The sequence below is a fragment of the Cupriavidus sp. 01L415 genome, assembly GCF_056400065.1.
In genome coordinates this window covers 1-55,458 of record NZ_JBFTSP010000010.1, presented here as the reverse complement: position 1 = coordinate 55,458, position 55,458 = coordinate 1, and the positions used below count along the sequence as shown (strand labels likewise).

54 protein-coding genes and 1 tRNA gene are annotated in these 55,458 nt (G+C 64.5%); 26 read left to right on the top strand and 29 right to left on the bottom strand.

All coding sequences use genetic code 11. The annotated features are described in order from the left end of the window. Window positions 1-208 precede the first annotated feature (208 nt). Genes AC1DOX_RS16705 through AC1DOX_RS16690 form a run of 4 tightly spaced genes read right to left on the bottom strand, consistent with a single transcriptional unit; the run spans window position 209 to window position 2,361 of the window. Window positions 209-622 carry an ExbD/TolR family protein gene (locus tag AC1DOX_RS16705; RefSeq protein WP_092134483.1) on the bottom strand — a complete coding sequence of 138 codons (414 nt, stop codon included), beginning with the start codon at window positions 620-622 and terminating at the stop codon, window positions 209-211. A 28-nt stretch (window positions 623-650) separates the two neighbouring features. Next, entirely contained in the window at window positions 651-1,379 is a 729-nt protein-coding gene (locus tag AC1DOX_RS16700; protein WP_092134481.1) for a MotA/TolQ/ExbB proton channel family protein, read from the bottom strand. A gap of 51 nt (window positions 1,380-1,430) precedes the next feature. After that, window positions 1,431-2,090, bottom strand: a complete 660-nt coding sequence (locus AC1DOX_RS16695) for an energy transducer TonB (RefSeq protein WP_441619936.1) — start codon at window positions 2,088-2,090, stop codon at window positions 1,431-1,433. A 34-nt stretch (window positions 2,091-2,124) separates the two neighbouring features. Beyond that, on the bottom strand, window positions 2,125-2,361 hold the full coding sequence (locus AC1DOX_RS16690) for a hypothetical protein (protein ID WP_441619934.1): 237 nt from the start codon (window positions 2,359-2,361) through the stop codon (window positions 2,125-2,127). Window positions 2,362-2,609: 248 nt separating this feature from the next. On the opposite strand from AC1DOX_RS16690, the gene AC1DOX_RS16685 reads away from it, so the two are divergent. Beyond that, on the top strand, window positions 2,610-4,910 hold the full coding sequence (locus AC1DOX_RS16685; RefSeq protein WP_092134477.1) for an AAA family ATPase: 2,301 nt from the start codon (window positions 2,610-2,612) through the stop codon (window positions 4,908-4,910). Window positions 4,911-4,928: 18 nt separating this feature from the next. Here AC1DOX_RS16685 and murI read toward each other — a convergent pair whose 3' ends face one another. The 4 genes from murI to AC1DOX_RS16665 form a co-directional block, all read right to left on the bottom strand. Beyond that, window positions 4,929-5,738, bottom strand: coding sequence for a glutamate racemase (gene murI, locus AC1DOX_RS16680; protein ID WP_441620046.1), 810 nt, complete (start codon window positions 5,736-5,738; stop codon window positions 4,929-4,931). 103 nt (window positions 5,739-5,841) lie between these two features. Then, the gene (locus tag AC1DOX_RS16675) at window positions 5,842-7,365 is read right to left on the bottom strand and encodes a fumarate hydratase (protein WP_441619932.1); all 1,524 of its coding nucleotides are present in this window, start codon (window positions 7,363-7,365) and stop codon (window positions 5,842-5,844) included. A gap of 130 nt (window positions 7,366-7,495) precedes the next feature. After that, window positions 7,496-8,047, bottom strand: a complete 552-nt coding sequence (locus AC1DOX_RS16670) for a TIGR00645 family protein (RefSeq protein WP_441619930.1) — start codon at window positions 8,045-8,047, stop codon at window positions 7,496-7,498. A 127-nt stretch (window positions 8,048-8,174) separates the two neighbouring features. Continuing rightward, window positions 8,175-9,110 carry a DMT family transporter gene (locus AC1DOX_RS16665; protein ID WP_441619928.1) on the bottom strand — a complete coding sequence of 312 codons (936 nt, stop codon included), beginning with the start codon at window positions 9,108-9,110 and terminating at the stop codon, window positions 8,175-8,177. Window positions 9,111-9,406: 296 nt separating this feature from the next. Here AC1DOX_RS16665 and acs point away from each other — a divergent pair, with 296 nt between their 5' ends. From acs to AC1DOX_RS16640, 5 genes are all read left to right on the top strand, one after another. Next, entirely contained in the window at window positions 9,407-11,389 is a 1,983-nt protein-coding gene (acs, locus tag AC1DOX_RS16660; protein WP_441619926.1) for an acetate--CoA ligase, read from the top strand. Window positions 11,390-11,498: 109 nt separating this feature from the next. Continuing rightward, complete coding sequence (locus AC1DOX_RS16655) at window positions 11,499-13,550, top strand: sodium:solute symporter family protein (protein WP_441619924.1); 2,052 nt, start codon at window positions 11,499-11,501, stop codon at window positions 13,548-13,550. 79 nt (window positions 13,551-13,629) lie between these two features. Continuing rightward, window positions 13,630-13,720 (top strand) — tRNA-Ser (locus tag AC1DOX_RS16650). Between the two features lie 135 nt (window positions 13,721-13,855). Then, window positions 13,856-15,046, top strand: a complete 1,191-nt coding sequence (locus tag AC1DOX_RS16645) for a hypothetical protein (RefSeq protein ID WP_441619922.1) — start codon at window positions 13,856-13,858, stop codon at window positions 15,044-15,046. A gap of 6 nt (window positions 15,047-15,052) precedes the next feature. Next, complete coding sequence (locus AC1DOX_RS16640; protein ID WP_441619920.1) at window positions 15,053-16,150, top strand: acyltransferase family protein; 1,098 nt, start codon at window positions 15,053-15,055, stop codon at window positions 16,148-16,150. 35 nt (window positions 16,151-16,185) lie between these two features. Here AC1DOX_RS16640 and AC1DOX_RS16635 read toward each other — a convergent pair whose 3' ends face one another. After that, the gene (locus AC1DOX_RS16635) at window positions 16,186-16,320 is read right to left on the bottom strand and encodes a hypothetical protein (RefSeq protein WP_441619918.1); all 135 of its coding nucleotides are present in this window, start codon (window positions 16,318-16,320) and stop codon (window positions 16,186-16,188) included. Window positions 16,321-16,365: 45 nt separating this feature from the next. Next, entirely contained in the window at window positions 16,366-17,304 is a 939-nt protein-coding gene (locus AC1DOX_RS16630; protein ID WP_441619916.1) for a LysR family transcriptional regulator, read from the bottom strand. Window positions 17,305-17,498: 194 nt separating this feature from the next. Here AC1DOX_RS16630 and AC1DOX_RS16625 point away from each other — a divergent pair, with 194 nt between their 5' ends. From AC1DOX_RS16625 to AC1DOX_RS16610, 4 genes are all read left to right on the top strand, one after another. Then, complete coding sequence (locus tag AC1DOX_RS16625) at window positions 17,499-18,293, top strand: SDR family NAD(P)-dependent oxidoreductase (RefSeq protein ID WP_441619914.1); 795 nt, start codon at window positions 17,499-17,501, stop codon at window positions 18,291-18,293. A 79-nt stretch (window positions 18,294-18,372) separates the two neighbouring features. Further along, entirely contained in the window at window positions 18,373-19,350 is a 978-nt protein-coding gene (locus tag AC1DOX_RS16620; protein WP_441619912.1) for a Bug family tripartite tricarboxylate transporter substrate binding protein, read from the top strand. 63 nt (window positions 19,351-19,413) lie between these two features. After that, complete coding sequence (locus AC1DOX_RS16615) at window positions 19,414-20,784, top strand: NAD-dependent succinate-semialdehyde dehydrogenase (protein WP_441619910.1); 1,371 nt, start codon at window positions 19,414-19,416, stop codon at window positions 20,782-20,784. 28 nt (window positions 20,785-20,812) lie between these two features. Beyond that, a complete protein-coding gene (locus tag AC1DOX_RS16610; RefSeq protein WP_092134460.1) occupies window positions 20,813-21,226 on the top strand; it encodes a cupin domain-containing protein in 414 nt (137 codons plus the stop codon). A 124-nt stretch (window positions 21,227-21,350) separates the two neighbouring features. Here AC1DOX_RS16610 and AC1DOX_RS16605 read toward each other — a convergent pair whose 3' ends face one another. From AC1DOX_RS16605 to AC1DOX_RS16590, 4 genes are read right to left on the bottom strand one after another with little or no spacing between them, the layout of a single operon-like run. Then, on the bottom strand, window positions 21,351-22,064 hold the full coding sequence (locus AC1DOX_RS16605) for a GGDEF domain-containing protein (RefSeq protein ID WP_441620044.1): 714 nt from the start codon (window positions 22,062-22,064) through the stop codon (window positions 21,351-21,353). Window positions 22,065-22,120: 56 nt separating this feature from the next. Beyond that, window positions 22,121-22,510, bottom strand: coding sequence for a DUF1987 domain-containing protein (locus AC1DOX_RS16600; protein WP_441619908.1), 390 nt, complete (start codon window positions 22,508-22,510; stop codon window positions 22,121-22,123). A 21-nt stretch (window positions 22,511-22,531) separates the two neighbouring features. Continuing rightward, complete coding sequence (locus tag AC1DOX_RS16595; protein WP_441619906.1) at window positions 22,532-23,125, bottom strand: SiaB family protein kinase; 594 nt, start codon at window positions 23,123-23,125, stop codon at window positions 22,532-22,534. 28 nt (window positions 23,126-23,153) lie between these two features. Next, complete coding sequence (locus tag AC1DOX_RS16590; RefSeq protein ID WP_441619904.1) at window positions 23,154-24,413, bottom strand: SpoIIE family protein phosphatase; 1,260 nt, start codon at window positions 24,411-24,413, stop codon at window positions 23,154-23,156. A 280-nt stretch (window positions 24,414-24,693) separates the two neighbouring features. Between AC1DOX_RS16590 and AC1DOX_RS16585 the strand changes: the two genes are divergently transcribed. Both AC1DOX_RS16585 and AC1DOX_RS16580 read left to right on the top strand, forming a co-directional pair. Then, complete coding sequence (locus AC1DOX_RS16585; RefSeq protein ID WP_441619902.1) at window positions 24,694-25,542, top strand: D-amino acid aminotransferase; 849 nt, start codon at window positions 24,694-24,696, stop codon at window positions 25,540-25,542. A gap of 70 nt (window positions 25,543-25,612) precedes the next feature. Next, window positions 25,613-25,888 (top strand): hypothetical protein, encoded by a 276-nt coding sequence (locus AC1DOX_RS16580; RefSeq protein WP_441619900.1) that lies wholly within the window; start codon window positions 25,613-25,615, stop codon window positions 25,886-25,888. Window positions 25,889-25,923: 35 nt separating this feature from the next. Here AC1DOX_RS16580 and AC1DOX_RS16575 read toward each other — a convergent pair whose 3' ends face one another. From AC1DOX_RS16575 to yfiR, 4 genes are all read right to left on the bottom strand, one after another. Beyond that, window positions 25,924-28,500 (bottom strand): EAL domain-containing protein, encoded by a 2,577-nt coding sequence (locus AC1DOX_RS16575; RefSeq protein ID WP_441619898.1) that lies wholly within the window; start codon window positions 28,498-28,500, stop codon window positions 25,924-25,926. Between the two features lie 243 nt (window positions 28,501-28,743). Further along, on the bottom strand, window positions 28,744-29,229 hold the full coding sequence (gene yfiB, locus AC1DOX_RS16570; protein WP_441620042.1) for an outer membrane lipoprotein YfiB: 486 nt from the start codon (window positions 29,227-29,229) through the stop codon (window positions 28,744-28,746). A 72-nt stretch (window positions 29,230-29,301) separates the two neighbouring features. Beyond that, entirely contained in the window at window positions 29,302-30,597 is a 1,296-nt protein-coding gene (gene dgcN / locus AC1DOX_RS16565) for a diguanylate cyclase DgcN/YfiN (RefSeq protein WP_441619896.1), read from the bottom strand. Further along, complete coding sequence (yfiR, locus tag AC1DOX_RS16560; RefSeq protein WP_441619894.1) at window positions 30,594-31,250, bottom strand: regulatory sequestration protein YfiR; 657 nt, start codon at window positions 31,248-31,250, stop codon at window positions 30,594-30,596. Before yfiR ends, dgcN begins: the two co-directional genes overlap by 4 nt. 196 nt (window positions 31,251-31,446) lie before the next feature. Here yfiR and AC1DOX_RS16555 point away from each other — a divergent pair, with 196 nt between their 5' ends. The 4 genes from AC1DOX_RS16555 (at window position 31,447) to AC1DOX_RS16540 (ending at window position 32,991) form a co-directional block, all read left to right on the top strand. Beyond that, the gene (locus AC1DOX_RS16555) at window positions 31,447-31,650 is read left to right on the top strand and encodes a hypothetical protein (protein WP_092134448.1); all 204 of its coding nucleotides are present in this window, start codon (window positions 31,447-31,449) and stop codon (window positions 31,648-31,650) included. 124 nt (window positions 31,651-31,774) lie between these two features. Further along, on the top strand, window positions 31,775-32,224 hold the full coding sequence (locus tag AC1DOX_RS16550; protein ID WP_092134446.1) for a YXWGXW repeat-containing protein: 450 nt from the start codon (window positions 31,775-31,777) through the stop codon (window positions 32,222-32,224). Between the two features lie 228 nt (window positions 32,225-32,452). Beyond that, complete coding sequence (locus AC1DOX_RS16545) at window positions 32,453-32,677, top strand: hypothetical protein (RefSeq protein WP_092134445.1); 225 nt, start codon at window positions 32,453-32,455, stop codon at window positions 32,675-32,677. A gap of 95 nt (window positions 32,678-32,772) precedes the next feature. Further along, window positions 32,773-32,991 (top strand): hypothetical protein, encoded by a 219-nt coding sequence (locus AC1DOX_RS16540; RefSeq protein ID WP_441620040.1) that lies wholly within the window; start codon window positions 32,773-32,775, stop codon window positions 32,989-32,991. 112 nt (window positions 32,992-33,103) lie between these two features. Here the strand turns inward: AC1DOX_RS16540 and AC1DOX_RS16535 are convergent, their stop codons facing one another. The 3 genes from AC1DOX_RS16535 to glpK all read right to left on the bottom strand — a co-directional run bounded on the left by AC1DOX_RS16535 (window position 33,104) and on the right by glpK (window position 36,735). After that, window positions 33,104-33,487, bottom strand: a complete 384-nt coding sequence (locus tag AC1DOX_RS16535) for a hypothetical protein (RefSeq protein WP_092135396.1) — start codon at window positions 33,485-33,487, stop codon at window positions 33,104-33,106. 80 nt (window positions 33,488-33,567) lie between these two features. Further along, window positions 33,568-35,172, bottom strand: coding sequence for a glycerol-3-phosphate dehydrogenase/oxidase (locus AC1DOX_RS16530; protein WP_441619891.1), 1,605 nt, complete (start codon window positions 35,170-35,172; stop codon window positions 33,568-33,570). A gap of 21 nt (window positions 35,173-35,193) precedes the next feature. Then, a complete protein-coding gene (gene glpK, locus AC1DOX_RS16525; protein ID WP_092134441.1) occupies window positions 35,194-36,735 on the bottom strand; it encodes a glycerol kinase GlpK in 1,542 nt (513 codons plus the stop codon). 54 nt (window positions 36,736-36,789) lie between these two features. On the opposite strand from glpK, the gene AC1DOX_RS16520 reads away from it, so the two are divergent. Together AC1DOX_RS16520 and purU are read left to right on the top strand one after the other, a co-directional pair. Continuing rightward, window positions 36,790-37,656 (top strand): NUDIX hydrolase, encoded by an 867-nt coding sequence (locus AC1DOX_RS16520; RefSeq protein WP_441619889.1) that lies wholly within the window; start codon window positions 36,790-36,792, stop codon window positions 37,654-37,656. A 59-nt stretch (window positions 37,657-37,715) separates the two neighbouring features. Next, window positions 37,716-38,582 (top strand): formyltetrahydrofolate deformylase, encoded by an 867-nt coding sequence (purU, locus tag AC1DOX_RS16515; RefSeq protein ID WP_092134438.1) that lies wholly within the window; start codon window positions 37,716-37,718, stop codon window positions 38,580-38,582. Between the two features lie 64 nt (window positions 38,583-38,646). Here purU and AC1DOX_RS16510 read toward each other — a convergent pair whose 3' ends face one another. Further along, window positions 38,647-39,417 carry a DeoR/GlpR family DNA-binding transcription regulator gene (locus AC1DOX_RS16510; RefSeq protein WP_092134437.1) on the bottom strand — a complete coding sequence of 257 codons (771 nt, stop codon included), beginning with the start codon at window positions 39,415-39,417 and terminating at the stop codon, window positions 38,647-38,649. Window positions 39,418-39,574: 157 nt separating this feature from the next. Between AC1DOX_RS16510 and AC1DOX_RS16505 the strand changes: the two genes are divergently transcribed. From AC1DOX_RS16505 to AC1DOX_RS16480, 6 genes are all read left to right on the top strand, one after another. Continuing rightward, a complete protein-coding gene (locus AC1DOX_RS16505; protein WP_441619886.1) occupies window positions 39,575-40,693 on the top strand; it encodes an ABC transporter ATP-binding protein in 1,119 nt (372 codons plus the stop codon). A 1-nt stretch (window position 40,694) separates the two neighbouring features. After that, window positions 40,695-41,798: an ABC transporter ATP-binding protein gene (locus tag AC1DOX_RS16500; RefSeq protein ID WP_092134433.1), complete on the top strand. Its 1,104-nt coding sequence runs from the start codon at window positions 40,695-40,697 to the stop codon at window positions 41,796-41,798. Then, a complete protein-coding gene (locus AC1DOX_RS16495; RefSeq protein ID WP_092134432.1) occupies window positions 41,795-42,679 on the top strand; it encodes a carbohydrate ABC transporter permease in 885 nt (294 codons plus the stop codon). Before AC1DOX_RS16500 ends, AC1DOX_RS16495 begins: the two co-directional genes overlap by 4 nt. Continuing rightward, window positions 42,672-43,502 (top strand): carbohydrate ABC transporter permease, encoded by an 831-nt coding sequence (locus AC1DOX_RS16490; RefSeq protein WP_441619883.1) that lies wholly within the window; start codon window positions 42,672-42,674, stop codon window positions 43,500-43,502. Before AC1DOX_RS16495 ends, AC1DOX_RS16490 begins: the two co-directional genes overlap by 8 nt. A gap of 22 nt (window positions 43,503-43,524) precedes the next feature. Continuing rightward, window positions 43,525-43,833, top strand: a complete 309-nt coding sequence (locus AC1DOX_RS16485; protein ID WP_092134428.1) for a DUF2160 domain-containing protein — start codon at window positions 43,525-43,527, stop codon at window positions 43,831-43,833. Window positions 43,834-43,948: 115 nt separating this feature from the next. Further along, window positions 43,949-45,679, top strand: coding sequence for an ABC transporter substrate-binding protein (locus tag AC1DOX_RS16480; protein ID WP_441620038.1), 1,731 nt, complete (start codon window positions 43,949-43,951; stop codon window positions 45,677-45,679). Between the two features lie 278 nt (window positions 45,680-45,957). Here AC1DOX_RS16480 and AC1DOX_RS16475 read toward each other — a convergent pair whose 3' ends face one another. From AC1DOX_RS16475 to AC1DOX_RS16455, 5 genes are read right to left on the bottom strand one after another with little or no spacing between them, the layout of a single operon-like run. Beyond that, complete coding sequence (locus AC1DOX_RS16475; RefSeq protein ID WP_441620036.1) at window positions 45,958-46,335, bottom strand: RidA family protein; 378 nt, start codon at window positions 46,333-46,335, stop codon at window positions 45,958-45,960. Then, window positions 46,335-47,822 carry an FAD-dependent oxidoreductase gene (locus tag AC1DOX_RS16470; protein WP_441619880.1) on the bottom strand — a complete coding sequence of 496 codons (1,488 nt, stop codon included), beginning with the start codon at window positions 47,820-47,822 and terminating at the stop codon, window positions 46,335-46,337. The genes AC1DOX_RS16475 and AC1DOX_RS16470 overlap by 1 nt, the downstream gene beginning before the upstream one ends. Further along, entirely contained in the window at window positions 47,819-48,130 is a 312-nt protein-coding gene (locus AC1DOX_RS16465; protein ID WP_441619878.1) for a (2Fe-2S)-binding protein, read from the bottom strand. The genes AC1DOX_RS16470 and AC1DOX_RS16465 overlap by 4 nt, the downstream gene beginning before the upstream one ends. Continuing rightward, entirely contained in the window at window positions 48,099-49,229 is a 1,131-nt protein-coding gene (locus tag AC1DOX_RS16460) for an NAD(P)/FAD-dependent oxidoreductase (protein ID WP_441619876.1), read from the bottom strand. Before AC1DOX_RS16460 ends, AC1DOX_RS16465 begins: the two co-directional genes overlap by 32 nt. Before the next feature lie 3 nt (window positions 49,230-49,232). Beyond that, window positions 49,233-50,270, bottom strand: a complete 1,038-nt coding sequence (locus AC1DOX_RS16455) for a tripartite tricarboxylate transporter substrate binding protein (protein ID WP_441619874.1) — start codon at window positions 50,268-50,270, stop codon at window positions 49,233-49,235. 125 nt (window positions 50,271-50,395) lie between these two features. Here AC1DOX_RS16455 and AC1DOX_RS16450 point away from each other — a divergent pair, with 125 nt between their 5' ends. Continuing rightward, on the top strand, window positions 50,396-51,322 hold the full coding sequence (locus tag AC1DOX_RS16450; RefSeq protein ID WP_441619872.1) for a LysR substrate-binding domain-containing protein: 927 nt from the start codon (window positions 50,396-50,398) through the stop codon (window positions 51,320-51,322). 227 nt (window positions 51,323-51,549) lie between these two features. Here the strand turns inward: AC1DOX_RS16450 and AC1DOX_RS16445 are convergent, their stop codons facing one another. Next, on the bottom strand, window positions 51,550-53,526 hold the full coding sequence (locus AC1DOX_RS16445) for a sensor domain-containing diguanylate cyclase (protein WP_441619870.1): 1,977 nt from the start codon (window positions 53,524-53,526) through the stop codon (window positions 51,550-51,552). Between the two features lie 249 nt (window positions 53,527-53,775). Next, window positions 53,776-54,624 carry a LysR family transcriptional regulator gene (locus AC1DOX_RS16440; protein ID WP_441619868.1) on the bottom strand — a complete coding sequence of 283 codons (849 nt, stop codon included), beginning with the start codon at window positions 54,622-54,624 and terminating at the stop codon, window positions 53,776-53,778. A gap of 87 nt (window positions 54,625-54,711) precedes the next feature. On the opposite strand from AC1DOX_RS16440, the gene AC1DOX_RS16435 reads away from it, so the two are divergent. After that, window positions 54,712-55,338 carry a cysteine hydrolase family protein gene (locus tag AC1DOX_RS16435; protein WP_441619866.1) on the top strand — a complete coding sequence of 209 codons (627 nt, stop codon included), beginning with the start codon at window positions 54,712-54,714 and terminating at the stop codon, window positions 55,336-55,338. The last annotated feature ends 120 nt before the right edge of the window (window positions 55,339-55,458 follow it).

The following is a 55,458-nucleotide window of genomic DNA, read 5'->3' as shown; positions in this document are numbered from 1 at the left end:
CGGTGCAGATCGTTGGAATCCATCCGAGCGAACGGGCAAAACGAACACCCATACAGACACGCATACGGCCGTTCACGCGGATCGACACGCAGTGCCCGAGCATCGACCCGCGTAACCTCGCGCGACCGACTGCGTACGAATGCGCAAAGTAAAAGGGCATCCAGTTGGATGCCCTTGCTCTTCCCGGCGTCCGCCCAGACGCGTCGAATCAGTGCTTCGGTTCAGTGATGAAGCCGATCTTGCCAAGCCCGCCGTGCTGCGCGGCGGCCATGACTTCGGCCACGCGCTCGTAGCGCACGTCGCGATCCGCACGCAGATGCAGCTCCGGTTGCGGCTGCAGCTGTGCGGCGTCGGCGATGCGGGCCTCCAGCGCGGGTTGATCAACTTCCTGCTGGTTCCAGAATACCTTGCCCTGCGCGTCAATGGACACGTTGATGTTTTGCGGCTTGCTGTCGTTGGGCTGGTTCGTCGCGCGCGGCAGATCGATCTTTACCGCGTGATTGATGACTGGAATCGTGATGATGAAAATGATCAGCAGCACCAACATGACATCGACCAGCGGCGTCATGTTGATTTCGCTCATCACTTCGTCATCGTCTCCGTCGAGAGTGCCGAATGCCATGATGACTTCCTTCTAATGCGGGTCGCGCTCAGTTCTTGACAGCCAGGCGCACCGAGCCGTCGTCGGCTGCGCGGGAGGTGGTCGGACGCACGCGGGCGCCGGTCACGAAGTATGCGTGCAGATCGTGCGCAAAGCGGTTGAGCTTGCTGATGACCGACTTGTTGCCACGGCTCAGTGCGTTGTAGCCCAGCACCGCGGGAATCGCCACGGCCAGGCCGAAGGCGGTCATGATCAGCGCTTCACCCACCGGGCCAGCCACCTTGTCGATCGTCGGCACGCCCGAGGCGCCAATGCCGATCAGTGCATGATAGATGCCCCAGACGGTGCCGAACAGGCCGACGAACGGCGCGGTGGAACCCACCGATGCCAGTACGGCCAGGCCGGACTGCATACGGGCGACGGCTTCGTCGATCGCGCTCTTGAGCGAGCGGGTCAGCCAGTCGGAAATGTCCAGGACGTCATGCAGTTGCGGCTGGCTCGCACGATGGTGCTGCGCGGCTTCCTTGCCAGTTACGGCCAGCGTGCGGAACGGGTTGGCGTCATTGGCGCCCAGCGTTTCCAGTGCGTGGTCGAAATCGTCGGAATGCCAGAAGCGCTTTTCCGCGCCATGCGCCATCTTCTTGAGGCGAATCAGATCCCACGCCTTGGTGAGGATCACGATCCACGACAGCAGCGACATGATGAGCAGAATGATGGCGGTCGCTCGCATGACGAAATCGCCTTGCGACCAGAGGTGGGAGAGTCCGAGGTCCTGCATGGTGGTTCCTGATGATGTCTGTGTTTGGGAAGATCGGAAAATTCCGGGAAATCAGTTCAGTTCGAAATTGATCGGCTGCTGCGCTGTCACGGCCACGGCGCGGCCGTTGTCCATGTAGGGCTTGCAGCGCATCTTCTGCACGGCGTCTACCGCAGCCTGGTCAAGTCGTGATGACCCGCTAGACGTGACTACTGCAGTCTTTACCACATGGCCGCCTTCGTCGGTGGTCAGGCGTACCACGGCCTTGCCGGTCTCGCCCATACGGCGAGACTGCGACGGATAGGCGACCTGAGGCGGCGAGCAGGCGATCTCGCCTATGCCCACGGCGCGCGGCGCGGCGTTGGCCGGCGCCGCAGGCGCAGCGGGTTCCGGTGCGGGCGCAGGCGGTGCAGGCGGCGAGGGCGGCGCCGAGATAGCCGTCGGTGTCGGCGGCAGCGATGCCACCGGCTCCGGCGTCGGTTGCGGCCTCGGCGGGGTGGGGCGCGGCGTCACCACCTTGACCTGCTTGGGCGGCGTCTCCGGCCTCGGCTTTGGCGGTTCCGGCGCGGGCGGCTGCTGAGGTGGCTCCAGCGGAATGATCCGGGCGACGATTTCAGGCGAGATGACCGCTTCGGTCAGCTTGCGCGCCAGGCCACTCTGGACCAGATACAGCAGCCCGGCATGAAACAGCAGGACAGCAACAGTGATCTTGAAGAATCGTTGATCGAACATGGGAAGAACGACAGGTGAACGCCGGTTGGCGCAATCACTTGCGGTAGAACAGGATCAGCGAGATGCCACATCCGACCAGCAGGCTCAACAGCAATTCCATGATAACGCTCCAAAAAACAGCCTCGAAGAAACCGGGTTGCCGGGGGAGCGCCACTCTTGGGTAGCGTATCAGGGCGATAGTATAAACGATAATGATTCTTATTTGTTGCGCATTGTGCAATGCGTTTGGCCGATTCGCCAATATGATGGCCCATCCTGGCAGCAATCGCATGGCCGGGTAACGAGAGTGCTACCGAGGAGTGCTACCGGAGCCCTGCGTGGGAGAGGCCGCGTCCGCCGGGTGTCTCCAATACCCCGGCGGCGGAAAACCGCGCTAGGATTATTAGAACGAATCCATCCGGCGGCAGAAAGGAAAAGGCGAAAGACACAACGTGACACCCCACTAGCGGCAGAAACAGCGCAGGCGATGGCGCTCCCGCGGTCCGGGCGCCCGCCAGCCCTGTGCGAAGGGAACTGGCCATGGACTTCACACGTTTTGCTGAAGACGACCGCTCCACGCTCCTCCGCGCTTCTCCCGGCCTGACCGGGACTTCAGCGCTGGACTGGATGTGTGCCCAGTTTGCATTGCGCGTCGTATGCGCGCTCGGGCCCCGTTTTAACCTGCGCAGCAACATCAATGACGTGTTGACCGTCAGCGCACAGGAAATGGTCTGGCCTTATGGGGTGGTGCTCCGCGTGCAGCGCTTCCTGTCGGCGCGGTGTGCCGACATGCCAGCATGGAAGGGCGCGTCGCGGCTGACACCCGAGGAATTTCTGGATCGCCACGGCCAGTGGAACAGCGCTTTCGATGAAAGCGCGTTGTTCTACTATCTCGACGAGTACGTCAAGCACCACGCCAAGGACATGTTCGCGGTGTTCGATGCATCGGCCGCCGCGATCGCCGCGCGGCTGGACGGCGAACGCGTGCTGCTGGTGCGCAACATCGACATGCTCAGCCACGTGCTGAACCTGCCCGAACACGAACGCAAGCTGCTTCTCTACGCCGCGCTGGCCAAGTACAAGCGCGACCTGCGCGCGGTGATGGTCGACTGCAAGGTTGCGCACAGCCAGGAGGCCTTTCAGATCCTGGCCGGCCTGACCGGCGCGAGCCCCGCCGACATCGCAGTGTCGCTGCGCCCCGGTTCGCGGCTGGAAACCCTCAACCTGATCGAACAGCCTCTGCCGGAGAACAGCGTCACGGACCTCGGCGACCTGATGCGACTGTCCGACCGGCTGCTCCACGTGCTGCTGGGCAACTATGCGAGCGAGGCCGAGATGATGGCGGTCTTCACTCGGCCTGCCGCCCCGCCCACGCTGGGGACGAGCGACTACCCCCATGTGGAGACCGATGCCCGTTATCTCTCCGCGCTGCTGGCCAATGCCACGCGCCAGAATGCCGCTGGCGTCAATGTGTTGATCTATGGTCCGCCAGGTACTGGCAAGACAGAATTTGCGCGCCTGCTTGCGCGCGAGGCCGGCTGCGAGCTTTACGAGGTCGATTGCTTCGATCGCGATGGCAACAGCCTGTCCGGCAAGGACCGCTATCGTTCGCTGCAGGTCTCGCAAGCGTTCCTGCGCGGCCGCCCGCGCACAGCGTTGCTGTTCGACGAAGTCGAGGACGTCTTCCCCGGCAGCGCGCGCGAGTTGATGAGCCTCTTCGGACAGGAGGACACGCGCGCCTCCGTCAATGGCAAGGCCTGGGTCAATCAGACACTGGAGCAGAATCCCGTGCCGGTGATCTGGATCTCCAACTCGATCCGTCAGATTGATCCGGCTTATCTGCGGCGCTTCCAGTTCCATCTGGAACTGAGGATTCCGCCACCGCTGGTGCGCGAGAACATCATCCGCAAGCACCTGGGCGGGCTGGCCGTGAGCGATGCCTTTATCGCCACGCTGGCGGCGCGCAAGACGCTGACACCCGCGCAGGTGCAGTCGGCCGCGCGCTTCGTGGAACTCGCGCGGCCCGATGTGGAGGAACCCGTCGAGGCGCTGATCCTGCGTCAGCTGGAGCATGCGGACCGCGCGATGGGCTTGCGGCCCGAGGCCGAGGCACGTCCCGTGGTGACCCACTACCGGCTCGATAACCTGCACCTGGAAGCGCGCTATGAGGTGGACAAGATCGTGCAGGCGCTTGGCGCGCGGCAACGGGGCACGCTGTGTTTCTACGGGCCGCCCGGCACTGGCAAGACCGCGCTCGCCGAGCACATCGCCGCCGAACTCGATCTGCCGCTGATGATCCGGCGTGCCTCTGACCTGATGAGCAAGTACGTCGGCGAAACCGAACAGCAAATTGCCGCGATGTTCGCGCGCGCGGAGGAGGACGGGGCGGTGCTGCTGCTTGATGAGGCCGACAGCTTCATGCAAAGCCGCCAGCAGGCGGTGCGCAACTATGAGGTGTCGGAAGTCAATGAGATGCTTCAGGGCATGGAGCGCTTCAACGGCATTTTCATCTGCACGACCAACCTGTTCGATCGTATCGACGAAGCCGCGCTGCGGCGTTTCTCGTTCAAGATCCGCTTCCTTCCGCTCAAGCCCGCGCAGCGCGCGACCATGTTCATCGACGAGGCTCTGGAAGGCAATGAAGGCCGTATGACCGATGCCATTCGCCACGAGCTTGATGCGATGGATTGCCTGACACCGGGCGACTTTGCCACGGTCAAGCGGCAGTCCGTCGTACTGGGGGAATCATTGACGCCCGATGAATTCCTCGCGCAGCTTCGCCAGGAGCATGCGGTCAAACCGGAGGTGCGGCATCACAAGCCGCTGGGTTTCTTCCAGTAGCGACGGATCGACAGTGCGTCAGACGGCCGGGGCGGGTTCGATGGTGACAGTCTCGGCATTCGTCTCCACCTGCAGCAGCGCCGCGGCCATGGCCCGCAAGTGTGCGGCATCCTTGGTGGATAGACAGCGGTCGCGCGGCATGGCGTCCGGGCCGGCCGCCAGATCGAATTCGACGAGCTTGCGCGCCAGCTGGCGGGCGATGGCGCTGCCGGTGTCGACGAGCGCGAGCTGGTCGCCCACCATCGCGCGAATCGTCTCCGCAAGGAAAGGGTAGTGGGTGCAGCCGAGCACAAGTGTGTCGGCGCCGGCTTCGAGCATCGGGGTCAGGAATGCGTCGAGCTTGTCGCGCACGGCCGGCCCGGACACGTCGCCTTGCTCGATCAGCGGCACCAGGCCCAGGCCGGCCTCACAGACGAAACGGCTTTCGTCTTGCAGCGACATCAGCAACCGGTTGAATTTGGCGCTCTTCAAAGTGTTGGCGGTGGCCAGCACGCCCACCACCTTGCTGCGGCTCGCGGCCGCTGCGGGTTTCAGCCCCGGCTCCACGCCGATGATCGGCAGCGTCAGTCGATCGCGCAGCGTCTGCACCGCGTGCATCGTCGCGGTATTGCAGGCAATCACGAGGGCCTTGCAGCCCTGCGCCGCCAGCCACTCGCAGACCTGCAGCGTGCGCGCCTCCACGAAGCGCTCGGGCTTCTCGCCATAGGGCGCGTAGCGGGAGTCAGCCAGGTAAAGCAGCGATTCGTGCGGCAGCAGCGCGCGGATTTCGCGCAGGACGGACAGGCCGCCAAGGCCGGAATCGAAAACGCCGATAGGTGCGGGATTCACGTGGGGCAGGAAGTGAAGAGCATTCAAACAAAAAAGCCGGGCCACATCGACCCGGCTTTCCTGTGTGGAGAACCTGCGCGAAGCAGGTCCGCCGGTGCCGCCATTATGCCGCCGCGACCGGGATCTTGCCGATCTTGGCCTGCCATTCGGCGGGGCCAGTTTTGTGCACGGACGTACCCGAGCTGTCCACGGCTACCGTCACCGGCATGTCCTTGACGTCGAACTCGTAGATCGCTTCCATGCCCAGGTCTTCGAAGGCCAGCACCTTGGCGCCGCGGATTGCCTTCGACACCAGGTAGGCCGCGCCACCCACGGCCATCAGGTAGGCCGACTTGTGCTTCTGGATCGCTTCGATCGCCACAGGGCCGCGCTCGGCCTTGCCGATCATCGAAATCAGGCCGGTCTGCGACAGCATGATCTCGGTGAACTTGTCCATGCGGGTGGCGGTGGTGGGGCCAGCCGGGCCGACCACTTCGTCGCGCACCGGATCCACCGGGCCCACGTAGTAGATCACGCGGTTGGTGAAGTCAATGGGCAGCTTCTCGCCCTTGGCCAGCATGTCGGCGATGCGCTTGTGCGCGGCATCGCGGCCGGTCAGCATCTTGCCGTTGAGCAGCAGCGTCTGGCCAGGCTTCCACGAAGCCACTTCTTCCGGCGTCAGCGTGTTCAGGTCCACGCGCTTCGACGTCTCGGTGTTCGGCGCCCACTCGACCTTCGGCCAGGCCGACAGGTCCGGCGCTTCCAGCTGGGCCGGGCCACTGCCGTCCAGCGTGAAGTGCACGTGGCGAGTGGCCGCGCAGTTCGGGATCATCGCCACGGGCTTGGATGCCGCGTGCGTCGGCGATGCCATGATCTTGACGTCCAGCACGGTGGCCAGGCCGCCCAGGCCCTGTGCACCGATGCCCAGCGCGTTGACCTTTTCGTACAGCTCGACGCGCATTTCCTCGACCCAGTCCTTCGGGCCGCGCGCGATGATGTCCTGGATGTCGATGGATTCCATCAGCGATTCCTTGGCCATCACCATCGCCTTTTCGGCGGTGCCGCCGATGCCGATGCCCAGCATGCCCGGCGGGCACCAGCCGGCGCCCATCGTCGGCACGGTCTTCAGCACCCAGTCCACGATGGAGTCGGACGGGTTCAGCATCACGAACTTGGACTTGTTCTCGGAGCCGCCGCCCTTGGCCGCGACCTGGATGTCCACGGTGTTGCCCGGCACGACCTCGTAGTGAATCACAGCCGGGGTGTTGTCCTTGGTGTTCTTGCGGGCGCCTTCGGGCGGGCTGACGATCGAGGCGCGCAGCACATTGTCCGGGTGCGTGTAACCACGGCGCACGCCTTCATTGATCATGTCCGTCAGGCCCATGGTGGCGCCATCCCAGCGCACGTCCATCCCCACCTTGACGAAGATCGTGACGATGCCGGTGTCCTGGCACAGTGGGCGCTTGCCCTCCGCGCACATGCGGCTGTTGGTCAGGATCTGCGCAATCGCATCCTTGGCGGCCGGACTCTGTTCCAGCTTATAGGCGCGGCCCAGGCTGGTGATGTAGTCCATCGGGTGGTAATAGCTGATGTACTGCAGGGAGTCGGCGACGCTCTGGATGAGGTCTTCTTGCTTGATGACTGTCATTTTGTGGGGGAGGGCAGCGGTGAAACACAGCCCGGGATGATACACCGTGACGGCGACGGTTGCGGAGTTGCATACAGCCGTCGACATCCCGAAAAGCGATCAAGGCTCCACCCGGAAGGGCCGGACTGCCTCAGTGCGCCTGTTGCGGCGCACCCGAGGCCGGCGCATGGCCTGCCGCGTGAGGATGGGACACCATGCGGTCCACCCAGGCCATCGCCAGCGCGGAAAGCAGGAAGGCCACATGGATGATGACCTGCCACATGATGGTGTGATGGGAGCGCTGGTCGGCATCGATGAATGTCTTCAGCAGATGGATCGACGAAATGCCGATCAGCGCCATCGACAGCTTGACCTTGAGCACGCCCGCGTTCACGTGGTCCAGCCACTCGGGCTCGTCCGGGTGGTTGTCGATACCCAGTCGCGAGACGAAGGTCTCGTATCCGCCCACGATCACCATGATCAGCAGGTTGGAGATCATCACCACGTCGATCAGGCCCAGCACCACCAGCATGATCTTGGTCTCGTCATAGGTGGTGACGTGCGACAGCAGGTGCCAGACCTCATGTAGGAAGTGATAGACGTAGACGCCTTGCGCAACGATCAGGCCGAGGTAGAGCGGAAGCTGCAGCCAGCGGGACGCAAAGATGATGCGGGGAATAGGGCGAAGAGGGGTGTAGGCCATGGGCAATGCAGGGAGGCGATTGTAAATGTCTCAAGACAATCAAGATGGGGTGTGATTGTACCTTGCGCCCCAGGACAATCGAAACCGTCACATCCGGTTTATCGGGGGCCTCCCGGTGCCCCTTGCGTCAGTTCCCGTCTGGCGTTGCCTGATCCGGGCGACTCCGCAGCGCGCGTCGCGCGATCGGCCCTGGCAAGCTGGCCAGCGCGATCCCGCCCAGCACGCAGGCCAGCGCCACGCCGTGCGCCCAGCCCGGCCGCTCCCCCAGGAAGGCGATGCCGTACAACGCAGCCGCCACCGGTAATACGGACGTGAACACGCCCGCCAGTTGCGCCGGCACATGGCGGATGCCCTTCATCCAGAGCCAGAACGAGAACACGCTGGCCGATAGTGCGTACCAGAGCAGCATCGCCCAGGTGGTGCCGGCCACGCTGCCGAAGTCGAACGTCAGCAGCGGCAGCAGCCCCAGCGGCAGCATCAGCGCACCGCCGATCAGGTGGGTGTATGCGCAGATCTCGATCGCAGCCAGCGTCTGCGAGAGCCGGCGCGACAGGATCACGTAGATCGATTCACACACCACCGCGCCCAGGATCATCAGGTTGCCGACCAGTGCCTGGCCACCGGCCTGGCCGCCGTGATCTTCGCCGCCACGGGCGATATTGAGCACGGCGATGCCAGCGACCGCCAGCAACACTGACGCCACGGTCCGGCGCGACAGACGCTCCCGCAGCCACAGCCAGGAGAGGATGGCCACCGTGGCCGGGATCGTGCTGGTGATCACGCCCGCGGCCATCGCGCTGGTCAGTCGCACGCCGCCCAGCATCAGCAGCGTGAACATGAACGTGCCGAAGAACGCCATCAGGAAGAGGTTGCGCCATTCGCCTCGCGACACCGTGCGCATGCGCGAGGGCCGATACCACGGCGACAGGCACACGATCGCAATCACGAAGCGAAGCAACGCGAACAGCAGGACTGGTACCTCGGCGATGATGGACTTCCCCAGGCCGACGTTGCTGCCAACAAGGGCCATCGCGGCGATCAGGAAGAGTGCGTGGACAGGCAAGGCGTGTACAACCGGGAGATGGGAGCGGCGCCGGAAAACGGTGAACCGAGAGGCGCCGCAAAAAATGATGGGAGCGCCACGAAATGCTCGCATGCGGCGTTCGGGTATGGGGCTCGGCGCATTATAGCTGTGCTAACGTAGTAGAGCCGACTGCACTTGCGCCCCCGTCTCCCGCTTTTTGCCTGCTGCGCCGCAGCATCCGTCAACGATGCCGCGTGTGCCTGCACCGTCAGGTTTAAGTAAGCCGCCGGGCGTACCTTGCAGCGAAGCTGTCAAAGTCAAACAGGAGACAACCCATGTCCGCCATCGAGTCGGTGATGCAGGAGCATCGCGTTTTCAATCCCCCCGAGTCGTTCGCCAAGTCTGCGGCGATCCCCAGCATGGCGGCCTACCAGGCCCTGTGCGACGAAGCCGAAAAGGACTACGAGGGCTTCTGGGCGCGCCACGCCCGCGAGCTGCTGCATTGGGACAAGCCGTTCACCAAGGTGCTGGACGAGAGCAACGCGCCGTTCTACAAGTGGTTTGAGGACGGCCAGCTCAATGCCTCCTACAACTGCCTCGAGCGCAATATCGAAAAGGGCATCGGTGACAAGAACGCCATCGTCTTCGAAGCGGACGACGGCACCGTCACCCGCGTCAGCTACAAGGAACTGCTGGCGAAGGTCAGCCGCTTTGCCAACGGGCTGAAGGCACTGGGCATCAAGAAGGGCGACCGCGTCGTCATCTATATGCCGATGTCAGTCGAAGGCGTGGTGGCAATGCAGGCCTGCGCCCGGGTGGGTGCCACGCACTCGGTGGTGTTTGGCGGTTTCTCGGCCAAGTCCCTGCAGGAACGCCTGGTGGACGTGGGCGCCGTGGCGCTGATCACGGCCGACGAACAGATGCGCGGCGGCAAGGCGTTGCCGTTGAAGGCGATTGCCGATGAGGCGCTGGCGCTGGGCGGCTGTGACGCCGTGAAGCACGTGGTGGTCTATCGCCGCACCGGCGGCAAGGTGGCCTGGACCGAAGGCCGCGACCGCTGGATGGACGAAGTTTCCGCCGGCCAGCCGGACACCTGCGCGGCGGAGCCCGTCGGGGCCGAGCACCCGCTGTTCGTGCTGTACACCTCCGGTTCCACCGGCAAGCCCAAGGGCGTGCAGCACAGCACCGGTGGCTACCTGCTCTGGGCGCTGATGACGATGCGCTGGACGTTCGACGTCAAGCCTGACGATCTCTTCTGGTGCACCGCCGATATCGGCTGGGTCACGGGCCACACCTACATCGCCTACGGCCCGCTGGCCGCCGGCGCCACGCAGGTCGTCTTCGAAGGCGTGCCGACCTTCCCGAACGCCGGGCGCTTCTGGGAGATGATCCAGCGCCACAAGGTCAGCATTTTCTACACGGCGCCGACGGCGATCCGGTCGCTGATCAAGGCCGCCGACGCCGACGAGAAGATTCATCCGAAGCAATACGACCTGTCGAGCCTGCGCCTGCTGGGCACGGTGGGCGAGCCGATCAACCCTGAAGCGTGGATGTGGTACTACAAGAACATCGGCAACGAGCGCTGCCCGATCGTCGATACGTTCTGGCAAACCGAAACCGGCGGTCACATGATCACGCCGCTGCCGGGCGCCACGCCGCTGGTGCCGGGGTCGTGCACCTTGCCGCTGCCCGGCATCATGGCCGCGATCGTCGACGAGACCGGCCAGGACGTGCCCAACGGCAGTGGTGGCATCCTGGTGGTCAAACGTCCGTGGCCGTCGATGATCCGCACGATCTGGGGTGACCCGGAGCGCTTCAAGAAGAGCTACTTCCCAGAAGAGCTCGGCGGCAGGCTGTACCTGGCCGGCGATGGCTCGATCCGCGACAAGGAAACCGGCTATTTCACGATCATGGGCCGGATCGACGACGTGCTGAACGTGTCCGGACACCGCATGGGCACGATGGAAATCGAGTCCGCGCTGGTCGCGAATCCGCTGGTGGCCGAGGCCGCCGTGGTGGGTCGCCCCGACGACATGACCGGCGAGGCCATCTGTGCATTCGTGGTGCTCAAGCGTTCGCGTCCGGACGGCGAGGAAGCCGTGAAGATCGCCACCGAATTGCGCAACTGGGTCGGCAAGGAAATCGGTCCGATCGCCAAGCCGAAGGACATCCGCTTTGGCGACAACCTGCCCAAGACGCGCTCGGGCAAGATCATGCGACGACTGCTGCGGTCCCTGGCCAAGAACGAGGAAATCACGCAGGACACCTCGACGCTGGAAAATCCGGCCATCCTGGACCAACTGAAGCAGGCACAATAAGACGCTGACGGGCCCAAGCCCCCAAGCCACGGCCCGCCGGCGCCCCACGCGCTGGCGGGCTTTTTTTGCACGGACGAACCGCTCGCCAACGTGACCCCTACCTTCGCTCATGCCTGACGCCCAGTCGCGCTTCCGCCGCCGGCTGATGTTGTACTACGGGCTGTTCACCCTCGGGCTGTTCGGCTTTGTCGGCATGATGGGCTTGCTCGAGCATTCCAACGCCGACGCCCTGTGGCTCGGCTACGTGTTCCTGTTCGTCACGATTGCGATCTATGCGTGCATCGGGCTGATTTGCCGGACATCGGACCTCACCGAGTACTACGTGGCGGGGCGGCGCGTGCCCGCGTTGTTCAACGGCATGGCCATCGCCGCGGACTGGATGAGCGCGGCATCCTTCATCGGCCTGGCCGGCATCCTGTTCGCTTCCGGTTACGAGGGGCTGGCCTACGTGATGGGCTGGACCGGCGGGTACTGCCTGGTGGCTTTCCTGCTCGCGCCATACCTGCGCAAGTACGGCGGCTATACGATTCCCGATTTCCTCGCTGCCCGCTACGGCAATGGCAAGCCTGGCGGCAACATGCCCGTGCGGGCGATTGCCGTGCTGGCGGCATCGCTGTGCTCGTTCGTTTATCTGGTCGCCCAGATACAGGGGGTGGGGCTGATCGTCACGCGCTTCATCGGCGTGGAGTTTGCGGTCGGTGTGTTCTTCGGGCTGGCCGGCATCCTGGTCTGCTCGTTCCTGGGCGGCATGCGCGCGGTCACCTGGACGCAGGTAGCGCAGTACATCATGCTGATCGCGGCGTTCCTGCTGACCGTGTCGCTGATCGCGTGGAAGCATCACCACGAGGTGTTGCCGCAGGTCAGCTACGGTTCGCTGCTGGTCCAGATCGACAAGGCCGAGAAGCGGCTGGATCGCGACCCCGCCGAGCTACAGGTGCGCGAGATGTTCCGCCAGCAGGCGATCCAGCTGCAGGATCGCATTGCGCGCCTGCCGCAATCATTCGATGAGGAGCGCAACGCGCTGGACGCGAAGCTGCTGGACCTGCGTGCCCGCAACGCGCCGCTGCGCGAGATCAAGGGCGTCGAGCGCGAACGGCAGGCGTTTCCGGTGGATGTGGCCGATGCCCAGCAGCAGTGGGGTCAGATGCGCGAAGACGCGCTGGCACGCAGCCAGCCGCTGACGCCGTCGACCGAGCCATATCCCGCACCGTCCGAGCAAGATCGCAAGACCAAGCGGCTGAATTTCGTGCTGCTGGTGTTCTGCCTGATGCTGGGCACGGCCAGCCTGCCGCACATCCTCACGCGGCTCTACACCACGCCATCGGTGAAAGAGACGCGCAACTCCGTGGCATGGGCTGTGTTTTGCATCGCCTTGCTGTATGTGTCGGCGCCCACGCTGGCGGCGCTGGTCAAGGTGGAATTCTTCCAGCACCTGGTCGGCACGCCGTACGCGGAGCTGCCCCAATGGGTGGTGCAGTGGCGCAAGGTGGATCCGCCGGTGTTCGGGATTCGCGATGTCAACGGCGACGGCATCGTCCAGTGGGCGGAAGTCCTGATCCAGCCGGACATGATCGTGCTGGCCGCCCCGGAAATCGCCGGCCTGCCGTATGTGATCTCGGGGCTGGTGGCGGCCGGCGCGTTGGCCGCGGCGCTGTCCACCGCCGATGGACTGCTGCTGACGATTGCCAACGCGCTGTCTCACGACGTCTACTATCACATGATCGACCGGCAGGCGAGCCACCAGCGGCGCGTGACCACGGCCAAGATCGTGCTGCTGGGGGTGGCGCTGTTCGCGTCGTACGTCACGTCGCTGCGGCCGGGGAATATTCTGTTCCTGGTAGGGGCGGCGTTCTCGCTGGCAGCATCGAGCTTCTTCCCCGTCCTGGTGCTGGCGATCTTCTGGCGCCGCACGACAGCGGCCGGCGCCGTGGCCGGCATGGCCACCGGTCTGGCCGTGGCGGTCTACTACATCTTCGTCAACTATCCGTTCTTCACGCGGATGACGGGGATTTTTGGCAACCGCTGGTTCGGCGTGGACCCGATCGCCTCGGGCGCCTTCGGCGTCCCGGCAGGCTTCGCCGCGGCCATCCTGGTGAGTCTGGTGACACCGAGAAACGCCCCGGTCATCGACCGCATGGTCAACTATCTGCGCAAGGGGTAGGCGAGGAGGGCGGTTGTGTCCGCGCGACGGGAAAGGGGCTGGACAGGCTGGCAAGCTCTGCTATAATCGCGGACTTCCCGGAGAGATGGATGAGCGGTTTAAGTCGCACGCCTGGAAAGCGTGTATAGGTTAATAGCCTATCGGGGGTTCGAATCCCCCTCTCTCCGCCAGAACACCAGCCGCAAAGCCCTATAAATCAAGGGCTCTGCGGCTTTGTTGTTTTTGGCCTCTGGGTCTGAAATAGGGTCGAGGTGGCTGTGGAATGACAGCCTTTACGCCAGCGTCTCATCCGTTCGGAGTGAGTAATGGAGCAAAGTGCAGTGGACACTGCAGTGGCAACGTCATCCGAGGCCCCGAGTGTGGGCAATCACCGCGCAACAGCGCCGGTGTGGATCGCGGCGGTGGCGGCGCTGGTCATCTTCCTGTTTCCCATGCTGCCGTACCTGCCGGCTCAGGCTAAGCCCTTCGATTTTTGGGTTCACATCGAATATGCGAAGTCGATTCACAAGTTTGCGGATATCGTATCGCCGCACTTCTTGTTTCAGATTCTGCTGATTGCCGCCAACCGACTCACGGGGATTTCCTATGAGATAGCCACGGTCGCGCTGATGTCTTTGTGCTACGCATCGATGGCGGCGGTTATTGCGCTTCGTATCGAGAGGTTGATCCCTTCGCTTAGCCTGTTGTCAAAAGTCTCTGCTGCGGTGCTGGTGCTGGTTGCATCGCACATATTTCTGCAATCAGCCTTCAGTCTGAATTTTTATCGCGGTTATATTGCGCCAACGGTCTATCACAATCCGACGCAAGTACTATCAAAAGCGCTTGCGGTTCCAGTGGTTGCCGCTTATTTCATGCTGGCCTTCGAAGGCCGTAACCACTGGGCGTGGCGAGTGCTTTTGCCAATTGGCATTGTCTTGTCTGCAGTGGCGAAGCCGTCGTTCCTGATCGCGTTTCTGCCTTGCGTTTGTGCTGTCGAACTTTACCGTGGTCTCTCCGGATCGTGGCGGTTAGCCGCCCGCAACTTGGCGCTGGTCGCCGTACCTGCCAGCATTGCGCTGGCGCTACAGTTCCTGATGACTTTCAACGGGGCTGGCGAGGGGCAGGGGCTGACATTTGCGCCTTTCGTCGTCTACGGAGGCTCATCTGATGTGTTGGCCAAACTGCCCGCGTCCTTGCTGTTTCCCTTAGTGGCAGGCGCGGTCATTTGGCGTCAGCGTGCCTGGTCCAACGAACTGCGGTTTGCGTGGTTCATGTACGTGGTGGGAATGGCAATCAGTCTCTGCGTTGCCGAGTCAGGTCCGCGCATGATGCATGGCAATTTCGCTTGGACCGGACAGACGGTGACATTCTTGCTTTACGTGGAAAGCACGATAGCGCTGACGGGGATGCCATGGCGGCGAGCATGGCCCGCCTGGGGCGCTTTTGGGCTGCATGTGCTATTCGGGGTTGTATGGTATCTGGCCGCATATTTCCTGCCTCTCGGCACTTTTCTGTAGCTACCAATGAACTCGATTCGCGATAGCCGCCTCCACTTTCTGGATGGATTGCGCGGCTGGGGGGCCCTAGTTGTTCTCCTGGCGCATACATTCGGCGAAGGATTTCCGATTAGCGATCGGGTCACGTTGATACTTTCGCGAATGGGCATCTTCAATGCAGGGCTCGCGGTATGGGTGTTTTTCGTTGTATCCGGATTCTCGCTATCGATCGGTTTTTGTCGCCGTCATGACCCAACCATTCTGACTGGCATCTCGCTCGGGCGATACGCGCGGCTGGCTGTCCCGATTCTTGTCGTTGCGCTGCTGCTGTACCTATTCTTTGCCCTGGGTCTTGTACCGTCTGTCGAACACCGCTTGCCGATATTTCAGGCCTTCCTCCCCACTGGCCCCACCTTGCTGAATGTGTTTCGATTCTCGCTTTTCGACGTCTTCTTTGCATATGATCCCGCGAAAACGTTGATCGGTCCCCTATGGACCATGAGTTTTGAGCTATGGGGCTCAGCGCTCGTCATTGGCACGTTGTTCGTGGCAGGCCGGCTCGATCGTCGCGTGTATCTGTATGCTGTGCTTGGCGTGGTGACATTCCTTGTCGATCCCATATACACGGCATTCATCATTGGCCTTGTTCTTGCCGAGGTACATGCGTCAGGAGTCATGGAGCGCAACCACAGTCTGTGGGGGAAAGCGTTACTGCTGATTTTCGGGGCAGGCATACTTTGCGCAGGCTTTCTTCCTGTGATCGGCAATCGGCCGGGGGCATATTTGGTCGTTGCTGTCATGCTGACGGCGTCGTCGGTATTCAGCAGGCTAATCTCGAATTTTCTTTCTGGCGACCTCAGTCGCTTTCTGGGTCGCATATCGTTTCCGCTCTACCTGATACATGGACCGCTTTTCCTCGCGTATGGCAACAATGCCTATCGATGGATAGAGGACCCGACTCACGTTCAGAAGCTGTTGTTAAACCTCTCGATTGTCGCGATCTGCATAGGGTGCGCGACATTACTGTCTTCTGTGGACCGGCTTGGGATCATCGCTGCAAAGAGGTTCAGCGGTTACATCATGTCTCGCCGTGGGCAACGATTGTCTGGGGAGACTATCTCCTAACCCTCAGAAGACCCGGGCCAACCACGCCCGCGAGTTCACGCACCGGCCTGCGTCACCCGATTGCGACCATCCCGCTTGGCCTTGTACAGCGCTTCGTCGGCGCGCACGCGTTTCCGCTTCGACGAAAGCTGGGAGCTTGCCTCGATCTCCAGTCCACGGCTCCAACGCACGCCCACCGCCTGAACAGATACCCACCCAATCAGATCGCCTCCGCCTCACGACGAAGCCACGGGCGGATGAATCCATGCCGGAAGCTGGCGCACCAACTGCCTGGCCGCCGCGCGCACTTCCTCCAACGCTTGCTCGATGATGGGCGACAAGGATGAGCCCTTGCGTCTGACGATGCCGACGGATCGGATCGGGCCATCCTCGATCTGGCAAAGTCGCATACCCCGCAAATCCAGGAGCGGCATGACGCCCAGGTAAGGTTGAATCGCGATGCCCACTTCCTGGCGCACGAACCCCGTCGCGGTGGCCACCTGGTCAAATGAAAGTTTCGGTCGGAAGACGACGCCTCGCTGCAGGAAGGCCGCACTCACATACTCCTTGGCGGTGCTTGCATCGGTGCCGCTGATCAGCGGCAGGTCGACAAGCTCTTCCATGCGCATGGTTGGTCGCACCAGTTTTTTCCATGCCGCTGGTGCCAGCAGGGCAAAGCGGTCGCGCATGACTTCCTCGTACTCCAGTTCGGGGTGCGAGGGGGCGGCGGACGCCAGGGCGAAATCCACCTGGTAGTTGATCAGGCGCTGGATCGTGGACGCATTGGTGCCGTCATGAATGGTGAAGCGTGTTCCGGCGAAGCGGCTCTCCAGTTTGGCGCACACGCCAGGCAGCACGGCGTTCGCGAGCGATGGGATCGCGGCGATGGCCACATGGTTGGCTTCCAGGTCGGCCAGGCTCTGCAGGCGTTGAAGGCCGCTGTCGTATTCGCCGACCACGCGCCTTGCGAGTGAAGTCATGCGTTCGCCGGCCGGCGTCAGGCGCACCGAGCGCGTCGAGCGCTCGAACAGGGTGACGCCCAGTTCCGCCTCCAGGTCCTTCACGGCCTTGCTCAGCGATGGTTGCGTGACGAAGAACTGCTCGGCCGTGCGGCTGAAGTTGAGCGACTCGGCAAGCGCCAGGAAGATTCGGAGCTGGCGGGGGATCACATTCACGCTGCGTTCCTTTGATCGTGCGGGTTGAACCCTCCGCGCCACGGCGAAGGGGACGATTAATTCCTGAATCCTATCATTGGATAGATATAAAGAATTTCACTTATCAATCGCCGCTACTTACGATGTGCACCACGTCGGCGGATGTGACCGCCCAAGGCGCCATACGAGGAGCGCCGTACAAGGAGATAAGTCGAATGTTCAAACTGACCAACAAGGTTGCCCTGATCATGGGGTGCGGCTCCGTGGCACAAGGCTGGGGTAACGGCCGGACCATGGCAGTCCTGATGGCCCGCCAGGGCGCCACGATCTTTGGCACCGACCTGCACCTCGAGAACGCGGAAGATACGCGCAAGCGCATCGAGGAAGAAGGCAACGTGGCAACGGTGGTGCGGTGCGATTCCACCAGGGCCGAAGACGTGGAGCGCGCGGTGAACGGCTGCCTCGAGCAGCACGGTCGCATCGACATCCTGGTCAACAACGTTGGGCTGTCGCAGCCTGGTGGTCCCGTGGATATGACGGAAGCCGTCTGGGATGCGCAGATCGAAGTGAACCTGAAGGGTGCGTTCCTCGCCTGCAAGCACGTACTGCCCGTCATGCGCAAACAGGGCGCCGGTTCGGTCATCAATGTGTCGTCGGTTGCCGGCCTGCGCTACGTGGGCAAGCCCCAGGTCGCCTACGCCGCGGCAAAGGCTGCGCTGATCCAGTTCACGAAGACGACGGCCGTCATTCACGCTGCGGAGGGTATCCGCCTGAACTGCGTGGTGCCCGGGCTGATGCAAACGCCTCTGCTCGACAACCTGGTCCAGAAGTACGCGCAAGGCGATCCGGATGGCTTCCTCGCGCGCCGAAACAATCAGATTCCGATGAAGCATATGGGCGATGCCTGGGACACGGCCCATGCCGCCCTGTTCCTGGCAGCCGACGAGAGCCGGTACGTCACCGGCACCGAGATCGTCATCGACGGCGGCCTGATCGCAAGCACGCCCTGATTCCGGCATTGGCGTCCAGCCGGGCATACGTGCTCGCGGACGCGGGGCAGACCATACCAGAAAAAAATAGGAGACAAAGATGGCATCCTTCTATCGGAGGTTGTTCAATGCCGCGGTGTTCGCCCTATGCGCCGGCGCCAGCGCATTGGCCTCGGGGCAGACGTACCCGCATCAGCCGATCCGGCTGATCGTACCGTTCGCGCCGGGCGGCGCTGTCGACCAGACGGCGCGCATCATCAGTGTGGCCCTCGGCGAGAAGCTCGGGCAACCCATCGTGATCGAGAACAAGCCGGGTGCAGGCGGATCCATCGGCGCGGCGGAGATCGCGCGAGCCAAGCCCGATGGCTATACGCTGATGCTGGCGCTCGATACGCAGGCGGCCAACTACCAGATCATGAAGGGCTTGCGGTACGACACCTTCAAGTCCTTCGACTACCTGAACCTGCTGGTGACGACACCGCAAATCCTGGTGACCCGGGGCGATCTCCCCGTGAAGAACCTGGAAGAGTTGATCGCGTATCTGAAAGCCCACCCGGGCACGACCTACGGCACTTCGGGGCTGGCCTCCGCAGGGCACGTCAACAGTGCGCAGATGGCCCTGGCTCGTCAACTCAAGACCACTCACGTTCCCTACAAGGGCGCTGCCCCGATGATCACAGACCTGCTGGGAGGGCATATCGACTTCGCCTTCGCCGGCATATCGGTGCTGCTCCCCCATATCCAGGCGGGCAAGGTCCGTGCAATCGCCGTAGGCTCGTCGAAGCGGTCTGCGCTGTTGCCGGGTGTCCCCACGATGAGCGAGTCCATCCCGGGGCTGGAGTATCCCACCTGGGTCGGTCTGGTCGCGCCGAGTGGACTGCCGGCGGACACGCGGAACAAGATCGTGGCGGCCACCTCGGAAGTCATGCGCAACCCGGAAGTCGCCCGGCACTTCGCCCAGAACGGATTCGACATCGTGAACAGCACGCCGGACGCATTCAAGGCGAGACTGGCAAAGGATGCCGGTACGCTTGAAGACCTGATCCGGCGCAAGGTACTGGGCAGCGAACCCATCTGACCTTTGTGTGAACGCGGCCTCGCCATGGCCGCGTTCGCCAGACAACCTGCTACCAATCTACCCATGATCGTTTCATTCAATCCCTCCACGGGTGCGGAGCTCGGCCGCTATCCGCTCGATCGCCCGGAAGATGTCGAGCGCAAGCTGCAACGCGCGGCGCAGGCGCAACAGGCCTGGCGCATGCGGTCGGTGCAAGAGCGCTGCGTGCTTCTGGCGGAAGTGGCAAAGGTGCTTCGCCGTAACCGTGATCAATATGCGGCCATGATCACCGCCGAGATGGGGAAGCCGCTCGCGGAAGCCGAGGCCGAAATCGAGAAATCGGCGTGGACTTGCGACTTCTATGCCGATGCCGCGCCGGGCTTCCTCGCCGACGTCCGCGTTCCGAGCAATGCGGCGGATAGCCGCGTGGTATTCGACCCGCTGGGCGTGGTTCTCGCGGTGATGCCCTGGAACTACCCGTTCTGGCAGTTCATTCGATTTGCCGCCCCCGCACTCGCCGCGGGAAATGCGGCCCTGCTCAAGCATGCCAACAACGTGCCCCAATGCGCGCTGGCGCTGGCGGACGTCTTCCGGGAAGCCGGCGCGGCCGAGGGCCTGGTTTCCACGTTGATGATCGATGCATCGGAGGTGGCCGGCGTTCTGGCCGATGTACGCGTTGCGGCGGTGACGCTCACCGGTTCGACGGCCGTTGGCAAGCTGGTTGCCGCCCAGGCCGGTAGCCTGATGAAGAAGCAGGTCCTGGAACTCGGCGGTTCTGATCCGTTCATCGTGCTGGCCGACGCGGACGTGGAGGCTGCCGCAAACATGGCGGTGAAGGCGCGGTTCTCGAACACGGGCCAGAGTTGCATTTCCGCCAAGCGTTTTATTGTGGAAGACGCCGTTGCAGACCGCTTCGTCGCCGCCTTCTGCGCCGCCACGCGCATGCTGCGAGTTGGCGACCCAACGGATCGCAGCACAACCGTGGGCCCGCTGGCCAGATCCAATCTGCGCAGCGATCTCCATTCGCAGGTGGAGCGCAGTGTTAGCGCAGGCGCCGTGGTCGCGCTGGGCGGCCATCCGATCGAGGGACCGGGTTTCTTCTACGCGCCGACCATTCTGGACCGGGTCACACCAGACATGGCCGCAGCCGTGGAGGAAACGTTCGGGCCCGTTGCGGCAGTCATTCGGGTCGGCAGCGCTGACGAGGCCATCGCGATGGCGAATGCCACCGAGTTTGGCCTGGGCGCGGCACTCTGGACCGGCGATCTGGAGCGGGCCCACTCGCTGGCCCGGCGCATCGAGGCTGGCGCGGTGTTCGTAAACGGCCTGGTTGCCTCCGATCCGCGGTTGCCCTTCGGTGGCGTCAAACAATCCGGCTACGGCCGCGAACTTGGCGAGTTCGGTATCCGCGAGTTCACCAATATCAAGACGGTGTGGGTTGGCCCTGCCCACTGAACCTATTCTTCATTCTCAAGGCAATGCCATGATCAAGACAGAATCCAATGCCGTGCTGCTGAAGCCCGACACCATCAAGACACATGAGCGCGGCGGCGGCGCCCGCACGACGCCCCTGGTGGGGAAGGGGGCGGGCGCCACGGCTTTCATCACGGGCTATACCGAGTTCGGTGGAGGCGCCGAGATTCCTTTCCACCACCACAATGCCGAAGAGAGTGTTGTGCTGATCGATGGCGAGGCCATCTTCGATATCGATGGACAATCGATTCCCGTCAAGAAGGGCGACGCCACCTTCATTCCCCCGAACGTGCCGCATCGCTTCCGCAATGCGTCGGCGACGGCGCCCATGAAGATCCTGTGGATCTATGGCTCCACGGACGCGAGCCGCACCCTTGTGGAGACCGGCGAGACTCGTCCCATTGCCGCCGAGCACAACAGCTAAAGCGATAGCGCTTCCGCCCAGCCGCGCTCGGTTGCGTGCGGCGGGCTTCCGGGAAGCCCGAGCTGGCGCCGCATCACGTCGGCGCGGTTCTGCCTTTGAGAAGAGCGGTCGAACGCCCGCGCGTTCATGCTCCGGCCCGCGTCACGCGATTGCGGCCGTCCCGCTTGGCCTGGTATAGCGCTTCGTCGGCGCGGCCGTAGGCGTATTCGAACGTGCGCCCCTCGGCGGTCCAGCTGACGCCGAAGCTGGCCGTCACCTCGCGGTCGACCGGCGCGGGGAAGCGGTATCCGGCGATGGCCTCGCGCATGCGCTCCGCCAGGCTCGTCGCTTTGTCCAGCGTCAACCCGGGCAGTAGCGCGGCGAATTCCTCACCGCCCACGCGGCCAATCGCGCCTTCCGTGCCGACTGCGTTCTTCAGGCAGGCCGTGACGCCGCAGATGACGGCATCGCCGACCGGATGGCCGAAGGTGTCGTTGAGCCGCTTGAAATGGTCGATGTCGAGCACGATCAACGCCAGGCTGCCGCGCGCCAATGCCGCGGTGGCGCGGTCGATGACGGCGCCACGGTTCAGTGCGCCGGTCAGCGTGTCGTGCGTCGCGCGATATTCCAGTTCTTGCGCCAGTTCCTGCAGTCGATGGTTGAGCCGGTTCATTTCCAGCTCCTCGCGATCGCTGCGGCGGATCAGCCGGCGCGTCTCGCGCACCAGGCGCTCGTAGTAGCTGATCAGCTGGCCGAGCGTATGGCGGTAGGCCTCCTCGCCCGCATCAACATCGCAAAACACGGCCCTGGCATGGGCCAGGGCGCTGTTCTCCGATTCGAACAGGTCGGGCTCGGACATGGCGACGGGAATGACGGGGGAGGTGGCGGCTGGAACGGCAGCGGCAAGCGGCGGGTTCAACTGCCGGTCGTCACTTCGTCAAAGAACGCGATGGCCGGGAAGTCGGCTTGCAGTTCCTGACCGAACTCCAGGATGGTGTCGTCGTCCTCGTCGTGAAACCAGTGCAGCCGGACGCGGTTGCCACGCTCGGCGGCTTCGTTCAGTGCGTCGAACATGCTGAACAGCATCTTGGTGCTCGAGCTGTTGAAGTAGGTCAGCGCCACGTTGACGGTGACTTCGGCGCCTTCGCGCGCGGCCAGGTATTTGCGCAGGCGCATGATGGCCTCGCCGTAGAACACCGCGGCGTTCTCGGGGTAGGACTCGCCCTTGAGCGAGAGGACGTGCCGCTCGAAGTCGAAGCTGACCTCGGGCGAGGTCGGCGTGGCGGCGATGAACAGGTTTTCCATGGCAGGCTCTTGTCGATACCGTCAGATCGTGGCGACGAGCTGGAACATCGTCGAGACCGGATCGGTATCGATCGGCTGAAAGTTGTACTCCAGGGGTGCGCTGGCATCGCGCGCCATCGTCAGGAAGCCGAGCCCGGCTCCCTTGCTGCCTTGCGGCGCCTCGGCGCGCAGGGTCTGCTTGTAGGCTTGCTTGATTTCGTCGAGCGTCATCGTGCGCAGCGGCTCCAGCGTGGCGCGCAGCTGCTGCACGCGCGCGGTGGCCACGGGGTTCGAGCACATCAGGCGATAGTGTTCGTCCACCATGCTGATGCACACGGACCCGTGGCGTAGCTGCCCGTTGTCCTGCGTGGGCGGCGTCAGTGCGTCGGACGAGTAGTGCACGATGTTCTGCGCCATTTCCACGAACGATGAAAACAGCTTGCGGCGCGTGGTGCCATCCACGCCGCTCACGGCGAGTTGCAGGCGTACCGCGTCGGACATGGCGGCGATGATGTTCTGCGAGAAATACCCGACGTAGTAGAAGATCACTTTACGTTCCCGAGCCATCGCGAAGAAGGGCTCATATTCATGGTCAATCGATTGTGCGGCGGACAGTGCGGGTTGTGCGACGGTCATGTGGGGGGCGAATTGGCGCGCCGTGAGGCTAGCGGGCGCGGAAGCAGAAGAAGGTCAGGTCATCCCGGCGACGATGCGGGCCCTGCCAGGCGCGATGCACCTCAAGCACCGCCTGGCTGATCTGCACGGCCGGGGCGTCGCGGCTGGCGCGGATCGCTTCGCGCATCCGGCGCTTGCCGAAGGCGATCTCCTTCGGGCCGCCGATCTGGTCGATCAGCCCGTCGGTGGTGACAAACACGAGCGTGCCGGTGCGCGTCGGCACCGTGCTGTTTTGCCACGCGAAGTCCATGTCGGTATCGACGTAGCCCACGCCGATCCGGGCGCCATTGAGCATTTCGCCTTCCGCGTCGCCGGGTTGCAGCACGAACAGCGCGGACTTGGCGCCGGCGAAGGTAAGCTGCCGCGTGGCGTTGTCGAACCAGAAGAAGGCGGCATCCATGCCGTCGTCGGACGCCGATGTGCCGGCGTGGCCTTCGAGCTGGCTACCCATCTGGCCGGGCATCTGGCCCAGCATCTGCTTGATGCCGCGGTTGACGGCCATCAGCAGCGCACCGGGATCGCGCGGGCCTTGTTGTTCGATGGCCTGCGTCAGCAGCGACGAGGCGATCAGCGTCATGAACGCGCCGGGCACGCCATGTCCGGTGCAGTCGGCCAGCGCGGCGAACCAGCCGTCCTCGAACGCGGCGAAGTGATAGAAGTCGCCGCCGACCACGTCGCGCGGCTCCCACACCAGTGCGGCGTCGGGCAGCGTGGTCGCCAGCATCTCGCGCGACGTGCGCAGCATCGCCCGCTGGATCGTGCTGGCGTAGTCGATGCTGTGCATGATCTGGCGATTGCGTTCGGCCTGCATGTCGGCCACCACGCGCATCAGCTGCAGGCCCTGGCCCAGGCCAACGAATTTGCCATCACGCGCGATGATGAAGCCGTCCGCGAGTGCTTTCTCGCCGTACTCCACGGCGCGAAAGGTCAGCGCGTCGATGCTCATGGCCGCATCCACCACGAGCGGCTCCTTGTCCATGAACGCGATGCAGCTCTTGCGGTTGTAGAGCTCGCGGTGATACGGCTTGCTCATCTGCGACAGGAAGATCGACCGGTTGATCAGGCCGATCGGCCGGTCGTCCTCGGTCACCGGCAGGCAGGCCAGGTCGCGATGCACGGCAAAGACCTCGAGCACGTCCTGGTTGGTCTGGTCCGTGGTGACAGACGGCCTCGCAACGGCCAGATCCTCCGCGCAAGGCTGCCGGAAGCGCGGACGGGCAGCGAAAGGATCAACCAGGACGCCGGACATGACGGGAGGAGCCAGTGATGGAAAAGTGGCCCCGAGTTTAGGCGGCGTGCGTGTCGTCTCCGTGACGTTTTTCCTTGCAAATCAAAGGTTAAAGCCCCTCTGGAGTGGGGTGGCGGCAGCAGCGCTTTCGCTTGGCCGCGCAGCGCGCTCCCGCCCTTGCCGGCGCGGGGTGGCAGGTTTTCGTGGCCGGGATGCTGAATTTGCATAAAGGCAGGGCAAGCCATGTGGAAGAATGTCTTGTTTCCTGATCCAGTTTCTTGATCCCCTTACCGTGTCCGCCATGTCCGAAGCCGTCGTCTACCTGAATGGGGAGCTCCTCCCCCTGTCCGAAGCCCGCATCCCAGTACTGGATCGCGGCTTCATCTTTGGCGACGGCATCTATGAAGTCATCCCGCTCTACAACGGCAAGCCGTTCCGCGGCCAGCAGCACCTGGCGCGCCTGAAGCGCAGCCTGGCCGCGATCGGCATTCCAGATCCGTACAGCGAGGCCGAATGGCTGGCGCTGATCGATCGCGTGGTGCAAGCCAACGGCCTGTCTGACCAGATGGTCTACATGCAGGTCACGCGCGGCGTGGCAAAGCGCGCGCATGCATTCCCCAAGGACGTCACCCCCACCGTGCTGATCATGACCAACCCGATGGCGCTGCCACCGGCGGCGGCCGTCGAAGCCGGTGTCGCCTGCGTGACGATGGAAGACCGTCGCTGGCTGAACTGCCAGATCAAGTCGACCTCGCTGCTGGGCAACGTGCTGGCCGCGCAGGTCGCCGCCGAGCATGGCGTGACGGAAGCCATCCAGTTCCGCGACGGCTTCCTGACGGAAGCGTCGTCGTCGAACGTGTGGATCGTCAGGAAGGGTCGCCTGGAGGCGCCGCCCAAGGACAACCTGATCCTGGAAGGCATTCGCTACGGCCTGATGGAAGAACTGTGCGCGGCGCTGGATATTTCGCTGGAAGCCCGCCGCATCACACGTGACGAGGTATTTGCCGCCGACGAGGTCATGATTTCCTCGGCCAGCAAGGAACTGCTGGCGGTCGTCACGATCGATGGCCGAACCATCGGCACGGGCAAGCCGGGTCCGTTGTTCCAGCGCCTCTACGCGGGCTACCAGGCGGCGAAATCGGCCCTGTAAGCGGTGCTGTGACCGCCCGGTGGCCGCGTGCTAGGATGCCCGCGGACGAACCACCGAAAGGAGGCCAGTCATGGCCAAGCGCGAGCGCAGCCGGCGTGTCCTGAAGGAAGAGGTCAGCCGGCGCATCCAGCAGATCGACGAGATCGCCGACGATGGAACGCTGATCCGGGTGCCGGACCCCCAGCCGCACGAGCGGGATGCCCGCGGCCGCAACTGGGATATGGGCCGCTTTGGCAACGCGCGCGGCTTCGAGGCCGCGATCCGCGCCGTGGTGGACGAGGTGCGTGAAGAGTTCGACCTCGGCGACGACCCGCCAAGCAGCGTGCCGAACCCGTTCGGCGATTAGTCGCCGACGGAGCGCCAGCGGGTCCCTTCGTATTCCTAGTGTGGCAGGCCGGGGAAGCCTGATTGCGGCCGCCAGCCCTCGATGGCCCGTGCCGGCAGCGGCTGCGAGAACAGGAAGCCCTGGCCCACGTGGCAGCCCTGGTCGAGCAGGAACTGGCGCTGGAAAGCGGTCGTCACGCCCTCGGCCACCACCGTCAGGTTCCGCGCCCGACCGATACGGATCACGGCTTCGACCAGCGTGCGCGTGGGCTCGCTGGTTTCCAGGTCCACCAGGAAACTGCGATCCAGCTTGATCTCTTCCACGGGCAGCCGCGTCAGTCGGCTCAGGCTCGAAAATCCCGTCCCGAAATCGTCGATCGACAGCCGCACGCCCAGCTGGCGCAGCGCCGCAATGGTGGCTTCCGCAGCCGGCGTGAGATCGAGGAAAACACTCTCCGTCAGTTCGATAGTCAGGTCGCCGGCTGGCAGGCCGTTCGCGGCCAGCGCCTGCGCGACCATGTCCGGCAGGCCGGGGTCCCGGATGCACAGCGGCGACAGGTTGACCGAGATCGCCGGCACCGCCGCGCCGCGCGCCCGCCAGCGGGCCTGCTGGGCGCAGGCCTCGCGCACGGCCCAGTAGCCCAGCGCCACGATCAGCCCCGTTTCCTCGGCCAGCGGCACGAAGATGGACGGCGCGATATCGCCGCGCCGCGGATGGGCCCAGCGCGCCAGCGCTTCCACGGCCCACAGGCTGCCGGTCGGCAAATGGATCTGCGGCTGGTAATGCATGCGCAACTGGCCCTCCGCGATGGCCTCGCGCAGTTCCTGCTCCAGCGTGCGGCGGTCGCCGAGGCGGCGGGCGAGGACGCTGTCATACACGCACACGTGGCTGCCGCGCCGCTTGGCCTGGTACACGGCGAGGTCGGCATGGTGCAGCAGCGTCTCGCGGTCGCGCGCGTTCTCCGTCAGCAGGCTGATGCCGATGCTCGCCGACGGCGACAGGCTCAGCCCGCGCGAGATGTGGATCGGTGCTGCCAATGCACGCAGAAGGTGCTGCGCCGTGGCCACGGCGTCATCGCGCGTGCAATGCGGTAGCAGCATCGCGAATTCGTCGCCGGACAGCCGGCCCACGGTATCGTGCTCGCCGGCCTCATGCAGCAGGCGCGCGGCCACTTCGCTCAGGAAGCGGTCGCCGGCCACGTGCCCTTGCACGTCATTGACGCGCTTGAAGTCGTCCAGGTCGATGAACAGCAATGCCAGCGGCGTGCCCTCGGCATTGGCTCGCGTCACGGCTTCGTCGGCACGGGCGAGGAGCAACTGGCGGTTCGGCAGGCCGGTCAGCGCGTCGTAATAGGCCAGCCGGTGGATGCGTTCCTGCGCCTGGTCGTGTGTCAGCGCCAGCGCGCACAGGTGCGCGGCCACGGTCACCAGGTTTTGGTGGAAGGCGTCCGGCAGGCGCGGCTGGGCGAAGCTCAGGGCAAAGGTGCCCAGCACGCGGCCATCGGCGGCGCGCACCGGTGTGGACCAGCTGGCGGCCCAGCCGGCCGCGAGGGCGTGGTCGCGCAGCAGTTCCCAGCGCGGGTCCTGCGCAATGTCGCTGACCGCCACGGGCTGGCCGAGGAAGGCGGCGGCGCCGCAGGACCCCGACTGGAGGCCGATCGGCAGGTTGTCGAAGTGATCGAGGGACGCAGGCTGTGCCGAGGGCATCGCCACCATGCGCAGGCGACCGTCGGCCACGCGCATCACGGAGGCCACGGTGCCCGGCGCCATCCGTTCCACTTGCCGGCAGAGGTCGGCCATGATGTCCGCGGTCGGCAGATCTTGCGCCAACGCTTCCAGCGTCCGGTGCTGGATCGATTCGCGCAGCTTGGTGGCCGTGATGTCGGTCAGCACGCAGACCGCATTGACCAGCCCGCCTTGCCCTGGGGCCTGCGGCGCGGGCCGGCTGCCCGGCCGGGCCATGACCGGGCTGACGGCCACGGACAGCCAGCGCGGCTGGCCGCTCTTGTTGGCCACCAGTGCTTCGCGCTGGAGCGGTCGGCCTTCGATCAGCGGCGCCAGCAGCGGCGGAATCATCTCCGGGCGGGCGTTGATCGGTTTGAGCAGGTCGTGCCAGAGGCGGCCCACGGCCTGATGGCGCTCATAGCCCAGCAGACGCGTGAAGCCGCCGTTGATGTGGCAGACGATGCCGCGGCCGTCGGTGATCATGACCGGATTCTCGGCATGGTCCAGGCACAGCGAGACCATGCGCAGCCCGGCCGGGCTCAGCCCATCGCCACTGTCTTCGCGCAGGAATGCGGCGTACTGCAGGTCGGCGTCATTCGCGGCTACGGATGCGAGGGTGTCGGGGTCGAGGGGAGCAAAGGCGGCCGTGCGCAACTGTGCACGGCGCGTCGTCCCGTCGGGACGCGTGATGGTGAGGTCGAACGCGATGTCGACGTCAGGCTGGCCGGCCTGTCGCGCATGATGGCCGCCAAGGTCGTCCAGCGCGAGCCGGCTCGCGCATCGCCCTAGTACGGCTGAACGCTGCAATCCCCACAAGGCCTCGGCAGCGGCGTTGAACAGGGTGACCTGATTACGCGCGTTGACCACGACCACGGCGTCTATTGCCTGCTCCAGCGCCTGGGTGCGCATGCTTTCTTGCTTTCTTTTATTGGAATTCGGTGATGCGCGCCCGCGCAGGAAACCCCGCTCTCGGCCAGACGGCACAGGCGCGAGTGTACGACCGTTCGTGACGGTTGGCGGGCAGGGTTTGCCCGGCATTTCGCATGGCGGGACACGGCGTCAACCCATCTTCGGGGTCACCGTGGCCGGGGGCGTCAGTGCCGGGGCGGATCTGACCGCACTACCTGGCGAATTAGAGTGTTTCTTCGGTTTCTAGTCGACCGTGACGATGATCGCTACGCGGCGGTTCTCGGCCCGCCCCGCGGCGGTGCGGTTGTCGGACACCGGGCGGGATTTGCCCAGGCCACGCACCTCGATGTGCTCGCGGGGAAAGCCGCACGCGGACAGCAAGCGGGCCACGGCCTCGGCGCGCCGGACGGAGAGCTGCTGGTTGTAGGCAACGGTGCCGGCGGCGTCGGTATGGCCGTCCACGCGCAGCCGCTCGATGCCGGCGGCATTGAGCGCCAGGCCCACGCGCACGACGGCGCCGCGGCGCTCCGGGGTAATCAAGTCTTCATCGAAGCCGAACAGCACCTTGTGCGAGAGACCCAGTTCCCAGCCGTTATCGGTCAGCGCAAAGCCTTCATCCTTCAGCACCGCAATCTGGGCCGGCGTGAGCTTGCCGGGCGGCGGCTGCTGCGGCGCGCTCTGGCAACCGCCCAGCGCCAACGCCAGTGCCAGTGCCACGGCGATGCCCATCGCACCGAGCCACCGGTGGCCCGGTTGGCAGCCGGATTGGCGGCCGGTCGGGCGGAGCGTCATTGCGACCTCCTACACGTGCGCGTCTGGCGGGATGGTCTCGGCGCTGCGCCAGGTGGCGCCTGACTGGCGCTTGGCGCCGTACATGGCGGCATCGGCCGCGTGCAGCAGCGCGGAGCCGGCACGGGCGTGGAACGGATAGACGGCCATGCCGATGCTGAGCGGCGCGACGATGTGCGTGCCGTCCGGCAGCGCGATCGGGTCCGCCATGACGGCAAGGATGTGCTCGGCCACCAGCACGGCGTCTTCCGGCTGCCGCAGCGGGCCCACCAGCACGGCGAATTCGTCGCCGCCCAGGCGCGCGACCAGGTCGCTCTCGCGCACGCAGGTGCGAATGCGCTGGGCGATGCCGACGAGCACGGCATCGCCGGCGGCATGGCCATAGCGGTCGTTGATGCCCTTGAAGTCGTCACTGTCCAGGTAAAGCAAGGCGGCGTTTTGGTTGCACGCCGCCGCGGTGCGCACGGCATGCTCGAGCGCTTCGGTAAAGGCGGCGCGGTTGAGCAATCCTGTCAGGCTGTCGTGGGTGGCGCGGTGCGCCAGCGAACGGTTCTCATGCTGTAGCTGGTTCTGCCACGCCTCCAGCTCATCCAGCAGCACGTTGAAGTCTTCCGAAAGCGCGTTGAGTTCCGCGATCCGCGCCGGCGGCAGGCGCTGGTCGAACGCACGTTCGGACCGCACCGCATGGGCCACGCGCATGAGGTTTCGCACCGGGTCGATGATGTGGACGATCATGCGGCTGGACATGTAGTGCGCGCCCACGGCCGTCAGCAACAGGCACGCCAGCAGGCCCAGCGTGCCCTGCAGCAGGAAATGCAGCAGGGCGATGGGGTCGCCCGCCACGCGCACGCTGCCCACCTGCAAGGATTCGTGATAGATCGGCTGCTCCACCGGGCCGGACGTCAGCAGGTCGCCAGCCAGCCTGCGCAATTGCGGAAAGCGGTCCTGGCCGGGGCGCTGCCACGTGACCAGCGGCTGGTGGTCTCGGTCGAACACCGCGACGGTGGTGACGTCCTCGCCGGCGGCGATGACGGAAAGGGTCTCGGCCGCGGCGGCTTCGTCGCGGAACACGACTGGCGCTTCCAGCGTATAGGCAATGGAGCGCGCCACGAGCCGCAGGTTGTGGTCGGCATAGACGCGTAGCGCGGTCAGGCCGAGCGCAGTCAGCGAAAGCCCGGCCGTGCAGACGGCGATCAGAGCGACGCTGAGGTGGATACGCCGCAGCGTGCTGTAGAGCGTGGGCCGCGCGTGAGTGGCAGGCGGCGCGGGCGGAGAAGGTGGGGTAGGGCGCGGGCCGGGCGTGTTCATGATGCCGGCGTCTTGCGACGTCCCAGTTGCAGCACACCCGGGTGGACATGAATGCCGCTGCGGGCGATGGAATCGAGGTTCACGCGGAACGAGACCTGGTTCTCGCGAATATTCAGGCAGAACATGCTGCCAACCTCACATTCGAAGTCTTCTTCGGCGATGACCAGCACCGGGCGCCCAGTCAGGTCGGCCGCCAGCTTCTTGCGGCGCGTATCGGTCATGGTGCCGAGGTACAGCGCATCGCAGTCCGGTGTCAGGGCATCGCTCATCACGTCCACGCGCCGCACCTCGACCAGGCGTCCGGTGGATAGCGTGCCGCCTTCCATCAGCTTGCCGGCGTAGCGGGTGCCGTTGTCAACGCACAGGCGCAGCGTCTCGCGTTCGGCGGGCCAGCGGGCGTAGCTGAGCAGGCTCATGACGACACGCGCGACCGCCTCCGGGCGCGGCACCGGCGCGGCGGCGGGTGCGGAGGCTGGTGCCGCGGCCGAGGCCGGAGATTGTGTTGCCTGTGGCGTCTGTGCGGCCACGGCAGGCGTCAGTACGATGGGCATCGCGCCAGCCAGCCATGCCAGCAACGCGGCCAGTCCATGGCGGCGGGCGCGGGCGATGCTGCGCCGTGGCCGATCAGGGAGCGGACAACCTGGTTCAGCCATGGGGTGCTGGGGAGGGTGGATGGCGATGCGCGGCAATTTGGTGGCGGTTGGTACTCCAATGGGTGTCGGCACTTGTCAAAAAAACTGTAGCCTGAAATGCACGCGGTGGCACTGGGTCAAACGCTGTAGGCGGGTGCCGGTCGTCTGGATTGGATGTGCTAGAGTTTGTGGACGCGTTTGTCTACGGAGGAGCACCATGGCGACCGAATCCAGACCGCAGCTGAAGGCTTTCGTGCAGACCGCGCCCCAGGCAGGGCGCTATGTGTGGGTCATTTCCCTGGTGGACTTCAGTGCGCAGCAGATCCGGCGCACCATGGTGTCCGACGACACCTTCACGACGTCAGACGCCGCGCGCGTGGCGGGCGACGCCGAACTGAAAGCGATGGCCGCCGATCACTGACGGCCACCGGCGCGGTGCCCCCGTTGGTGCCGCGTAACTTCCCGATACCCTTTCTTACACCGGCCCCTGCGCGGGGTCGGCTAGACTGCTGCCGTAGTCATCACAATATGGAAAAGGGTCCCCCATGACACACCGCACCGTCGTGCGCGCCGTAACGGCCGCCGCCTTGCTCTGGTCGGCAATCGCCTTCGCGCCCAGCGCCATGGCACAGGTCAATATCAACATCGGCATCGGCGTCGCGCCGCCAGCCCCGGTCTACGAAGTCGTACCTGGGCCACGCCCCGGCTACATCTGGCAGCCTGGCTACTGGGACTGGGACGACCACTACCACAAGCACAACTGGAAGAAGGGCAAGTGGGCCAAGGCGCGCCCGGGCTACGTCTACGAGTCGCCGCGCTGGGTGCAGGCCAGCAATGGCTGGGTGATGCAGCCGGGTCGCTGGAATCAGGGGCCGGACTGGGACCGCCGCGGCCACGATCATGACCATGACTACGATCATGATCATGACCATGGTCATCGCGGCAAGGGCGGCTACCACTGCCCGCCCGGCCACGCCAAGAAGGGCGAATGCTGAGAAGGGAGCGCGGAGCGCCATGCTAGGATCTCCGGACCCGCGACTTGGAGGTTGCTTCAAAATGAAGTGAAGCGGTCCTGGCTAGGCGCGCGGCCGCAGGCAGTACAAGTGGTACGACAAGGCCGCGCAACGACGCCAGGATTTTTTGAAGCGACCTCTTATGCCAGCCGCCGCACAGAACGGCGCAGGCATGGCGCGGGGCAGGGGTCACCCACCCGGAGGCTAGACATGGCAAAGCAGGTCTTCTCGCGTTCGCAGTACCTCGACATCCTCAACGACAGCTTGCGCAAACATCCAGGCTTCCAGCCCGGCATGGCGTTTGTCTTCCTGCCGCCGGGGGCGAGCGCGAGCCAGGCGTCCGGCGTCGGCTGCACCGGTCCGCTGGAGGCCATGCCGGTCTATTGCGAGATCGAACGCGTGGCTTCCGGCCTGATCGAGGTCCGGACCGAGTGAGGCCGGTACAATAGCGGCCTTCCCATCCCATCGAAAGAATTCCCGTGAAGAAGACGGACCTGGAAAAGAACAAAGGCCTCAAGATTGCCCACGACATGAAGCACGCGGCGGCAACGCGTGCAGGCGGCGTGGCGCAGGGCGCGAAGATCGACCGCCGCGAGCAGCGCAAGCTGGACCAGCAGGCTGGCCTGGTGCCGTTTGCCTGCAAGCTGGATGGCAAGCTGGTGGCGCGTCTGCAGGAACTGGCCAAGGATCATCCCGGCGGGATGAGCGGCCTGCTGGCCGAGGTGGTGGAAAAGGGGCTGGGGGAATAATTTCCCGGTGATGGTCGCCCCGCTCCGGTGAGGAGCGGGGGCAGGCTGCCAGGCCCGCAGTCCGCGGGCCTTGATTTTCCCGGATCCCGGGGGCTTTCCCCCGAACTTCCGGTCAGCCTTCGTCTTCCTCGTCGCCGAGGAAGTCGCGGCGAAGCATCCAGTTGGCGATGGCTTCGTCGCACACCTTCTTGAGCTTGTCCTTGTCGGGCAGCTTGTCAAACAGCTGGAAATTCACCAGCGCCATACCCGCATCGGTGATGTAGAACAGGCGGTCCGGCTCGTCGTAGTGGACGATGCGCCCGTCGATCCCCGATTCCTCGCTGTCGGCCGGCATGTCCTCCAGCTCGACCACGCGGCACGTGAAGCGCGGGCTGCGGGTGTGGGTCAGATACTCGAATTCGTCGTGCATGATGTCGCCGCCCTTGCCTGCGATGACGGCGAAACCCCAGATGAACCGGGGCATCGGCAAATCGGACAGATCATCAATCTCGTCCATGGTGTTCTCCCTGATGCGATAGCCCGCATTATCGCCCAAGTCCTCCACCACGGCCGCCCCGATTGCGCACGTTTATACATTCAGTCGAGCATGTATCCCCTGGCCAGCGTGCCGAAGCTCTCCAGTTCGCGCGCCTGCCAGGCCGCATCGTGTCCGAGTTCCTCCGCGAGGATCGCCGCCACCTGCGGCGCACCGGCCAGTGCCGCCTTTGCGTCGAGGAACAAGGCGCGATTGCGCCGCGCCAGCACGTCTTCCACGCGCCGCGCCAGTTCGTGGCGGGCGGCAAAGCGCACGTGGGCCTCGGTCAGGCCCGCGGCGGGCACCAGGAGGTTGTCCGCGCCGGGCAGGGCGCGTACGAGGGGGAGGTCGGCGCCGTAGTAGCGGTCCGGCGATCCCGAGCCGGCCGGCGGCAGGTCCGCCGGCATGCCGGTGGCGCCGTGCAGCGGCAGGTCTTCCGTCCTGCCCGGCGCCGCCTTGAGCAGCTGGCGCTGGATCGCCGTCGCCATGACGTCTTCAGCCATCTTGCGGTAGGTGGTCCATTTGCCACCGGTGACCGTGATCAGGCCCGCTTTCGATACCAGGATGGTGTGCTCGCGTGACAACGATGCGGTGGACGCTTCGCCGGTCGCCTTGACCAGCGGGCGCAAACCGGCCCACACGCTGGTCACATCCGCGCGTGTCGGGTCGCGCGCCAGGTATCGCGAGGCCGTTTCCAGGATGAAATCGACATCGTCGCCGGTCGCTCGCGGCTCCAGCGGCAGGTCCTGGCGCGGCGTGTCCGTGGTGCCGACAATGGTGTGGCCGTTCCAGGGCACCAGGAAGAGCACCCGTCCGTCGTCCGTCTTCGGGATCAGGATCGCACGATCGCCGGGCAGAAAGCTCTTGGGCAGCGTCAGGTGCACGCCCTGGCTGGGCGCCACCATGCTGCGGGCGTGGCCGTCTTCCATCTGCCGCACCGCGTCCACCCACACGCCCGTGGCGTTGATGACGCAGTCCGCGCGCAAGTCGAAGGTGGCGTCGCCGAGCGCATCCTGCGCCGTCACGCCGGTAATCACGCCGTTGCGTTGCGACAGGCCGGTCACGCGCATGTAGTTGACGGCGGTGCCGCCCACATCGAACAGCGTGCGCATCAGGGCCACGGCCAGGCGCGCGTCGTCAAACTGGCCATCGAAATAGAGATTGCCGCCGCGCAACGGACGGCCGCCGACGTGCTCGGCCAGCGTGGGCGCCGCCTGCAGGGTCTCGCGGTGATTGAGCCAGCGGCTGCCGGACAGGTTGAGGCCGCCCGCCAGCATGTCGTAGACCTTCAGGCCGATGCCATAGAACGGCTGGTCGAACATCTGGTAGGCCGGCACCACGAAGCCGAGCGGCCACACCAGGTGCGGGGCGTTGCGGGCCAGCAAGCCACGTTCGTGCAGCGCCTCGCGCACCAGGCTGATGTTGCCCTGGGCCAGGTAGCGCACGCCTCCGTGCACGAGCTTGGTGGCCTTGCTCGACGTGCCCTTGGCGAAGTCGGCCGCTTCCACCAGAAGCGTGCGATAGCCCCGTGAGGCGGCATCCACCGCCGTGCCCAGGCCGGTGGCGCCGCCGCCGATGACGATGACATCCCATCGGGCCTCGCGCGACAGCGTGGCGAGCAGGTCGGCGCGCGAAGGTGGCTGGATGGGGGTAGCAGGTGTTGGCATGGTGATGGTCGAATACGGAAATCAGTGTGCGCGGGCGTTGGTGTCGTCCTCGCGGGCCCAGTCGCGGGCGCGGTCCACGGCGCGATGCCAGCGGGCCAAGCGATGCGCACGCGCGTCGGCCGAGAGCTTCGGCTCGAAGCGCTGCTCCACCTGCCACTGGCGCGTGATCTCCTCGGGATCTGTCCAGTAGCCGGTGGCCAGCCCCGCCAGGTAGGCCGCGCCGAGCGCGGTGGTTTCGGTCACGCGCGGACGGACCACGGGCGTGCCGAGCAGGTCGGCCTGCATCTGCATGAGCAAGTCGCTGCGCGACGCGCCGCCGTCGACACGCAGCTCCGCCAGCGAGATGCCGGCGTCCTTCTGCATGGCATCGAGCACGTCCACGCTTTGCAGCGCGATGGATTCCAGCGCGGCGCGCGCAATGTGCGGGCCGCCCGTGCCGCGCGTGATGCCCACGATCGTGCCGCGCGCGAAGGGGTCCCAGTGGGGCGCGCCGAGGCCGGCAAAGGCCGGCACGAGCACCACGCCGCCGGTGTCCTCGCACTGGCGCGCCAGCGGGTCCACTTCCGGGGCGCTGTGGATCAGCTTGAGCCCATCGCGCAGCCACTGGATCGTGGCGCCGCCCATGAATACGCCCCCTTCCAGGCAATATTGCGTGTTCTGCCCGATCTGCCAGCCGATGGTGGTGAGCAGTCGATTTTGCGACGTCACGGGTTTGTCGCCCGTGTTCATCAGGATGAAGCAGCCGGTGCCGTACGTGTTCTTGGCCATGCCCGGGGACAGGCAGGCCTGGCCGAACGTCGCGGCCTGCTGGTCGCCAGCGATGCCGGCGATCGGAATCCCGGTGCCAAACAGGCGCGCCGCCGTGAGGGCGACTTCCCCGCTCGACGGCACCACATCGGGCAGCAGGCTGCGAGGAATGTCCAGCAGGCCCAGCAGTTCGTCATCCCAGCGGAAATCGTGGATATTGAACAGCAGCGTGCGCGAGGCGTTGGAGACGTCCGTCACGTGCCGCGTGCCGTCGGTCAACTGCCAGATCAGCCAGCTGTCGACGGTGCCGAACGCGAGTTCGCCGCGCTCGGCGCGCTCACGCGCGCCTTCGTAGTTGTCGAGCATCCAGCGCAGCTTGGTGCCGGAGAAGTAGGCGTCGATGATCAGCCCGGTCTTTTGCTGGAAGGTCGCGCCGTGGCCCGCGGCCTGCAGGTCCTCGCACATCGGTGCGGTGCGGCGGTCCTGCCAGACCAGCGCGCGGCCCACGGGTTCGCCGGTCTTGCGGTCCCAGAGCACGGTGGTCTCGCGCTGGTTGGTGATGCCGATCGCGCGGATCTGCGTGCTGCTGACGCCGGCATCGGCGAGGACTTCGTGGGCGACCGCCAGCTGCGACTGCCAGATTTCATAGGGGTCATGCTCGACGTGACCCGGATGCGGATAATATTGGCGGAACTCGCGCTGGGCAATCCGCACCACATTGCCGGCGTGATCGAACAGGATGGCACGCGAGCTGCTGGTGCCCTGGTCCAGGGCCAGTACGTACTGGGGCTGCTGGGAAGTGTGAGTCGGCGTCATGCGTTCCGTCCGGAAAAAAATTGAGGCTGGTGTTGCCGGCCAAACCTTGCTGCCATGGCCGACATCGTTTCCGAACCTTCTAATCTGATTACCCGCGTGACGGCCGGCGTGGCCGCGCGCAGCCCGTTTGACTCGTCCGCGCATCTGCGGCTGATGGTCGAAGGCCGGCAGGTGGGCTGGCTGTCGCGCAGGCACGCGGATATGCTGAACTCGATGACCGGCATGCCGGGCGCGGGGAGCTTGCTGGCCCGGGTGGGCGAGGGTGCCGTGACGCTGCTGCCCGGGTGCCCGGACTTCGATACGCGCAGCGCCACGCTGGCCATCCTGGCCCGACAACTGGCGGACGCCGGCCATTTGCGCGGCTGGCGCAACGAGTTGTTCGCGGTCACGCCCGCACCGGAGGCGCCGGCGCTGGCCGTGATCGAGCGTGCCGCGGCGCGGTTCCTCGGCCTGCTGACGTTCGCATCGCATATGAACGGCATCATCGACGGCGAGCGTGCGCTCTGGATTTCCCGGCGCAGCCCCGCCAAGGCCGTGGACCCCGGCATGTGGGACAATCTCGTGGCGGGCGGCATGCCGGCCGGCAGCGACCCGCTGGAGACGCTGATCCGCGAATGCGACGAGGAATCCGGCATTCCTCCGGCGCTGGCGGCCCGGGCCGAGGCGCACGGCGTCATCGATGTCCTGCGCGAAATCCCCGAAGGCGTGCAGTGGGAACGGGTGTATGTGTACGACCTGTCACTGCCGCCGGACTTCGTGCCGCACAATCGCGACGGGGAGGTGGCCGAGCATCGCCGTATCGACCCTTCGGCATTGCTTGCTATCATGGCGGACCGCGCCATGACCGTCGATGCCACGCTGGTGACGCTGGATGCCCTCCGCCGACGCGGCTGGACGGCTGCATCCACCCAGCCATCCTGATCTGTTCGCACCACGGCCGCGCCCTGCCGCTTGATTAAGATTCGCCCGATTCGCCTACGATGAGCTCCACCGGATTTATCCTCACTCTTTCCTGCCCGGACCAGCCGGGCATCGTGCATGCCGTCTCCGGCCTGCTGTTCCAGCATGGCTGCAATATCGTCGATTCCGACCAGTACGGTGATGCGTTCACCGGCCGCTTCTTCATGCGTGTGCACTTCAGCACGGCCGCCGGCGGCCCGGACCTGGCCACGCTGCGCGCCGCGTTCGCGCCGGTCGGCGACCAGTTCGGCATGCAGTGGGAGGTGTTCGACGCCGCGGCGAAGCCGCGCGTGATGATCATGGTGTCCAAGATCGGACACTGCCTGAACGACCTGCTGTTCCGCGCCAAGGTGGGCGGGCTGCCGGTGGAGATCGCCGCGATCGTGTCGAACCATCGCGACTTCTACCAGCTTGCCGCGTCGTACGACGTGCCGTTCTTCCACCTGCCGCTGATGAACGCCTCCGCCGAGCAGAAGTCCGCCCAGGAAGCGCGCGTGTTCGAAGTGGTGCGCGACCAGAATATCGACCTCGTCGTGCTGGCCCGCTACATGCAGGTGCTGTCCAACGACCTGTGCCGCAAGCTGGAAGGCCGCGCGATCAACATCCACCATTCGTTCCTGCCGAGCTTCAAGGGCGCCAAGCCGTACTACCAGGCCCATGATCGCGGCGTGAAGCTGATTGGCGCCACGGCCCACTACGTGACGGCCGACCTCGACGAAGGTCCGATCATCGAGCAGGAGATCGAGCGCGTGGATCACAGCATGGACCCCGATCAGCTGACCGCGGTCGGCCGCGACGTCGAGTGCGTGGCGCTGGCCCGTGCCGTCAAGTGGCATGCCGAACACCGCATCCTGCTGAACGGCCACAAGACCGTGGTGTTCAAGTAAGCCATGGGTATCGCGCCTCTCCCGCACACGGGGGAGGCGACGGGCGCGCGGACCCGCCATCGCGTTATTCCTGGTCCGCAACCACACAATTCACTCCGCTGTCCGCCAGCATCTCCACGAACGGCGCGCGCAGTGGCTCGTCCGTGAACAAGCGGTCGATGCTCGACAGGGGCGCCAGCTCCACCATCGCCTGGCGGTTGAACTTGCTGGCATCCGCCGCCAGCCAGATCTCGCGCGAATGTTCCATGATCGTGCGCGCCACCTTCACTTCCCGGAAGTCATAGTCACGCAACGTGCCGTCGGTCTCGATGCCCGAGATGCCGATCAGGCCGATATCCACCTTGAACTGGCGGATGAACTCCACCGTGGCCTCGCCGACGATGCCGCGGTCGCGTGACCGCAATACTCCGCCCGCCACGATGACCTCGCACTCCGGGTTGTCGGCCAGGATATTGGCTACGTGCAGGTTGTTGGTGATGACGCGCAGGCCGCGGTGGTGGACCAGCGCGCGCGCGATCTCTTCCACCGTGGTGCCGATGTTCAGGATCAGCGAGCAGCCTTCCGGCACGGCGGCAGCCACCGCGCGCGCAATGCGCGCCTTGCCTTCCGCGTGCAGCACCTGGCGCTGCCGGTAGGCGATGTTCTCCGTGGTGGACCCTTCCATGCGCACGCCGCCGTGAAAGCGCGCCAGCATGCCGTTTTCGGCAAGCAGGTTGACGTCGCGCCGGACGGTTTGCAGGGTCACGCCGAACTTCCGAGCGAGTTCGTCGATGGAGGCAAAGCCCTGGCTGCGGACTTCCTCGAGGAGGGCGGTCTGGCGGGGATTAAGCGTCATGCCGGCATTCTAGTTCAAACAGAAACGAAAACAAATGATGCACTGCACGATTGTTTTGCGTTCGTTTTTGCGCTAAAACGAGCAGGAAGCTATGAATAGTGCCCCTTGGTCACGGTATTCGGTGTGGCTGAGCAAGCAATCGAACATTGGAGACTGGATGCAGCTGAGCCTGGAAGGCATTGCGCAGCAAGTGGGGTCGCAAGCCTATCTCTACCCGATGACGCTGGCTCCCGTGCCCGGCGCCGTCACCATCCTGCTGGGGACCACCCAGGCCGGCAAGACGTCGCTGATGCGGGTCATGGCCGGGCTCGACAAGCCCAGCGCAGGGCGTGTGCTGGTCGACGGCGCCGACGTCACCGGCGTGCCGGTCCGCGAGCGCAATGTCTCAATGGTGTACCAGCAGTTCATCAACTATCCCTCCCTCACGGTCTTCGACAACATCGCGTCGCCGCTGAAGCTGCGGCGCGACCGTGGCGAAGATATTGCCACGCAGGTCCGCGCGCTGGCCAGCCGCCTGCATATCGAACATCTGCTGGACCGCTATCCCGCCGAACTGTCCGGCGGGCAGCAGCAGCGCGTGGCGCTGGCGCGGGCGCTGGCCAAGAACGCGCCGTTGATGCTGCTGGACGAGCCGCTGGTCAATCTGGACTACAAGCTGCGCGAGGAACTGCGCGAAGAACTGACGCAGCTCTTCGCGCACGGCAACGCCACCGTGATCTACGCCACCACCGAGCCGGCCGAAGCGCTGCTGCTGGGCGGGCATACGGCGGTGCTCGATGCCGGCGAACTGCTCCAGTACGGGCCAACGCCCGAGGTCTTCCATTACCCGGCTTCGCTGCGCGTGGCGCGCGCCTTCAGCGATCCGCCGATGAACCTGGTGGAGGGCACGCTGTCCGGCGGACGCGTGACGCTGGCCGGCAATATCGTGATTCCGTTGCCCGAGGTGTCCGCGCCGGATGGCCCCGTGACGGTCGGCGTGCGCGCCGCTGCGTTGCGGCTGGCGCGGGTGCCGGGCGCGGTGGCGGTGCCGGGCAAGGTGGCACTGGCCGAATTGTCGGGCTCGGATACCTTCGTCCACCTCGATACCGCAGTCGGCAATCTCGTCGCGCAGTTTGCCGGCGTGCTCGAACTTCAACTGGGGGCGCCGTTGTCGCTGCATCTGGAACCCGCGCAGCTCTACCTGTTCAACGCTGCCGGCGATCGCATCCACGCGCCGCGCCGTCCGGGCGCACTGGCCGACGTGGCCAGCACGCCGATTACCGAGTCGGGAGGCTGAGATGGCACGCATCGATCTCGATCTCGCGCACGCCTATGGCCCGAATCCGCAGAACGACGAGGACTACGCGCTGCTGCCGCTGCGCTTCACCTTCGAGGATGGCGGGGCCTACGCCTTGCTGGGCCCGTCCGGTTGCGGCAAGACCACGCTGCTGAATTGCGTGTCCGGCCTGCTGCGGCCCTCGCAGGGGACGATTCGCTTTGACGGCAACGACGTGACCGGCGCCACGCCGCAGGCGCGCAATATCGCGCAGGTGTTCCAGTTTCCGGTGATCTACGACACGATGACCGTCGGCCAGAACCTGGCCTTCCCGCTGCGCAATCGTGGGGTGCCGGCCGCGCAGGTCAGGGAGCGCGTGGGGCGCGTGGCGGAGATGCTGGACCTGTCGTCATCGCTTGACCGCCGGGCGAGCGGGCTCGCCGCGGATGCCAAGCAGAAGATTTCCCTCGGCCGCGGGCTGGTCCGGCAGGATGTCTCGGCGATCCTGTTCGACGAACCGCTGACCGTGATCGACCCGCATCTGAAATGGCAGTTGCGGCGCAAGCTCAAAGAGATTCATCACGAATTCCGGCTGACGCTGATCTACGTGACGCACGACCAGACCGAGGCGCTGACGTTCGCCGACCAAGTGGTGGTGATGTCGCGTGGCAAGGCGGTGCAGGTGGGTTCCGCCGACGCGCTGTTCGAGCGGCCCGCGCACACGTTTGTCGGCCACTTCATCGGTTCCCCGGGGATGAATTTCCTACCGGCCGTATGGCGCGACGGGGCGATCGACGTGGCCGGGCGGCGCTACATGCCGACGCTGCCACCGGCGACCGGGCCTGCGCTGCAGGCCGCCGGCAGCTTCAAGATCGGCGTAAGGCCCGAATACCTGGAGCTGGCGGCCAGCGACGATCCGCAGGCCATGCCGGCGCACGTGGTACGTGCTCAGGACATCGGCACCTACTGGCTGGTGACGGCGACCGTGGAGAACGGCGGCGAGCCGGCCACGATCCGGGCCCGGCTTGGCACCGAGGCCGCGAGCCTGCGCCCCGGCGACACCGTGTGGCTGTCGGTCTTCAACCGGCACACCTGCTTCTATATCAACGAGGAACTGGTCCAATGAAGCCCGTCAACCAGAAGGCCTGGCTGCTGGTGCTGCCCGTGGTGCTGTGCGTGGCGTTCTCGGCCATCCTGCCGCTGATGACCATCGTCAACTATTCGGTACAGGACATCATTTCGCCGGAGCGGCGGGTGTTCGTCGGCACGGAGTGGTTCCGCACCGTGCTGCGCGATGGCGAACTGCACGACGCGCTGCTGCGCCAGCTCGGCTTTTCGCTGGCGGTGCTGCTGGTGGAGATTCCGCTCGGCATCCTGCTGGCGCTGGCGATGCCGGCCAAGGGCTGGAGGGCCTCCGCCGTGCTGGTCATCATCGCGCTGTCCCTGCTGATTCCGTGGAACGTCGTGGGCACGATCTGGCAGATCTTCGGCCGGACGGACATCGGCCTGCTTGGCGCGGCGCTGGCGGGCATGGGGTTTGACTACAACTACACGGGCAGTGCGGTCGATGCGTGGGTCACGGTGCTGGTGATGGATGTCTGGCACTGGACGCCGCTGGTGGCGCTGCTTTGCTACGCAGGCCTGCGCGCGATTCCGGACGCCTACTACCAAGCGGCCCGGATCGATGGCGCGTCGCGCTTTGCCGTGTTTCGCTTCATCCAGCTGCCCAAGCTGCGGGGCGTCCTGATGATCGCCGTGCTGCTGCGCTTCATGGATAGCTTCATGATCTACACGGAGCCGTTCGTGCTCACCGGCGGCGGCCCCGGCAATGCCACGACATTCCTGTCGCAATACCTGACGCAGAAGGCGGTGGGGCAGTTCGACCTGGGGCCGGCCGCGGCATTCTCGATCATCTACTTCCTGATCATCCTGCTGGCCTGTTTCATCCTCTATAACTGGATGCAGCGTGCCGGCACGTCCGGCACCGAGGAGATGCCCAATGGCTGATATCGCGCATCCCGGCCAACGCGCCGGCTGGTGGCGCCCGTTGTTCCTGGTGCTTTACCTGCTGTTCGCCATCGTCCCGATCTACTGGATGGTGAACATGTCGTTCAAGACGAACGAGGAAATCGTCTCCACGCTGTCGCTCTGGCCGGCGTCGTTCACGCTGGAGCACTACGTCACCATCTTTACCGATGCCTCGTGGTACTCCGGGTATATCAACTCGATGATCTACGTGGCGCTGAACACAATCATCTCGGTGTCCGTGGCGTTACCGGCGGCCTATGCGTTCTCGCGCTACCAGTTCATCGGCGACAAGCATGTGTTCTTCTGGCTGCTGACCAACCGCATGACGCCGCCCGCGGTGTTCCTGCTGCCGTTCTTCCAGCTGTACACCACGATCGGGCTGATGGATACGCACCTGGGCGTGGCGCTGGCGCACCTGGTGTTCAACGTGCCGCTGGCGGTGTGGATCCTGGAGGGCTTCATGTCCGGCGTGCCGCGCGAGATCGACGAGACCGCCTACGTGGACGGCTATTCCTTCCCGCGCTTCTTCGTGACGATCTTCCTGCCGCTGATCAAGGCGGGCGTGGGCGTGGCGGCGTTCTTCTGCTTCATGTTCAGCTGGGTGGAATTGCTGCTGGCGCGCACGCTGACGTCCGTCAACGCCAAGCCGATCGTGGCGACGATGACCCGCACGGTGTCCGCGTCGGGCATGGACTGGGGCGTGCTGGCGGCGGCCGGCGTGCTGACCATCGTGCCGGGCGCCATCGTGATCTGGTTCGTGCGGCACTACATCGCGAAGGGTTTCGCGATGGGCCGCGTGTAGCTGACAACAAGGAGTCGAAGAGATGCTCAGCTGGATGGTCTGGACCACCCCCGTCGCGGTGTTCTTCACGTCGGTGGTGGTCATGCTGATCGGCATGACGATCTGGGAGACGCGATTGCCCACGGTCATGCGCAAGGGCTTCCTGCCGATCGCCACCACGCGTGGCGATCGCCTGTTCATCGGCCTGATGTGCGCGGCATGGATCAACCTGGCCTGGGTGGGGCTGGGGGAGAAGATGCAGGCGTGGTTCTCGCTGGCCGAGGAGCCGTCGATCTGGATCAGCGTGGCAATTTCCGCCGTGGTGCTGCTGGTGATCATGCGCCGCGGCTGACGCGGCGCGCCGGGTTTCGCTGTCATGGGCTGCGCAGCTTGTCCCTTCCCCGGGGCCGCAACCCAGTAACAGAGCCGGGGAGGGGATTCCTGAGGAGACACTGATGAAAGTGCACGTGAAGTTGGGGATGTCGGCCCTGGCCTTTGCGGCCGCGCTGGCATGCGGTCATGCCGCCTGGGCCGACGAGGCCGCGGCGAAGAAGTGGGTGGACAACGAGTTCCAGCCGTCGTCGCTAGCCAAGGACAAGCAGATGGCGGAGATGAAGTGGTTCATGGATGCCGCCGCCAAGCTCAAGGCGAAGGGGGTCACGCAGATCAACGTGGTCTCGGAAACCATTACCACGCACGAATACGAGTCCAAGACGCTGACCAAGGCGTTCGAGGAAATCACCGGCATCAAGGTCAACCATGACATCATCCAGGAAGGCGATGTGGTGGAGAAGCTGCAGACCTCGATGCAGTCGGGCAAGTCGATCTATGACGGCTGGATCTCCGATTCGGACCTGATCGGCACGCACTACCGCTATGGCGCCATCCTGCCGCTCTCTGACTACATGAGCGGCGCGGGCAAGGAATTCACCAATCCGGACCTCGACGTCAAGGACTTCATCGGCACCAAGTTCACCACCGCGCCGGACGGCAAGCTCTACCAGTTGCCGGACCAGCAGTTTGCCAACCTGTACTGGTTCCGCGCCGACTGGTTCGCGCGCAAGGACCTGCAGGACAAGTTCAAGGCCAAGTACGGCTATGACCTGGGCGTGCCGACCAACTGGTCCGCGTACGAAGACATCGCCAACTTCTTCACCAACGACGTGAAGGAGCTGGACGGCAAGAAGGTCTATGGCCACATGGACTATGGCAAGAAGGACCCCTCGCTGGGCTGGCGTTTCACCGACGCGTGGCTGTCGATGGCGGGTACGGCCGACAAGGGCCTGCCTAACGGCATGCCGGTGGACGAATGGGGCATCCGCGTGGCCGAGGACAAGTGCACGCCGGTCGGTGCGTCAGTGTCCCGTGGCGGCGCCACCAACAGCCCGGCTGCGGTCTATGCGCTGACCAAGTACATCGACTGGATGAAGAAGTTCGCGCCGCCGCAGGCCATGGGCATGACGTTCTCCGAAGCCGGTCCCGTGCCGGCGCAGGGGCAGATCGCCCAGCAGGTGTTCTGGTACACCGCCTTCACGGCGGACATGACCAAGAAGGGCCTGCCGGTGGTGAACGCCGATGGCTCGCCCAAGTGGCGCATGGCACCGTCGCCGTACGGCCCGTACTGGAAGCAGGGGATGCAGAACGGCTACCAGGACGTGGGTTCGTGGACGTTCTTCAAGAACACCGACCCGAACCGCCTGGCCGCCGCGTGGTTGTATGCGCAGTTCGTGACTTCCAAGACGGTGTCGTTGAAGAAGTCGCTCACCGGCCTGACGTTCATTCGTGACAGCGATATCCACCACGACTATCTGACCAAGAATGCGGCCAAGTACGGCGGCCTGATCGAGTTCTACCGCAGCCCGGCCCGCGTGGCCTGGACTCCGACCGGTACCAACGTGCCCGACTATCCCAAGCTGGCCCAGCTCTGGTGGAAGAACGTGGCCACGGCGGTCACCGGCGAGAAGACGCCGCAGGCCGCGATGGACAACCTGGCCGAGGAGATGGATCAGGTGATGGGTCGCCTGCAGCGCGCCGGCATGGCCAACTGCGCGCCCAAGCTGAATGCGAAGAGCGATCCGTCCAAGTGGCTGTCGTCGGACCACGCGCCGTGGAAGAAGCTGGAAAACGAAAAGCCGAAGGGCGAGACCATCGCCTATGACAAGCTGCTCCAGGCGTGGAAGGAAGGTCGCGTTCGCTGATTGGTTGCGCGGGGTGTTGTAGAGGAAGGGCGGTGGCGTCTCTTGGCGCCACCGCTTTTTTTTGCGTCCTTCGTCAAGTTCCGGGGAAGGTCGCCTGGATTGGGAGCATCGACCGGTTGAATCCACGGCCAATAACTGACATTCCCCGCCTCCAATTGTACGACTGCAGCCGATTCCACAGCGGTCGTATGAAAACACACGCGCATGGCACTTCAGCGCAAAGCATGAGGGCTGCACGCGTAGCGAATCAGACAGCAATCGCAATGTTTCTGGCTGCCCTATGCAGCCGCGTTGCCTTCTGCCGCGACTATGGTTACTTCAACTCGTAGCCCCTCCGTGGCGAGCGCTGCCTCGACAGTAGTACGAACAGGTGCCTCCGCTTTGTTATCTGCCAGCCACCCTTCCCATACAGCGTTCATTGCTGAAAAATCCCTGATGTCACGCAGGTAGACCGTCGCAGAGAGAAGCCGGCTAGGGTTGCTTCCCGCTTCAGTAAGGAGGGCCTCGACACGTGACAAGACCTCACTTGTTTGCGCGGCGATATCGCCGGTGGCGGAAGCACTTCCTTTGGCAGTTTGTCCGCACAGATACACCAGTCCGCCATAGCGGACAACCCTGCTCAGACGCGAATTCGTATGGTGTCTCTGGATTGCCATCACGACTTGTCTTCCTTCCTTTGTGGTGTTTGATTGGGGGTGCACGCCAGGGCGGCCAGCGACCCAAGACTTATCGGTTTGATCGGGGCACGAATGCGATAGGCACCAATCTCACTCGGCGTACGATGGTGGGTATTCGCAAGTATCTGGGTCACGGTGATTCCGCACATCCTCCCCTGACATGGCCCCATCCCGCAGCGACTAAAGAACTTAGCCTGGTTGGGTCCCTCACAGCCCAACTTCGCCATCTCACGGACGCGCCCCGCGGTGACTTCTTCACATCGGCAAACAACAGTCTCGTCAGCACAGTCAACGAGCCATTCTGGAGGGCGATAAAGGGCATCCAAGAATGGACGGACACGCTGTTGATGCTTTAGCGCGGAGCGCCAAGACTTCGCGAGCTCCTCGCCCCTTTTTGCGTCTAGCTTTCCGATTGCCACCGCGGCCCCTATTGCAGCGATGGCACCACTGGCCTCCGCAGCCAAAGCGCCCGCAATCGCCGCGCCATCGCCGGCTATCCGGAGCCCAGACAAAGACGTCTCACCCCACGCGTCGACGATCGGATGCCACGCCAGTTGCTCGTCGCTCCACGAGTGGTCCACGCGCAAGAGCCTGGTTATCTGCGTATTGGGCACGACGCCGTGATGAAGCAAGGCAACGTCGGCTTCGATACGTTGCGCGCTGCCACCCTCGACGAATGACACCGCTCGCACACGTTGACCGTCATCTGTAGCCTCAATGCGAACATCTTCCACATGCTTAGCAAAGCGTACGCCCGCACGGCGCAGCTTCCATAGCATCCGCAGACCTTTTCCGATAATCTTCGGGCACGTTGCAGCCAGTGTCAGATGCTTCAATGCGCGCCGATTGTTTTCGGCGGGGCTTGTCTCAACGATGCCGGCAATTTTGGCCCCTCCGTCTAGCAGTTGGCATGCAACCAACAGTAGCAATGGGCCGCTTCCCACCAGCACAACCTTGCCGTCCGGGACTTGAGCTGCCGTCTTGAGAGCGATCTGTGCCGCGCCAGCATTCAGTACGCCTGGTAGCGTCCAACCGGGTAACGGCGAGGGGCGCTCCATCGCTCCAGTGGCAATCACCAATTGGGGAGCACGGACGTTGAAAGAGCGTCCTGACTGTTGCGCGGTAACAGTCAGATCACGCGCCACATCCCACACCAAAGTACCGTACCGGACCTCGGCCCCTGATCTTGCAAAGCGTTCCGCCAAGGAAGCACCATGGCAGTAGTCCGGACCGAGCAACTCTTTGACCGTTCGGGGCGCGACCGTGACATTCCGATATATCTGGCCGCCAGCGCGAGGTTGTTCATCGAGCACGACAGTCCGCAGGCCACACGCTGCCGCAACTGTCGCTGCAGACATCCCCGCAGGACCGCTACCTATAATGATGAGGTCGTGAGTAAAGCCTTCGTCGATCCGCTTTTCGTCGATGGAGCGAACATTGGAGCGAACGTTGTTCCCTGAGCTCATGCTGCTGCCTCCACGCGCCGTGCGCCTGACGGCAACCACACCTGCATTCCTTCACGCACCTCGACCATACAGGATTGCACGTTCTGAGCGCCATCCACTTCTACGATGCAGTCGAAACATACACCCATGAGGCATAGCGGCGCCCGTGGGGCTCCCGATACTGCCGTCTTTCGGAAGGGTACGATTCCCGCGGCAAGCAATGCGGTCGCGAGGGTCTGGCCCGCGCGTGCGTGTAGCTCTTGTCCTTCCACGTGAATGACAACAGTCGGCTGCAGCTCAGTGGGCGATAGCTTGATTGACTTGAACATCGAAACGCCTTGCCTTGAAATCCCGAACTTCAACCGGTTCGGTGCCGGTACGTATCCATTCCACAAGTGGGCCGGAATGTGCTGGTGCCAGCGTGATGCCGCTGTGGCACGTCACCACGAAAGCTCCCGGGCATTCAATGGACTCCTCATAAATCGGATAGCCATCCGGAGTCATGACACGCAGCGCGCCCCATGTGCGAACCAAGTTGACATTGGCCAGCATCGGGAAGCTGCGCACCGCACGCGCTGCAATGCGAGCCAGTTCAGGCAACGTGGTGCCATCGTCCATCCCGACTTCTTCCTTCGAGTCGCCGATCTGCACCACGCCTTCGCCCGTCTGCCGCACGTAGTGGCACGGATATCGCAGAAATGGCGACACCCGTTCGCTAACCAGAAGTTGGCCTCGTACCGGCCGTACGGGGGCGCTTAGCCCTACCTGGGGAGCAAGGTCTCTGTTCGCCAGCCCGGCAGCGAGTACCACGCGCGATGCCGAGAACGTGCGGTTTCCAGCCCGGACTCGGAATTCCCCCGCACGATGCTCGATCTTGTCGACTCTTACTCCGGTCACCAGCTGGCCACCGAGAGCCTTGTAGCCTTGGACCAGTGCTCTCAACGTATGCAGCGGACTGACATGACCGTCGAGCTCGCAGTAAATCGCACCGACGACATCCGGGCCGGTTTCTGGGATGAGCCGGCGCAGGCTCGGCAGATCGAGGACTTCGTACGGATAGCTGATACCGAGTTGCGCACCTAATACTGCGAGCTTTCCGGCGGACTCAGAGAGCGTCTTCTCATCGAAGCTCATACTAATTCCGCCTGGCTGCTGAAGTTGGACGTCGATTCCCGTGAGGTCTTGCAGTTCTGTCGCGAGCGCTCGCCACTCGCGCGCCGCCTGCATGGTCCAGCGTGCATAGGCCGGACGACCCAACCCCTTGTTCTGGACCCAGACGAGGCCGAAATTTCCTCTCGATGCACGAAAGGCGTCATCGCTTCCGTCAAGCACGCACACGGTATCTCCCCTGCGGGCAAGCCCATATCCCACGGATAGGCCCACCACGCCCCCGCCTATGACGAGCGTGTCGATGTGATCAGTACCCATGACCTATTCCGCCTTGATGTTGCGCTCGCGGACAATCTTTTCGAACTTGTCTGCCTCGCTGCGAATGAACGCAGCAACCTCGCCGGGAGTCTTGCCCGAATCCGGTTCGATGCCGAGCTTGACGAGCTTCTCGCGGAAATCTGGCGTTGCCATCACTTCGCGAATAGCCGTGTTTAGTCGATTGACGATCGGTGCGGGTGTGCCGGCCGGAGCCTGAATGGATTCCCACGCCACAAGTTCGAAGCCAGGTACGCCCGACTCTGCAATGGTCGGAACATCGGGGACCGCTGAGACACGCTTCTTGCTCGACACGGCGATGGCACGAAGCTTTCCTTCCTTGACGAGGTTGATTGACGACGCCACTGTGGGCATCATCATCGTCACCTGCCCGCTCATGAGGTCTATCAGCGCAGGACCACTGCCTTTGTAGGGCACGTGGATCATGTTGATGCCCGTCTTGGACAGCAACAACTCCGATGCCAAATGGCCCGCGCTTCCAGGACCATAGCTCGCATAAGGAAGCTTGCCCGGCTGCGCCTTGGCCATCGAGACCAGATCGGGAATCGATTTCACCGGAATGCTAGCCGGCGTAACGAGCCACAACGGAATGACGCCGAGCAGCGCCACGGGCGCGAAGTCCTTATAGATGTTGTAGTTCAGCTTTTGAAGGGCCGGATTGATGGCGAACGACGAGGAAACCGACAAGAGCGTGTAGCCGTCTGCAGGCTGGCTCTTCACATACTGAGTCGCGATGATGGAATTGGCGCCCGGCCTGTTTTCCACCACAATCTGCTGGCCGAGCTTCACACTCAACGCAGCGCCCAGTAACCGCGCGGTCGCATCCGAGGATCCGCCCGGGGGAAACCCGACCACCAGTTTGATTGGGCGGGTTGGATATGACTGCGTCGGTTCCTGCGCGCTCACCGGGAAGCATACGAGCATCGCGAACGCGGTGAGCCCAGCCGATGCCAGTACGCTGCCCACGCCGCAGCGCAACGTCTGCGGCAGAAGGGTCTTGTCATGTTTGAGTTCGGGGGGCATGTTGTCCGTATCTCCGTACCCCTGGTTTGCCGCTAAGATTTGGGTCCAGGGTGGATGAATCTTAGAAGCGCCACCTCTGCATAACAATTCATTCTTTGCAGCCTGCTTATTCCCAAAAGTTATGTATGAAGAAGACTGTCAATCTGCGCCAAGTTGAATCCTTTTACTCCGTAATACGCACGGGTACCGTAGTCGGAGCAGCGCAACTGATGAACGTGACGCAGCCCGCGGTCAGCAAAGCAATCGCCCTCCTCGAACTGCGCATCGGATACAAGCTCTTCGAGCGCAGGGGTCGTAAGCTTGTGGCGACGCCTGAGGCGGAGGCGTTATACCGCGAGATCGAGCCGATCTATGGCAGCCTCGAACGGATTTCCCAGATCGCTGAAGACATCCGTAACCAGCGCGCAGGAGCGCTGCGCATTGCGACGCTACCTTCGATTTCTCAGTGGCTGTTGCCGAGGGCCATCACTCGCTTTCTGTCGACCCGACCAAATGTATCCGTCTACATCGAGAGCCTGCCGTCCCGGCAGGTCGCGGATCTCGTCGCTACACGTCAGTTCGACGTAGGCTTGATCGAACTACCGCTGTCGCGGCCCGCTATCGCGACGGAGCCACTGGATCTCAGTCCAGCAGTCGCGATACTGCCGGTCGGTCATCGGCTCGCCTCGAAGCGGGTAATTTCCGTCAAGGACCTTGCCAATGAGCGGCTAATTTTGCTGTCCCAGCATAGTTTTCTGCGCCACCAGATTGACGACGCGTTTTCGAATGCTGGAGTTGCGGCAAACGTCATTGTGGATACACCCCATTCCTTGGTAGCCTGCGGACTCGTAGCGGCCGGCGCTGGAATCACACTGGTGTCACGTTGGGCTGCGGAGCTGTTCTCAGCGCATGACGTCGTCGTGCGACCACTAAGAGAAGAGCTGGCTTCGCGATACGCAATCATCTTCCCGAGTCCTGGACGCAGACTCCTCTTAGCGGAAGCTTTCGCCGAAGACTTCCGGGAAGAGATTAGACACCCGAAGCGGCGTCAGAATGCCTTTCGCGACACTTAGATTTTTGCTGCCGGAAGCGGAAATTTCTTTCGGAGTTCCAGAATTTCGCCCGCGTTTCGTCCAAGGCTGCAATTTCTCCTTGCCCAGAACCTGACGTCTGATTGAACGCGCAAAGGAGCCATTGGCGATCTAGCGCTGGGGGGCAGGATTGGGTCGTTCTGAGACGGTCCCTCACCCCGCAAATCAGCGAAGAGCTTTTTCTTCGTCCGCTGTTTGTGGCGGCGTGCTCAGGCTTCGGAAGTCGTCGCAGTCGCGGCCGCTGCGTAGCGTGCCTTGCCGCGCCGCTTGGCCTCATACAGCGACATGTCGGCGCGCATGAACAGTTCGCTGACCGACGTGCCATTGTCCGGCCGATGAATCGCGCTTCCCACGCTGGCGGTGGACACCAGGGTGTGGCCGTTGATCGAGAACGGGCGCAGTGCCGCCTGCACCACGGTGTGGGCGATGCGCTCCACGGTGCCGGCTTGTGACACGTTGTCCAGGATGATCGCGAATTCGTCGCCGCCGATGCGGGCCACGGCATCGCCCTTGCGCACGCAGGCGGTGAGCCGTTCGGCAAACGCCACCAGCAGGCGGTCGCCCACAGGGTGGCCGTGCGTATCGTTGACGGCCTTGAAGTCGTCCAGGTCCACCAGCAGCAGCGCCGCGCGCTGGCCGGCCGCATCGGCGCGCGCCATGGTTTCCGTCAGGCGGCGATCGAAACCCTTGCGGTTGAGCAGGCCCGTCAGATGGTCGGAGAGCGTCTGGGCTTCCAGGGACCGCAGCTTCTGCCGCTCGCCGGTGACGTTGCGCGCGAACATGTGCAGGCCCGTGACGTGATCCTGGGCATCATCCCAGGCGGGCTGGTAGGTGACCTCCCACGCGGTGCCCTCGGTGCTCTCGCGCGTAAAGGTCACGGCGTGGCCGTCGCGCGCCTGATCCAGGTAGGGCTTGTTGGCGACGTACTCGGGCGTGCCCCACAGCTCGCGCAGCGACAAGCCGGTGATCTGCTCGGCCGGCAGGCCAAAGTGGCGCGCATAGGCCTGGTTGACGAAGGCAAAGTGCTCGGCGGCATCGATGAAGGCGACGAAATCCGGCACGTGGTTGGCAATCGCCTCGATACGCTTTTCGCTGGCGGCGGCGCTGTCCTTGGCCGCCTTGAGCGCGGCCTCGCGTTCGGAAAGCTGGTGCATGACCTCCGCGAAGGACGCCGCCAGCTCGCCGATCTCGTCGTCACGGCCGACTGGCAGGTCCGACACCGCCGCGGGCTGCGTCGCCAGCTGGCGCACCGCCCGGTGCAGGTGTTCCAGCGGCGCCAGCAGGCGCCGGATCACGCTCCACATCAACACGGCGGCAATCAGCAGGGACACCAGGCCGATGCCCACCGCACGCTGGCGGATTTCTAACAGCGGGCCATAGGCCTCGTCGGCTGGCAACACCGACACCACCTCCCAGCCGTTGGAGGACAGCAGATAGCGCGCGACGACCGGTTGTTCGGGGAAAAGCATCTCCCAGGTCGATTCGGGCTGATCGGCCCCGCAGGCCTCGCCAACCGCGCGCGCCGGCGCGAGGACCTTGCCGCCATCGGGATGCAAGGCGTAGCGCGGATTGGCGCCCGCCGAGACCAGGCAGTAGTAGCCGGTCACGCCCACGCGGCTGCGGGCCAGTTCACGCAGGAAATTGCTCGCCGACAGGTTCAGCACACCGCCCACCACGCCGCGCAGCTCGCCGTCCGGGCCACGCAGCGGGATCGCCAGGATCACGCCCGGCGAACTGGAATGCTTGCCCTGCAGCAGGTCGGAGACGGCGAACGATGCGCCGCGCCGGATTTCCTTGAAATAGTCCCGCTCGCCCACGGTCATCTTGACCCCTTCGGGTACTGCCGTGCTGAAGGCAAGCGTGCCGTCCGGCCACGCCAGGAAGACGGCGTTGAAGCTTTCCGGCATGTCGACGGTTTCCGTCGCGATGCGGCGCAGTTCGGATGGTTTCTGGTTCAGCGCGGGGGTCAACGCACGCGCCAGGCGGCGCAACACGACCTCGCGCGATTCGAGTTTCTCGTCGAGTTGTCCGGCAACCAGCTTGACCAGGGTGTCCTGCTGGGCCTGAAGCATCTCCTTCAGGCTCTCATAGGCGTAGTACTGGGAAAAGCCGGCACGCGCCACGAGAATAAGCGTGACCACGATCGCAGTAGCGACCGCCATCCGGTACTTCAAGGAGTGCCGCATGAATCTCTTCTTTTCGTTTTGCGCAGTGACCCGTTATCCGGTGCCTGGGCTTTGGACAGCGACCCGCCCATTTTTCGGCAAACCGGTTTGTAGCGTAGCAGAACTGGTTTCGATCCCGGCGCCTGCAAAGGCCTGGAGACGTGTGTCATCCCACATGAGTGGCGCATGCGACGCCTTGCGTGACCGGCGGCGGGACTCGGGTGGTGTCGATGCGACAGTGCCGGCTGGCGGACACCCCGGCCGGCCGCCTCACGGGCATCTGGCAAGGGTATCCGCCAACCAGTCGATCACGGGCCGGAAGCGCGAGGCGCCGCGAAACTCGGCCGGGTAGGCCAGCCAGATTTCCCGGACGACTTCGGGTACCTCGCGCAGCAGATGCAGGTCGGGGTGATGCTGCGCGACGTAGTGGGGCAGCAAGGCAATGCCGATGCCGGCGCGCACGGCCTCGCGGACGGCCAGCAGGCTGTTGGACTGGTAGGCGAAGCGCCGTTCAAGCGCCTGGGGCCAGGCAACCTCCGGCAGGGAAAAGCCTTCGTCTAGCAGACCGCAGAGTGGTGCATCGTCAGGCGCCTGGCCGCCCGTCGGACCGTAGAGTCCGAAGCGCGCGGTGCCGGCCCGCTGCGCCACGATGTCGTCCTCCTGCGGGCGGGCCAGCCGGACGGCGATATGCGCGCGTCGGCGTGCCAGGCTGGTGACGCGGTTATCAACCTCCAGCCGGATCTCGACATCGGGGTGTGCCGCGTAGAGCGTGGGCAGTTGCGGCGTCAGGAATTCGCTGCCCAGCGCCGCCGTGGCGGCAACGCGCACCACGCCCGAGACGCCGGTGCTGGCGCCCTCGATCTCGCGCATCAGCCGGTCCGCGGACTGCTCCATCTGGCGCGCCGCGGTCAGGGCGTTGCGGCCGGCGGCGGTCAGTACGAAGGTGCCGTCGGTGCGGGTGGCCACCGGCTTGCCCAGCGCGGTTTCCAGCCGGCGAATGCGGCGGATGGCGGTGGCATGGGTGATATCGAGCTCCCGCGCGCAAGCCGAATAGCTCCCCGCCCGCATCAGCGTGGACAGGGTCAGCAGATCATCCCAGGCGATTGTGCTTTTTTGCACAGCGAGTGTGAGTTGTTGGGGAATTGGCGCACAGGATAGCGCGCCCTAGGATACGTGCATAGACCACCTCCTCAGGAGCCCGACGTCATGCCCGCCCCCTTTACTCTGCTCGATGCCGCCGGCGCCAGCCGCAAGCCTTCCGCCTGGACGGATGCCGTGCTGGTGCTGGTCGACCACCAGCGTGAATATGTCGATGGCAAGCTGCCGCTGACCGGCATGCCGGAGGCCGTCGCCGCCTGTGCGGACCTGCTGGCGCTGGCGCGCGCCCATGGCACGCCGGTGATTCACGTGGTGCACCACGGCAAGGCCGGCGGCGCGTTCGATCCGGGCGGGCCGTTTGCCGCGATCATCGAGGGGCTGACGCCCAAGGCTGGCGAGCAAACCGTCGTCAAGCACCTGCCCAACAGCTTCGCCGGCACGGAGCTGGCCGCGCAACTGGCGGCCACGGGACGCAAGGAACTGATCCTTGCCGGTTTCCAGACGCACATGTGCATCAGCGCGACGGCGCGTTCGGCGCTGGATCATGGCTATCGGGTCACGCTGGTGGCCAATGCCTGCGCCACCCGGGATCTGCCCGATCCGCTCGGCGGGGATCCGCTGACGGCAGCGGAACTGCACCGGGTAACGCTGGCCGCGCTGAATGACCGGTTTGCAACCGTCGTTGGGGACGCCTCGGTCTGGAGATCTGAGGATTACCCACAAATCCGGTTGTAAACCTCGGCAGACGGTGTTAACTTGCGCGCATCCTGTTCATTTTGCGGCAGCGGGTTGGCAATCGAGGACGACACGACAGACTGGGCGAGCGAGGAATTCGCGCAAGCGAATTTCGGAGAC

Excerpts from the sequence above, each read along its gene's own strand:
- AC1DOX_RS16705 (WP_092134483.1), bottom strand. The coding sequence starts at position 622 with ATGGCATTCGGCACTCTCGACGGAGACGATGACGAAGTGATGAGCGAA.
- AC1DOX_RS16700 (WP_092134481.1), bottom strand. The coding sequence starts at position 1,379 with ATGCAGGACCTCGGACTCTCCCACCTCTGGTCGCAAGGCGATTTCGTC.
- AC1DOX_RS16695 (WP_441619936.1), bottom strand. The coding sequence starts at position 2,090 with ATGTTCGATCAACGATTCTTCAAGATCACTGTTGCTGTCCTGCTGTTT.
- AC1DOX_RS16690 (WP_441619934.1), bottom strand. The coding sequence starts at position 2,361 with ATGCGATTGCTGCCAGGATGGGCCATCATATTGGCGAATCGGCCAAAC.
- AC1DOX_RS16685 (WP_092134477.1), top strand. The coding sequence starts at position 2,610 with ATGGACTTCACACGTTTTGCTGAAGACGACCGCTCCACGCTCCTCCGC.
- AC1DOX_RS16675 (WP_441619932.1), bottom strand. The coding sequence starts at position 7,365 with ATGACAGTCATCAAGCAAGAAGACCTCATCCAGAGCGTCGCCGACTCC.
- AC1DOX_RS16670 (WP_441619930.1), bottom strand. The coding sequence starts at position 8,047 with ATGGCCTACACCCCTCTTCGCCCTATTCCCCGCATCATCTTTGCGTCC.
- acs (WP_441619926.1), top strand. The coding sequence starts at position 9,407 with ATGTCCGCCATCGAGTCGGTGATGCAGGAGCATCGCGTTTTCAATCCC.
- AC1DOX_RS16655 (WP_441619924.1), top strand. The coding sequence starts at position 11,499 with ATGCCTGACGCCCAGTCGCGCTTCCGCCGCCGGCTGATGTTGTACTAC.
- AC1DOX_RS16645 (WP_441619922.1), top strand. The coding sequence starts at position 13,856 with ATGGAGCAAAGTGCAGTGGACACTGCAGTGGCAACGTCATCCGAGGCC.
- AC1DOX_RS16640 (WP_441619920.1), top strand. The coding sequence starts at position 15,053 with ATGAACTCGATTCGCGATAGCCGCCTCCACTTTCTGGATGGATTGCGC.
- AC1DOX_RS16625 (WP_441619914.1), top strand. The coding sequence starts at position 17,499 with ATGTTCAAACTGACCAACAAGGTTGCCCTGATCATGGGGTGCGGCTCC.
- AC1DOX_RS16620 (WP_441619912.1), top strand. The coding sequence starts at position 18,373 with ATGGCATCCTTCTATCGGAGGTTGTTCAATGCCGCGGTGTTCGCCCTA.
- AC1DOX_RS16615 (WP_441619910.1), top strand. The coding sequence starts at position 19,414 with ATGATCGTTTCATTCAATCCCTCCACGGGTGCGGAGCTCGGCCGCTAT.
- AC1DOX_RS16610 (WP_092134460.1), top strand. The coding sequence starts at position 20,813 with ATGATCAAGACAGAATCCAATGCCGTGCTGCTGAAGCCCGACACCATC.
- AC1DOX_RS16605 (WP_441620044.1), bottom strand. The coding sequence starts at position 22,064 with ATGTCCGAGCCCGACCTGTTCGAATCGGAGAACAGCGCCCTGGCCCAT.
- AC1DOX_RS16600 (WP_441619908.1), bottom strand. The coding sequence starts at position 22,510 with ATGGAAAACCTGTTCATCGCCGCCACGCCGACCTCGCCCGAGGTCAGC.
- AC1DOX_RS16595 (WP_441619906.1), bottom strand. The coding sequence starts at position 23,125 with ATGACCGTCGCACAACCCGCACTGTCCGCCGCACAATCGATTGACCAT.
- AC1DOX_RS16590 (WP_441619904.1), bottom strand. The coding sequence starts at position 24,413 with ATGTCCGGCGTCCTGGTTGATCCTTTCGCTGCCCGTCCGCGCTTCCGG.
- AC1DOX_RS16585 (WP_441619902.1), top strand. The coding sequence starts at position 24,694 with ATGTCCGAAGCCGTCGTCTACCTGAATGGGGAGCTCCTCCCCCTGTCC.
- AC1DOX_RS16580 (WP_441619900.1), top strand. The coding sequence starts at position 25,613 with ATGGCCAAGCGCGAGCGCAGCCGGCGTGTCCTGAAGGAAGAGGTCAGC.
- AC1DOX_RS16575 (WP_441619898.1), bottom strand. The coding sequence starts at position 28,500 with ATGCGCACCCAGGCGCTGGAGCAGGCAATAGACGCCGTGGTCGTGGTC.
- yfiB (WP_441620042.1), bottom strand. The coding sequence starts at position 29,229 with ATGGGCATCGCCGTGGCACTGGCACTGGCGTTGGCGCTGGGCGGTTGC.
- dgcN (WP_441619896.1), bottom strand. The coding sequence starts at position 30,597 with ATGAACACGCCCGGCCCGCGCCCTACCCCACCTTCTCCGCCCGCGCCG.
- yfiR (WP_441619894.1), bottom strand. The coding sequence starts at position 31,250 with ATGGCTGAACCAGGTTGTCCGCTCCCTGATCGGCCACGGCGCAGCATC.
- AC1DOX_RS16555 (WP_092134448.1), top strand. The coding sequence starts at position 31,447 with ATGGCGACCGAATCCAGACCGCAGCTGAAGGCTTTCGTGCAGACCGCG.
- AC1DOX_RS16550 (WP_092134446.1), top strand. The coding sequence starts at position 31,775 with ATGACACACCGCACCGTCGTGCGCGCCGTAACGGCCGCCGCCTTGCTC.
- AC1DOX_RS16545 (WP_092134445.1), top strand. The coding sequence starts at position 32,453 with ATGGCAAAGCAGGTCTTCTCGCGTTCGCAGTACCTCGACATCCTCAAC.
- AC1DOX_RS16540 (WP_441620040.1), top strand. The coding sequence starts at position 32,773 with ATGAAGCACGCGGCGGCAACGCGTGCAGGCGGCGTGGCGCAGGGCGCG.
- AC1DOX_RS16535 (WP_092135396.1), bottom strand. The coding sequence starts at position 33,487 with ATGGACGAGATTGATGATCTGTCCGATTTGCCGATGCCCCGGTTCATC.
- AC1DOX_RS16530 (WP_441619891.1), bottom strand. The coding sequence starts at position 35,172 with ATGCCAACACCTGCTACCCCCATCCAGCCACCTTCGCGCGCCGACCTG.
- glpK (WP_092134441.1), bottom strand. The coding sequence starts at position 36,735 with ATGACGCCGACTCACACTTCCCAGCAGCCCCAGTACGTACTGGCCCTG.
- AC1DOX_RS16520 (WP_441619889.1), top strand. The coding sequence starts at position 36,790 with ATGGCCGACATCGTTTCCGAACCTTCTAATCTGATTACCCGCGTGACG.
- purU (WP_092134438.1), top strand. The coding sequence starts at position 37,716 with ATGAGCTCCACCGGATTTATCCTCACTCTTTCCTGCCCGGACCAGCCG.
- AC1DOX_RS16510 (WP_092134437.1), bottom strand. The coding sequence starts at position 39,417 with ATGACGCTTAATCCCCGCCAGACCGCCCTCCTCGAGGAAGTCCGCAGC.
- AC1DOX_RS16505 (WP_441619886.1), top strand. The coding sequence starts at position 39,575 with ATGCAGCTGAGCCTGGAAGGCATTGCGCAGCAAGTGGGGTCGCAAGCC.
- AC1DOX_RS16500 (WP_092134433.1), top strand. The coding sequence starts at position 40,695 with ATGGCACGCATCGATCTCGATCTCGCGCACGCCTATGGCCCGAATCCG.
- AC1DOX_RS16495 (WP_092134432.1), top strand. The coding sequence starts at position 41,795 with ATGAAGCCCGTCAACCAGAAGGCCTGGCTGCTGGTGCTGCCCGTGGTG.
- AC1DOX_RS16490 (WP_441619883.1), top strand. The coding sequence starts at position 42,672 with ATGGCTGATATCGCGCATCCCGGCCAACGCGCCGGCTGGTGGCGCCCG.
- AC1DOX_RS16485 (WP_092134428.1), top strand. The coding sequence starts at position 43,525 with ATGCTCAGCTGGATGGTCTGGACCACCCCCGTCGCGGTGTTCTTCACG.
- AC1DOX_RS16475 (WP_441620036.1), bottom strand. The coding sequence starts at position 46,335 with ATGGCAATCCAGAGACACCATACGAATTCGCGTCTGAGCAGGGTTGTC.
- AC1DOX_RS16470 (WP_441619880.1), bottom strand. The coding sequence starts at position 47,822 with ATGAGCTCAGGGAACAACGTTCGCTCCAATGTTCGCTCCATCGACGAA.
- AC1DOX_RS16465 (WP_441619878.1), bottom strand. The coding sequence starts at position 48,130 with ATGTTCAAGTCAATCAAGCTATCGCCCACTGAGCTGCAGCCGACTGTT.
- AC1DOX_RS16460 (WP_441619876.1), bottom strand. The coding sequence starts at position 49,229 with ATGGGTACTGATCACATCGACACGCTCGTCATAGGCGGGGGCGTGGTG.
- AC1DOX_RS16455 (WP_441619874.1), bottom strand. The coding sequence starts at position 50,270 with ATGCCCCCCGAACTCAAACATGACAAGACCCTTCTGCCGCAGACGTTG.
- AC1DOX_RS16450 (WP_441619872.1), top strand. The coding sequence starts at position 50,396 with ATGAAGAAGACTGTCAATCTGCGCCAAGTTGAATCCTTTTACTCCGTA.
- AC1DOX_RS16445 (WP_441619870.1), bottom strand. The coding sequence starts at position 53,526 with ATGCGGCACTCCTTGAAGTACCGGATGGCGGTCGCTACTGCGATCGTG.
- AC1DOX_RS16435 (WP_441619866.1), top strand. The coding sequence starts at position 54,712 with ATGCCCGCCCCCTTTACTCTGCTCGATGCCGCCGGCGCCAGCCGCAAG.